The 57671-nt window shown below is 50.7% G+C and carries 49 protein-coding genes and 1 tRNA gene (1 of these 50 cut by a window edge); 24 read left to right on the top strand and 26 right to left on the bottom strand.

The annotated features are described in order from the left end of the window. The 3 genes from dnaN to Q320_RS0117655 form a co-directional block, all read left to right on the top strand. On the top strand, positions 1–20 hold the final stretch of the coding sequence (dnaN, locus tag Q320_RS0117670) for a DNA polymerase III subunit beta (protein WP_027470105.1). The gene continues 1087 nt to the left of window position 1, outside the view; the window shows 20 of its 1107 coding nt (coding positions 1088–1107); its start codon lies beyond the left edge, outside the window; its stop codon occupies positions 18–20. Positions 21–114: 94 nt separating this feature from the next. Next, positions 115–2544, top strand: coding sequence for a DNA topoisomerase (ATP-hydrolyzing) subunit B (gyrB, locus tag Q320_RS0117665; RefSeq protein WP_035854221.1), 2430 nt, complete (start codon positions 115–117; stop codon positions 2542–2544). 503 nt (positions 2545–3047) lie between these two features. Then, a complete protein-coding gene (locus Q320_RS0117655) occupies positions 3048–4652 on the top strand; it encodes a hypothetical protein (protein ID WP_156939107.1) in 1605 nt (534 codons plus the stop codon). Positions 4653–4996: 344 nt separating this feature from the next. On the opposite strand, the gene Q320_RS0117650 is transcribed toward Q320_RS0117655, so the two are convergent. From Q320_RS0117650 to Q320_RS0117640, 3 genes are all read right to left on the bottom strand, one after another. Beyond that, on the bottom strand, positions 4997–5338 hold the full coding sequence (locus tag Q320_RS0117650; protein ID WP_027470102.1) for a YciI family protein: 342 nt from the start codon (positions 5336–5338) through the stop codon (positions 4997–4999). Positions 5339–5448: 110 nt separating this feature from the next. After that, positions 5449–6060 (bottom strand): nitroreductase family protein, encoded by a 612-nt coding sequence (locus Q320_RS0117645; protein WP_027470101.1) that lies wholly within the window; start codon positions 6058–6060, stop codon positions 5449–5451. Positions 6061–6075: 15 nt separating this feature from the next. Further along, entirely contained in the window at positions 6076–6912 is an 837-nt protein-coding gene (locus Q320_RS0117640) for a sugar phosphate isomerase/epimerase family protein (RefSeq protein WP_027470100.1), read from the bottom strand. A 96-nt stretch (positions 6913–7008) separates the two neighbouring features. Here Q320_RS0117640 and Q320_RS0117635 point away from each other — a divergent pair, with 96 nt between their 5' ends. The 6 genes from Q320_RS0117635 to Q320_RS0117610 all read left to right on the top strand — a co-directional run bounded on the left by Q320_RS0117635 (position 7009) and on the right by Q320_RS0117610 (position 18143). Next, complete coding sequence (locus Q320_RS0117635) at positions 7009–7911, top strand: LysR family transcriptional regulator (protein WP_245591042.1); 903 nt, start codon at positions 7009–7011, stop codon at positions 7909–7911. Positions 7912–8240: 329 nt separating this feature from the next. Next, complete coding sequence (locus Q320_RS0117630) at positions 8241–9356, top strand: S-(hydroxymethyl)glutathione dehydrogenase/class III alcohol dehydrogenase (protein WP_027470098.1); 1116 nt, start codon at positions 8241–8243, stop codon at positions 9354–9356. 15 nt (positions 9357–9371) lie between these two features. After that, positions 9372–10214, top strand: coding sequence for an S-formylglutathione hydrolase (gene fghA, locus Q320_RS0117625; protein ID WP_027470097.1), 843 nt, complete (start codon positions 9372–9374; stop codon positions 10212–10214). A 377-nt stretch (positions 10215–10591) separates the two neighbouring features. Continuing rightward, on the top strand, positions 10592–11101 hold the full coding sequence (locus tag Q320_RS0117620) for a glycine cleavage system transcriptional repressor (RefSeq protein ID WP_027470096.1): 510 nt from the start codon (positions 10592–10594) through the stop codon (positions 11099–11101). 272 nt (positions 11102–11373) lie between these two features. Next, complete coding sequence (locus tag Q320_RS0117615; RefSeq protein ID WP_027470095.1) at positions 11374–17043, top strand: alpha-2-macroglobulin family protein; 5670 nt, start codon at positions 11374–11376, stop codon at positions 17041–17043. Between the two features lie 86 nt (positions 17044–17129). Continuing rightward, positions 17130–18143, top strand: a complete 1014-nt coding sequence (locus Q320_RS0117610) for a hypothetical protein (RefSeq protein WP_156939106.1) — start codon at positions 17130–17132, stop codon at positions 18141–18143. A gap of 98 nt (positions 18144–18241) precedes the next feature. On the opposite strand, the gene Q320_RS0117605 is transcribed toward Q320_RS0117610, so the two are convergent. The 8 genes from Q320_RS0117605 to ald form a co-directional block, all read right to left on the bottom strand. Then, positions 18242–19039 (bottom strand): helix-turn-helix transcriptional regulator, encoded by a 798-nt coding sequence (locus tag Q320_RS0117605; RefSeq protein ID WP_027470093.1) that lies wholly within the window; start codon positions 19037–19039, stop codon positions 18242–18244. A gap of 484 nt (positions 19040–19523) precedes the next feature. Then, on the bottom strand, positions 19524–20099 hold the full coding sequence (locus Q320_RS0117600) for a YbhB/YbcL family Raf kinase inhibitor-like protein (protein WP_027470092.1): 576 nt from the start codon (positions 20097–20099) through the stop codon (positions 19524–19526). A 275-nt stretch (positions 20100–20374) separates the two neighbouring features. Then, entirely contained in the window at positions 20375–21439 is a 1065-nt protein-coding gene (locus Q320_RS0117595; RefSeq protein WP_027470091.1) for a type II asparaginase, read from the bottom strand. A 579-nt stretch (positions 21440–22018) separates the two neighbouring features. After that, positions 22019–23299, bottom strand: a complete 1281-nt coding sequence (locus Q320_RS0117590; protein ID WP_027470090.1) for an NAD(P)/FAD-dependent oxidoreductase — start codon at positions 23297–23299, stop codon at positions 22019–22021. A gap of 65 nt (positions 23300–23364) precedes the next feature. Beyond that, positions 23365–23799 (bottom strand): L,D-transpeptidase Cds6 family protein, encoded by a 435-nt coding sequence (locus Q320_RS0117585; RefSeq protein WP_027470089.1) that lies wholly within the window; start codon positions 23797–23799, stop codon positions 23365–23367. A gap of 82 nt (positions 23800–23881) precedes the next feature. Next, entirely contained in the window at positions 23882–25210 is a 1329-nt protein-coding gene (locus Q320_RS0117575) for a glutamine synthetase family protein (RefSeq protein ID WP_027470088.1), read from the bottom strand. 192 nt (positions 25211–25402) lie between these two features. Beyond that, positions 25403–26143, bottom strand: coding sequence for a gamma-glutamyl-gamma-aminobutyrate hydrolase family protein (locus Q320_RS0117570; RefSeq protein ID WP_035854218.1), 741 nt, complete (start codon positions 26141–26143; stop codon positions 25403–25405). Between the two features lie 120 nt (positions 26144–26263). Beyond that, positions 26264–27379 carry an alanine dehydrogenase gene (gene ald, locus Q320_RS0117565; protein ID WP_027470086.1) on the bottom strand — a complete coding sequence of 372 codons (1116 nt, stop codon included), beginning with the start codon at positions 27377–27379 and terminating at the stop codon, positions 26264–26266. 419 nt (positions 27380–27798) lie between these two features. Here ald and Q320_RS0117560 point away from each other — a divergent pair, with 419 nt between their 5' ends. Beyond that, on the top strand, positions 27799–29304 hold the full coding sequence (locus tag Q320_RS0117560) for an aldehyde dehydrogenase (protein ID WP_051534872.1): 1506 nt from the start codon (positions 27799–27801) through the stop codon (positions 29302–29304). Between the two features lie 121 nt (positions 29305–29425). Here the strand turns inward: Q320_RS0117560 and Q320_RS0117555 are convergent, their stop codons facing one another. The 3 genes from Q320_RS0117555 to Q320_RS0117545 are packed head-to-tail and all read right to left on the bottom strand — an operon-like array spanning position 29426 to position 32132. Continuing rightward, a complete protein-coding gene (locus Q320_RS0117555) occupies positions 29426–30340 on the bottom strand; it encodes a carbohydrate ABC transporter permease (RefSeq protein WP_051534871.1) in 915 nt (304 codons plus the stop codon). Then, the gene (locus tag Q320_RS0117550; protein ID WP_027470083.1) at positions 30334–31221 is read right to left on the bottom strand and encodes a carbohydrate ABC transporter permease; all 888 of its coding nucleotides are present in this window, start codon (positions 31219–31221) and stop codon (positions 30334–30336) included. Before Q320_RS0117550 ends, Q320_RS0117555 begins: the two co-directional genes overlap by 7 nt. Before the next feature lie 56 nt (positions 31222–31277). Continuing rightward, positions 31278–32132, bottom strand: a complete 855-nt coding sequence (locus tag Q320_RS0117545; protein ID WP_027470082.1) for a polysaccharide deacetylase family protein — start codon at positions 32130–32132, stop codon at positions 31278–31280. Between the two features lie 300 nt (positions 32133–32432). Between Q320_RS0117545 and pbpC the strand changes: the two genes are divergently transcribed. Beyond that, positions 32433–34466 (top strand): penicillin-binding protein 1C, encoded by a 2034-nt coding sequence (gene pbpC / locus Q320_RS0117540; RefSeq protein WP_245591041.1) that lies wholly within the window; start codon positions 32433–32435, stop codon positions 34464–34466. A gap of 154 nt (positions 34467–34620) precedes the next feature. Here the strand turns inward: pbpC and Q320_RS0117535 are convergent, their stop codons facing one another. Next, positions 34621–35262 carry a PEP-CTERM sorting domain-containing protein gene (locus tag Q320_RS0117535; protein WP_027470080.1) on the bottom strand — a complete coding sequence of 214 codons (642 nt, stop codon included), beginning with the start codon at positions 35260–35262 and terminating at the stop codon, positions 34621–34623. 428 nt (positions 35263–35690) lie between these two features. Between Q320_RS0117535 and Q320_RS0117530 the strand changes: the two genes are divergently transcribed. Next, positions 35691–36278 carry a PEP-CTERM sorting domain-containing protein gene (locus tag Q320_RS0117530; RefSeq protein WP_169734473.1) on the top strand — a complete coding sequence of 196 codons (588 nt, stop codon included), beginning with the start codon at positions 35691–35693 and terminating at the stop codon, positions 36276–36278. Positions 36279–36492: 214 nt separating this feature from the next. On the opposite strand, the gene Q320_RS0117520 is transcribed toward Q320_RS0117530, so the two are convergent. Together Q320_RS0117520 and Q320_RS0117515 are read right to left on the bottom strand one after the other, a co-directional pair. Then, on the bottom strand, positions 36493–36753 hold the full coding sequence (locus Q320_RS0117520; protein WP_027470078.1) for a SemiSWEET transporter: 261 nt from the start codon (positions 36751–36753) through the stop codon (positions 36493–36495). A gap of 5 nt (positions 36754–36758) precedes the next feature. Next, positions 36759–37403, bottom strand: a complete 645-nt coding sequence (locus tag Q320_RS0117515) for an HAD-IA family hydrolase (protein WP_027470077.1) — start codon at positions 37401–37403, stop codon at positions 36759–36761. A gap of 116 nt (positions 37404–37519) precedes the next feature. Between Q320_RS0117515 and Q320_RS20470 the strand changes: the two genes are divergently transcribed. From Q320_RS20470 to cysN, 11 genes are all read left to right on the top strand, one after another. Beyond that, on the top strand, positions 37520–38380 hold the full coding sequence (locus tag Q320_RS20470) for a helix-turn-helix domain-containing protein (protein ID WP_051534870.1): 861 nt from the start codon (positions 37520–37522) through the stop codon (positions 38378–38380). A gap of 191 nt (positions 38381–38571) precedes the next feature. Beyond that, positions 38572–39291, top strand: a complete 720-nt coding sequence (gene rstA, locus Q320_RS0117505) for a two-component system response regulator RstA (RefSeq protein ID WP_027470076.1) — start codon at positions 38572–38574, stop codon at positions 39289–39291. A 327-nt stretch (positions 39292–39618) separates the two neighbouring features. Beyond that, positions 39619–40914: an ATP-binding protein gene (locus tag Q320_RS0117500; RefSeq protein WP_027470075.1), complete on the top strand. Its 1296-nt coding sequence runs from the start codon at positions 39619–39621 to the stop codon at positions 40912–40914. Positions 40915–41204: 290 nt separating this feature from the next. Then, entirely contained in the window at positions 41205–41759 is a 555-nt protein-coding gene (locus Q320_RS20465; protein WP_051534869.1) for a hypothetical protein, read from the top strand. Positions 41760–41831: 72 nt separating this feature from the next. Continuing rightward, a complete protein-coding gene (locus Q320_RS0117485; RefSeq protein ID WP_027470073.1) occupies positions 41832–42731 on the top strand; it encodes a trypsin-like serine peptidase in 900 nt (299 codons plus the stop codon). A gap of 138 nt (positions 42732–42869) precedes the next feature. Beyond that, entirely contained in the window at positions 42870–44126 is a 1257-nt protein-coding gene (locus tag Q320_RS0117480; RefSeq protein WP_027470072.1) for a glutamate-5-semialdehyde dehydrogenase, read from the top strand. 3 nt (positions 44127–44129) lie between these two features. Next, on the top strand, positions 44130–44405 hold the full coding sequence (locus tag Q320_RS0117475; protein WP_027470071.1) for a chorismate mutase: 276 nt from the start codon (positions 44130–44132) through the stop codon (positions 44403–44405). A gap of 13 nt (positions 44406–44418) precedes the next feature. Then, positions 44419–45057 (top strand): nicotinate-nucleotide adenylyltransferase, encoded by a 639-nt coding sequence (gene nadD, locus Q320_RS0117470; RefSeq protein WP_035854217.1) that lies wholly within the window; start codon positions 44419–44421, stop codon positions 45055–45057. A gap of 10 nt (positions 45058–45067) precedes the next feature. Then, positions 45068–45439: a ribosome silencing factor gene (rsfS, locus tag Q320_RS0117465; RefSeq protein WP_027470069.1), complete on the top strand. Its 372-nt coding sequence runs from the start codon at positions 45068–45070 to the stop codon at positions 45437–45439. Between the two features lie 176 nt (positions 45440–45615). Then, positions 45616–46542: a sulfate adenylyltransferase subunit CysD gene (gene cysD, locus Q320_RS0117460; protein WP_027470068.1), complete on the top strand. Its 927-nt coding sequence runs from the start codon at positions 45616–45618 to the stop codon at positions 46540–46542. 91 nt (positions 46543–46633) lie between these two features. Then, positions 46634–48067, top strand: coding sequence for a sulfate adenylyltransferase subunit CysN (cysN, locus tag Q320_RS0117455; RefSeq protein ID WP_027470067.1), 1434 nt, complete (start codon positions 46634–46636; stop codon positions 48065–48067). A gap of 101 nt (positions 48068–48168) precedes the next feature. On the opposite strand, the gene Q320_RS20460 is transcribed toward cysN, so the two are convergent. From Q320_RS20460 to Q320_RS0117405, 9 genes are all read right to left on the bottom strand, one after another. Next, positions 48169–48879 (bottom strand): hypothetical protein, encoded by a 711-nt coding sequence (locus tag Q320_RS20460; RefSeq protein WP_051534868.1) that lies wholly within the window; start codon positions 48877–48879, stop codon positions 48169–48171. 120 nt (positions 48880–48999) lie between these two features. After that, a complete protein-coding gene (locus Q320_RS0117445) occupies positions 49000–49338 on the bottom strand; it encodes an FKBP-type peptidyl-prolyl cis-trans isomerase (RefSeq protein WP_027470066.1) in 339 nt (112 codons plus the stop codon). Positions 49339–49627: 289 nt separating this feature from the next. Beyond that, complete coding sequence (locus tag Q320_RS0117435) at positions 49628–50242, bottom strand: LysE family translocator (protein ID WP_027470064.1); 615 nt, start codon at positions 50240–50242, stop codon at positions 49628–49630. 487 nt (positions 50243–50729) lie between these two features. Continuing rightward, the gene (locus Q320_RS21110) at positions 50730–51938 is read right to left on the bottom strand and encodes a hypothetical protein (protein ID WP_051534867.1); all 1209 of its coding nucleotides are present in this window, start codon (positions 51936–51938) and stop codon (positions 50730–50732) included. A gap of 1 nt (position 51939) precedes the next feature. Continuing rightward, on the bottom strand, positions 51940–52719 hold the full coding sequence (locus tag Q320_RS21105; RefSeq protein WP_051534866.1) for a hypothetical protein: 780 nt from the start codon (positions 52717–52719) through the stop codon (positions 51940–51942). Positions 52720–53003: 284 nt separating this feature from the next. Continuing rightward, complete coding sequence (locus tag Q320_RS0117420; protein ID WP_027470063.1) at positions 53004–53564, bottom strand: hypothetical protein; 561 nt, start codon at positions 53562–53564, stop codon at positions 53004–53006. Continuing rightward, entirely contained in the window at positions 53561–53845 is a 285-nt protein-coding gene (locus Q320_RS0117415) for a DnaJ domain-containing protein (protein ID WP_035854209.1), read from the bottom strand. The genes Q320_RS0117420 and Q320_RS0117415 overlap by 4 nt, the downstream gene beginning before the upstream one ends. Positions 53846–53925: 80 nt before the next feature. Continuing rightward, a tRNA-Met gene (locus tag Q320_RS0117410) sits at positions 53926–54002 on the bottom strand. Positions 54003–54355: 353 nt separating this feature from the next. Beyond that, positions 54356–55669 carry a Na+/H+ antiporter family protein gene (locus Q320_RS0117405; RefSeq protein ID WP_027470061.1) on the bottom strand — a complete coding sequence of 438 codons (1314 nt, stop codon included), beginning with the start codon at positions 55667–55669 and terminating at the stop codon, positions 54356–54358. A gap of 207 nt (positions 55670–55876) precedes the next feature. On the opposite strand from Q320_RS0117405, the gene Q320_RS0117400 reads away from it, so the two are divergent. Continuing rightward, entirely contained in the window at positions 55877–57340 is a 1464-nt protein-coding gene (locus tag Q320_RS0117400; protein ID WP_027470060.1) for an amino acid permease, read from the top strand. The last annotated feature ends 331 nt before the right edge of the window (positions 57341–57671 follow it).

Here is a 57671-nt window from a genome sequence, read left to right as displayed (position 1 = left end):
TGATGCCAATGCGTATCTAGGCTGCGGTGAGTAGGGAGTAGGGACGGGGCGATCAGCCCCACCTGCGCCTCACTCCCTAATCCCCACTTCCTAATCCCCATACTCAAAAAAGCCATGACCGAAGAAAAAAACCTCCCGCAAGCCCCAGAAAGTGCCCAATCTGCTGATTACGGCGCTGATAGTATTCGTATCTTGAAAGGTCTCGAAGCCGTTCGTAAACGCCCAGGTATGTATATCGGCGATACGCAAGATGGCTCTGGCCTGCATCATATGGTGTTCGAGGTACTGGATAACGCGATTGATGAAGCGTTGGCAGGGCATTGCGACACGATCCGCGTGATTATTCATGCCGATAGTTCGGTGAGTATTGAAGACAACGGTCGCGGTATTCCAACGCAAATCAAAGAAGACGACGAGTTCAAACGCTCGGCGGCTGAAATCGTGATGACCGAATTGCACGCCGGCGGTAAGTTCGACCAGAACAGTTACAAAGTGTCTGGTGGTTTGCATGGGGTGGGGGTATCAGTTGTTAATGCGCTATCAGACTGGCTTCGCCTAACGATACGTCGTGATGGCAAAAAACACACGATGGAATTTCGCCTCGGTGAAGCGGTTGCGCCACTCAAAGTAGTGGGTGACACCGAGCGCCGTGGTACTGAAGTGCATTTTATGGCTTCACTTGAAACCTTTGGTTTGATCGAGTTTCACTTTGAAATTCTCGCCAAACGGATTCGCGAACTCTCCTTCCTGAATAATGGCGTGAATATTCAGTTGATCGACCGCCGCACGGGTAAAGAAGAAACTTTCAATTACACCGGTGGCGTGAGTGGTTTTGTTGAATATGTGAACCGTACCAAATCCGTGCTGCATCCAAAGATTTTTTACTCATTGGGTGAAAAAGATGGCATGAGCGTTGAAGTCGCGATGCAATGGAATGATTCTTACCAAGAATCAGTGCAATGCTTTACCAATAATATCCCGCAACGCGACGGCGGTAGCCACATGACGGCGCTGCGCCAAGTGATGACGCGCACCTTAAATCAATACATCGACAGTCACGACTTTGCGAAAAAAGCCAAAGTAGAAACCAGCGGCGATGATATGCGCGAAGGCTTGACCTGCGTGCTGTCAGTCAAAATGCCCGACCCGAAATTCTCTAGCCAAACCAAAGATAAACTCGTTTCGAGCGAAATTGGCCCTGTGGTGAGTGAAGTGGTAAGCAGCGCTTTGGCCGATTTCCTGATGGAAAATCCGCTCGACGCCAAAATCATTTGCGGCAAGATTGTGGATGCTGCGCGGGCGCGTGAAGCAGCGCGTAAAGCGCGTGAAATCACCCGTCGTAAAGGCGTGCTCGATGGCTTAGGTTTGCCAGGTAAATTGGCCGATTGCCAAGAAAAAGATCCTGCGATGTCGGAAATTTACCTCGTCGAGGGAGATTCCGCGGGTGGCTCAGCCAAGCAAGGCCGTGATCGTAAATTCCAAGCGATTTTGCCGCTCAAAGGTAAAATCCTGAACGTTGAACGCGCGCGTTTTGATCGTATGCTCGCCAGTCAAGAAATCGGCACGCTGATTATGGCGCTCGGTTGCGGTATCGGTAAAGACGATTTCAATATCGAAAAACTGCGCTATCACCGCATTATTATCATGACCGATGCGGACGTGGATGGTTCACACATCCGTACGCTGCTGTTGACGTTCTTCTACCGCCAGTTGCCAGAATTGGTTGAGCGCGGCTACATCTATATCGCGCAACCGCCGCTATTTAAAGTCAAACAAGGTAAAAACGAAACTTACCTCAAAGACGAGCAAGAGCTGAAACAGCATTTATTGCGCGCCGCGATCAATGGCGCAGAACTACTGCCAAGTGCGGATGCACCTAGCATTAGCGGCGAAGCGCTGGAAACTTTGGCGCGCCAATACTTCATCACCGAAGCCGTCATCGAGCGCGAAAGCCGTTTCCTCGATCCTATGATTTTGAATGCGATGCTCATCATCACACCGCTGGTGCTCGACGATGAAGCCACCACCTTGGACAGCATTGCCCGCCTGCAAGCGGCAGTGAAACATCCGGCGTTCACGTTTAGTGCTGATTTGGTCGATGCTGTATGGCAAATCCGCATCGAGCGCCGCCTGCATGGCGTGGTGACGATGCAATACATCGACGCTGATTTCATCTTGTCGGGCGACTACGCGCAAATCGCGCGCATGGCAGAATCCTTGATGGGCTTGGTGCAGCCCGACGCCATCATCCGCCGTGGCAGCGCCGAGCAGCCGATTCGCAGCTTCAAAGAAGCCCTCGATTGGCTACTGGCCGAAGTGCGCCGCAATATGAGCATTCAGCGCTATAAAGGTCTGGGTGAAATGAATCCAGAACAGCTCTGGGAAACCACGATGGACGTCACCGTTCGCCGCCTGTTGAAAGTGACGATTGGCGACGCGATCACCGCCGACGAAGTCTTCACTACGCTAATGGGCGACCAAGTCGAACCCCGCCGCCAATTTATTGAACAAAATGCGCTGGTAGCGCGGAATTTGGATGTTTAACAATGTAGGTTTTCATAAGAACTGAGATATTCTCATTTTGTGAAATTTAGGAAGGAGCTTTTGGGCTCCTTTTTTTATATGGAATACGGTTAATTTGCCGGTATTTTTAGGTTAGGAGTGAAGAAGGTCGATATCGAATTTTTTTCATTAATGAAATTAATCCGATTGATTCGCCACTTATGTATGTGAATCAGCATGGCGTCGATTATCTTGCTTTTGCGTCAGTTTCATGGCAGGGTGATAATGAATAATCAATATGTGGTCATCAGCACAGTAGTTGGTCTCTACTTGTTTATCGGTATAGCCATTATTGGTTATCGCTTCATCTCTTGAGAGTCTTGAAAAATGGATGCGCATTAGCTAACTCGTCATCTTTTGTTAGTTAGTAGGTGCGCAAAATGCGCGGAAAGCATTGTAGATCCTTTGGGTTTTATGGTTTCTCTGCCTCCGCTTTAATATGCATTGGCTGGCCGGTTAGCCACCTATTATCTGTTAGGTATCTTGTGTCCGAAACAATCTCCTCTGGCAAAGAGTCAACTTCAAGTGCTAAACCAGCAATCTCCTCCCAACCTGAGTCAGATACGCCTCTACCTCTGCGTAGAACCATTGATCGCGCTTTTCAGCATGCTTGGCGCCGCCTTCATGTCCGCTTCCCTCAATTAGTTCCCACCCCTAATCGCGGTGATCGCGAGTTCCTTCGCCGCCGTGACGTAGAAAGCAACCTAGCGACGCGAGTTCCCGAAGGAGAGCGGCTTCAACAAATCGCCATGTGGGGGATTGAGATCTTTGGGCCAGCCGAGGCCGATTCCCTTAACGCAGCCATTAAGCATTTGGGGTGGCATAAAGATCAACCTTTTGGCCTCAATACTAACCCCGCTTCTTGGATTAACGAGCAACGTACATATGGTACCGAGGGCAACCTAAACCTCGGTCACATTGAGCGCCCAGGAGAGAGTCGCTTTCTCCTTAAAGGCCGGACGGCCCCACTTCCTGAAATGGTGGATTACGCCCATGGCTATATATATCAACTATCTCCCTCCGTTACTGCCGTCATCATTTGCTTTGTGTTGACGGAATCTGCGGGTCACGCGTATCACGAAGAACTTAACATTGATCGAAAGACGGGATATGGGACGCTCAAGGATGGTTATCGTTACTTCGACGTTGAGCACGTCAAGCGTCACGCCGTTGGCTTGGCTCGCACCAAATCAAGAACGCAAATTGTAAAATGGTTCTCAGTACACCTTCCTGGATTTTTCTCCCGCGCCCCTGATTGCAATCGTTTGCCCACAGCCGAACTCATTTCGACCATTTGCGAGCCTCTGCTTGTCGGAGTCAGGGCACAAACGCGCCCAGAAGCAGATTGGACCCGTCTTCTCTCTCAGCCCGGTCACAAAGAGATCTGGACACTCGAGGATTGTGCTGGACTCGCTCTGTGTTGGCCTGAATCAGACGGAGATCTTCGCTATCACGCCATAGCTAACCTTCAGACGAGTCTTCTCACCGCAGATCAACTGAAGTATCGAGGTGGCGACAGTGATGCAGTACATGCGTCAATCGTCAGTGACCACATCGAAGGCATCATGGTTAATTTCGCTGCAATCGCTGCACTACGAGAGATCATCCGGCTTCTTCGCCTTACACCAAGTTCAATCTCAGCCGACACGACCTCCCGAAAAGGTACCACAACGTGCATAGAGCAGATACGACTGTACTTCGATAGATCCATTGGCATCCCCGCGCTAACCTCAGAGCTTGCCAGTAGATCCGAAAAAGTTCATTCATATAAGTGGACCTGTTCCACATTTCAAACTCAACCTTGGCCTAGGGAAGAGAAGCCGATTGAAATCTTCGAAGCTCTTCGCTCTCGAACCCACTTTCTTGCTTCGCAGGCACAAAGCCTCGAGGGGGAGACTCGTGAGCACCTTGAGCAGTTGTCCGGAATCTTGAGCACGAGAGAGAATATTCGGACTCAGGCGCGTATGGAACTGGTGGCGGTTTTTGCCGTTATTCTCTCTGTTGTATCCCTCGCTGTGGCTGTTATGTCTGTAGACAAGTTCTCAGACTACATCAATCAGTATGTTGAGAGTCTCTCTAAGACAAAGTAGCTGCAGAGCCATGTAGTCCTGCTTAGTTTTATCAACCCGCGCTGATCGCAATTTTCGAGATCAGATTCAAATTGGCGGGTTACGCCTAAAGGCTAACCCGCCCTGCAGTATTGATGTATTTGATTGCAGCCCTTAATTATCAACACCTAGCTGGCAATACATCGACTAAATTGTAAATTTCGTTGAGCTGCGCGAGAGCGCTTGTATCAAGTCGAACGAGGTGATGCTAACGCTGAGCTGGGATATTGGCCGCTATTTTTCAGTTTTCCCCGCTTCGTTTTAGGCTTTGCAGTAATGGTAGCCAATCGGCCTTACGCTCACTCTGACAGCCATCCATTTATTCGTTAATGAAACGGCCGCACTTCGACGGATGCGCGGCAGGCGATGGCGGCTTTTTTTCCCCAGATTAGCGCCTCCTCTAAGCTGGCGACTTCGAGCACCCAAAACCCACCAATATGTTCGGCGGTGTTCAAGTAGAGGCCATCGCTGATGCTGACTTCACCATCGTCTTGCAGCCGCAATGATTTAGCCTCGCTGATCGGCTGCAGGCCGCCGACGAAAACTCGGATGCCCGCAGCGACCATTTCATCGTTGAGTACATCAATATCGCGAGACATCGCTGCGTCTTCTGCGCTCAATGGATCGTAATCGTTGGGGCGATGAATCGCGACTAAATATTGCGTCATGGCATTGCCTTGGACGGATTGGAGTTAGAAATAGCTTAGCGCAAATTGGTAATTTGGGCAGGCATCCGCTGGATGCCTTATCGCCTTGCATTTATAAACAGCTTATATTTTTAAGCAAAATCGAGCACTTCGTTCAGCGTTTTTCTCGGTTTCTGCGGCCAATTATTGGCGGCGGATTTGCCGACGGTAATCAGCATCACCGGAATCTCCTCGGCCGAGAGTTCAAATTCTTCGGCAACGCCTGTTGCGTCAAAACCCGTCATTGGGCAGCTGGCTAGCCCCATGCCTTGTGCGGCCAGCATTAGCGTCATGGCGGCCAGTGAGGCCGAGCGTATGGCTTCGTCGCGTTGCCGCTGTGGCTGATTGTGATAAGCCTCATTGGCGTAATGCAGCATGTTTTCGGCTAACTCGGGCTTTAAAATTCCCGCCGACACGCTAGGTGCTAAGGCTTGCGCCAATCCGGTATGCAAATCAAGGCGACCACAAACAATAAAGCTCACGGCGGCATCGGCGACTTTGCCTTGGCCATACGCATGCTTGAGTAGATTTTGCTTTGCGCTGGCTGATTGCACGGCAATAAAGCGCCAGTTTTGGCCGTTATATGCGCTGGGGGCCAGCGTGGCTAAACGGACGAGTTCCTTGATGTCTGCGTCGCCCAGTGTGTGCTCGGGATCAAAATAATTGCAGGAAATGCGCTGTTCGATCAGGGTTTTGATGGACATGGTGAAGTGGCCTTTTCAATTGCAGTAAAGTGAGGTGAATTCGGTTTTGCTGGCTTTGTGCCAAGATGTCATTCGCTGCTGGCTGCGCCTGACATTGCGGTCAATCTCGGGCAGCGCTGCGCCAGCGACCAGCTCCAGATACAGCGGGCCATTGAATTGATGCGTATGTAGGCTGCGAATCAGCGAGAGAAAATCAACCTCGCCTTCGCCAGGCGTGACGGCAACAGAAGGGCCGCTTGGCGTGAGCTGGTAATCTTTGATGATGAAATTGGCGCAGTAGGGTGCGAGCGCATCGATATAGTCTTCCGGCTGGATTTGCCCTGCGCTGTAATACAGTAAATTGCCCGGATCAAAACTCAGCATAAATACATCTGATGTGAGTATTTGCTTCAAGGCTATTAGGTGTAATGGCTGCGTTGATATACCACCATGTGGCTTGATACAAATGGTGATGTTCGCGGCGCGAGCGACAGGCTCAATCGCTTGCATCAGCGCAATATAATCGGGCAATAAATCCGCATGTTCACAGCCAAAATCCAGCAGCATGCTGGCACCCAATTGCTGGGTGTTTTCAATCAGGCGGCGGTAGCGATCCAGTGCAGCAGCTTGACCGCCTGCGACTTGCCATTCACCCGCCAGTAGCAGCGAGGGCAATAGCCCTGCGGCGTCGCAAGCCTGCCGTGCGGCGGCGATTTGCGGTGCCGTGCTGTCTGCTGTTACTGCAATCGCTGCGCCGTCTTGAGTTTGGTTATAAAACAGCGCGACTTCAGTAAACCCCGCCGCAGCAATGTGTTCGCAAGCGTGCGGCAATGTGAGCGCTTGATAAGGACGAGTGGCGCAGCCAAGTCGCATCGTGTTCTCCTGATTGATGAATGCACCGATTGTTATGCAAATCGAATGCGCAATAAATATCGCTATAATTAGTTAATTCAAAACCATGGGTTAGTAATGATGGACAAATTGCGCAGCATGGCGGTGTTTGTTAGCGTGGTGGAGTGCGGTAGTTTTAGTGCGGCTGCTAATGAGCTGATGATCTCGGCGGTGATGGTGGGCAAACATATTGCGCAGCTTGAGTCCATGCTGGGAACGCGCTTGCTCGAGCGCACGACGCGCAAGCAAAGCCTGACGAGTGCGGGAGCCGGTTATTTTGATAATTGCAAAAAAGTGCTGGAACAAGTGCGCTGGGCGGAAAGCTCGGTGGAAAGCCTGCAAACCCAGCCGCAGGGCTTGTTGCGCGTTAGTGCGCCGATTAACTTGGGCGCAAGCGTCATTTCGCCGCTGGTCGCGGGTTATTTAGCGCAATATCCGCAGGTGAAATTGGAATTGATTCTAAGCAATAGTCGCATTGATTTGATTGAAGACGGCTTTGACTTGGCGATTCGCACGGGTGACTTGGGCGATAGTGATTTGGTGGCGCGCGCTTTGCCAAATTATCAATTACGGCTTTGCGCATCACCCGCGTATTTGCAGCAGTACGGTATTCCGCAGCATCCCAGCGAATTACAGCAGCACTATTGCGTAACGCATTTGGTCTGGGGGCATCGCAATGAGTGGCCGGGCTTGCGCTTGCGTGATCAACAGGTGTGGCCGTGTAAAAGCCGTTTTGCATGCAATGACAGCCGAGCGTTGCGACAAGCTGCGCTGAACGGCGCGGGGATTATTTTTCAACCCGAAGTGTTACTGGCCGAAGACATTGCCGCAGGCCGCTTGATTCCAATTTTGGCCGACTTCTTACCCAAAGCCACGCCAGTGAATTTGGTCTACCTCGCCGACGCACGGCCGCGGCCTAAGCTCAGCAGTTTGATTGATTATTTACTGGCGGAATATCCCGCTGCAGCTAGGGTTTGTTGACGTTTGGTTTGCGAGCTGCGTTTGTGCGGATTTTGGCCTGAGGCAAGGCACGAAGCGCGTTACTTAGTCATTCTAAGTGAGCGCTTTGTAACGCAGCATCAGGCCAAAAGCCGCAAAACCCGAAGGGCTGGGCGTTTTTCGCGGCAACTCCGCGTTGTAACTCGCTCGAATAGCCTGCTATGCGTCGCTCATTACGCCTTGATTTGCCGCGAAACCCGCTCCAGCGCAATCGTAAATCAAACATCAACAGACCCTACTGGGCGCTCTGCTAGGGCAGAGGCATTCAGCTATACTGAGCGCCACTGTTACCCCTATCAAAGAGAATCGCTATGACCATCAAATCGCGTGCTGCCGTTGCCTTTGCTGCTAATCAACCTTTGCAAATTGTTGAAGTCGATGTAGAGCCGCCCAAAGCGGGCGAGGTTTTAGTGCGGATTGTGGCTTCGGGCGTTTGCCATACCGATGCGTATACGCTGTCTGGCGAAGATTCTGAAGGCGTTTTTCCGTGCATTCTCGGCCATGAAGGTGGCGGGATTGTCGAAGCGGTGGGTGAGGGCGTTACATCACTCGCGGTAGGCGATCATGTGATTCCGCTGTATACCGCCGAATGCCGTGAGTGCAAATTCTGCAAATCAGGCAAAACCAATCTATGCCAAGCGGTGCGCGCCACGCAGGGCAAGGGCGTGATGCCCGATGGTACGACGCGTTTTTCTTATCAAGGCCAGCCGATTTATCACTATATGGGCTGCTCGACGTTTTCTGAATACACCGTTTTACCTGAGATTTCGCTGGCCAAAATCCCTAAAGATGCTCCGCTGGAAAAAGTCTGTCTGCTCGGTTGCGGCGTGACGACTGGGATTGGCGCGGTACTGAATACGGCGAAAGTTGAAGAGGGCAGCACCGTGGCGATTTTCGGCATGGGCGGCATTGGTTTGGCGGCGATTATTGGCGCTACGATGGCTAAAGCGGCGCGGATTATTGCGATTGATATTAACCCGGCCAAATTTGAAATCGCCAAGCAGCTGGGTGCGACCGATTTTGTGAATCCCAAAGATCACAGCAAGCCGATTCAAGAAGTGATCGTCGAAATGACCGATGGCGGCGTGGATTATTCTTTCGAGTGCGTTGGCAATGTGCAATTGATGCGCGCCGCGCTGGAGTCTTGCCATAAAGGTTGGGGCGAATCGGTGATTATCGGTGTGGCGGGTGCGGGGCAAGAAATTAGCACGCGCCCGTTCCAACTGGTGACAGGCCGCGTGTGGCGCGGTTCGGCATTTGGCGGCGTACGCGGTCGTACCGAATTGCCAAGTTACGTGCAAAAAGCGCAAACAGGCGAAATTCCGCTCGATTCGTTTATTACGCATACGATGCCGCTGGAAGAGATCAATACCGCGTTTGATTTGATGCACGAAGGCAAAAGCATCCGCACTGTGATTCATTTTTAAGTGATGGGTGGCGCGATGAATGTAGAACAAATCAGTAGTCAAAAATGCTTTGGCGGCCAGCAACAGCGCTTTAAACATCAATCGCAAGTGCTGCATTGCGAGATGAATTTTTCGGTGTATTTGCCGCCACAGGCGGAGCACAACAAGTCGCTACCTGTTGTGTATTGGTTATCGGGTTTAACGTGCACCGATGAAAATTTCGTGCAAAAAGCCGGTGCGCAACGCATCGCCGCCGAGCTTGGGCTTATTTTGGTTGCGCCTGACACCAGCCCACGCGGCGCAAATGTGCCGGGCGATCCTGATGGCGCTTGGGATTTTGGTGTGGGCGCGGGCTTTTATCTGAACGCCACGCAAGCACCGTGGAATCAGCATTATCAAATGCATGATTATGTGGTGCATGAGCTGCCAGCCTTGATAGAAGCCCATTTCACGGACTCGGCGCAACGCGGAATTTTTGGGCATTCAATGGGCGGGCATGGCGCGCTGGTGTGTGCTTTACGCAATCCGGGTCGCTATCAATCGGTGTCGGCTTTCGCGCCGATTTGCAATCCGGTCGCCGTGCCTTGGGGAGAAAAAGCCTTTTCGCGGTATTTGGGCGAAGATCGCAGTACATGGCCAGAGTGGGACGCATCGCTATTGATCGCCAAAGCGAGCGAGCGATTGCCGATGTTGATCGATCAAGGCGATCAGGATAGCTTCTTGCTCAATCAATTGCGCCCAGATGCGTTGCAAGCGGCGGCCAGTGCAGCACATTATCCGCTGGTGCTGAATCTGCAATCAGGCTACGACCATAGCTATTATTTCATCGCTAGTTTTATCGAAAACCATTTGCGCCATCATGCTGGGGCCTTGGTCTGATTTAAACGAATGATGAATTAAAAAAACTAGCTTGTTAGCAAGTTGGTTTTTTTTCGCCTAGGCGTATCGGTATCTACATGAATCAAAAAGCGGCAAAAAATCATCAATTCGTCATTCCGGCGAAGGCCGGAATCCAGCTGCAATGCTGATTTTACCTTCTCTCGTAGATACTGGCTTGCGCTGATATGACGATCTAGCCGAGTGCATTTAAGCTTGTGTAGATGATATTTATGCCTAGGCATGTGGATTATTCGTCGCTGACTTTCGATTAGATTAAAGGCTGGGCGCTGAAATCGGCTAAGCTCAAAGTCGTGAATTTGATCGCCAAGCACTCAGATAAAAGTTGGCTTAATTACTTAATCGCAAGGGGAATAATAATGAAAAATATTTTGGTTGTTTCGGTGATTGGTCAGGATAAACCGGGCTTGGTGGAGCAATTGGCGGCGGTGATTGCACAGCAACAGGGTAATTGGTTGGAGTCGTCCTTTTCGCGTTTGGCCGGGCAATTTGCGGGGATTGTGAAAGTCGCGGTGAATGGTGATGGCGCAGCGCTTCTGGCCGCGTTGCAAGGCTTGCCGGGTTTGGATGTGCGCGGTGTATTGGATGCTGAGCAGGCCGATGCATCAGATATTTCGTCGCAAAGCGTGGCCTTGAGCTTGGTCGGGCACGATCGAATCGGCATTGTCAAAGACGTGTCGACGATTTTGGCGCGCTTTGGCGTGAACGTCGAAAAGCTAGAAACATGGCTAGATAGCGCACCGATGTCGGGCGAAACGATGTTTCATGCGCAAGCGCTGCTTTCTGCGCCTGTGAGCGTCGATTTAGGCCATGTGCGCCGCGATCTGGAAGCGCTGGCCGATGATTTGATCGTGGAATGGACGGATTAATTGGAAAACACAGGTGTTGGGCTGCGCTTAAAGTTCGCAGCCCGCGCTGCTCGCGGTTCAGATTAGGTTTTGATGCCGTGCCGCACGGCATGAGCGCGACCATGGTGAGAAGAACTGCTGCCAAGGTCGACTACGCCAACTCTAAGACTGCATATTTTCGGTTTTTGAAAGAAAGACAATAATCAGGAAATAACAATTCACCAAGCTTAATTTGGGCTTTCGCAGCGCTTGGAGTAAATTAGCGCCATTGCGCCCATTCTAGGTTTTACGTCATGTCGCTCCAGTCTCTTTTCACGGCGATTGTGCTTGCTAGCTCAATCCCGGCCAGCTTTGCCACCACCGTCAGTCAATTCTCCCCGCAAAATGAAGTCGTCAAAGTGCAGCAAGTGCGCGCGACGTTTTCTAGCCCGATGATTAAATTCGGCGATTTATCAGCGGCTGCACCGTTTGATATTGCGTGTCCGGTGAAAGGCAATCCGCATTGGATCGATGACAAAACTTGGGTAATGGATTTCTCTGGTGATTTTCCAGCCGCGACGACGTGTACGTTTAGCGTGAAGGCGAGCCTTAAAGCGCAAAATGGCGAGGCGATTAGCGGCAAAACGAAATTTAGTTTTAATACCGGCGCGCCGGTCATTACGCAATCCTGGCCGTCGAATAACTCTCAAATTACCGAAGACCAATTTTTCGTCTTGCAATACAACGGTAATCCGCCAGCCAGCAGCCAATTATTCTGCCAAGTCGCGGGTCAAGCCGAGCGTTTACCGGTGAAGCGCGTCAGCAATGATGATAAAGCCACCTTGCTCAAGCATCTGTCCCTGCAAAAAATCGCCGCGCAAGTGGATGTGGTGCAATGCGCGCAGCGTTTGCCCGCGAGCAGTCAAGTGATGTTGATTAACTCCCGCTCTGCTAGCCGAGATCCACAAACGATCAATTTCACTGTAGAGCCTGAATTTACGGCGAATTTCTCGTGCGAACGCCAAAATACCAAATCAGGATGTATCCCTTTTCAGCCCTTTAGGCTTAATTTCTCTAGAGCAATACCCCGTAGTACGGCGGAAAAAATTCGTTTGAAAACGCCAGATGGCGAAGCCAAGCCGTTTTTCTCGGCGGATGACGGGGATGGCTCGGCTGAGGTTGAAAGCGTGCGCTTTAAAGGCCCATTCACCGCCGAAGCGGAGTTTGAAATCAAGCTACCGAGCGCGCTGAGTGATGAACTCAAAAACGGCAATGCGTTCCCACTTAAATTCAAAACTGCCGACTATCCGCCCTTAGCTAAATTCGCCGCTGCTCCATTTGGGATTTTGGAGCTGAATGCCGATCCGGCCCTGCCCGTGACTTTGCGCCATATCGAAGCCGATGTGCCGCTGAAAGCCGCCAAAATTGGCGGTAGCGCAATGGTGCTGAAAGATGATCAAGCGATGATGGCGTGGTTGGCCAAAATTGAGGATTACCACGAAAGTACGATTAATGTGAAAGGCCAAGACGTACAAACCCGCCGCCTTAGCTTATTAAAAAATGAAAAATCAGCAGTCAATCTAACACTGCCCGGCGCGCCAGATGCGAAAGGAAAATGGCCGTTTGAAGTGGTGGGTATTCCACTCAAAACACCCGGCCTGCACATTATCGAGCTGGAATCCAAAGTGCTCGGCAAGGCGCTGCTCGACAGCAATAAACCAATGTATGTGCGTACAGCCGCGCTGGTGACTAATTTGGCGGTGCATTTTAAGCACAGTAAAGAAAACGCAGCCGTATGGGTGACGACGTTGGATAAGGGCAAACCCGTTGCGGACGCCAAAATTGCCGTTTACAACTGTGCCGCTGAAATGCTGTGGCAGGGTAAAACGGGCAGCAATGGCGCGGCGCTAATTCCACAAGTGCTGACAGAAAAATCATGCTCGGGTCGCCGCTTGAGCGGTTTCTTTGTGACCGCTCGCAAGGTCGACGCCAAAGGCCTTGAAGACGTGTCGTTTGTGCGTTCGACGTGGAATCAGGGCATAGAAAGCTGGCGTTTCCCAGTGCAAACGATTTACAGCGATCAGCCTGCGCTGCGTGCGCATACAGTGTTCGACCGGACTTTATTCCGCGCTGGCGAAACCGTATCGATGAAGCATGTGATTCGCGTCGAAAATTCCAAAGGCTTTGCGCTGCCTAAGGCTGGCCAGCTACCTGTCGAGCTGACGATTACGCACGATGGCAGCGGTCAAGAATTCAAATTCCCGCTGACGTGGCGCAATGGGCGCTATGCCGAATCGACGTTTGCGATTCCGGCCAATGCCAAGCTCGGCGCGTATTCATTGAAACTCAGCAAGAAAGGCATTCGCAATACCTCTGGGGAGGATGAGGACGCAGGCTATGATCAGGATGGCGTAACGCTGTATACCGGCACATTCCGTGTAGAAGAATTCCGCCTGCCTGTGATGCGCGGGCAAATTAGTATGAATGACAAAATGGCGGTTGCTCCCAAGGATTTGGCTTTGTCGATTGCGATGTCTTACGGCAATGGCGGCGCTGCTAAAGCTTTGCCCGTCAGCGTCAGCGCGATGTTGCGCGAACGGTATGGTCGCCCAGACGGTTTTGATGGCTTTAGTTTTTCTGCGCCTGAAACCTCGAACGATGTCAAAACACCGTCGCTCGATGGCAAAGTGGTGCTGAATAAATCCACCACCGTCTTGGATGCCAATGGCGCAGCCAAGATCAATATTCCGAATTTACCGCAGCTAGCTAAGCCGACCGATTTGGTCGCTGAGGCCACGTATACCGATCCAAATGGTGAAGTACAAACGATTTCGCGCACGCTGACTTTGTGGCCAGCGGCGGTGCAAATTGGCTTGCAAGTAGAGGATTGGGCTTCCGTTGGTAAATCGGTGGCGATGAAAGCGGTGGTGGTCGATACCAAGGGCAAGCCCGTTGCTGGCCGTGAAGTGAGCGTGCGCGCGGTGCGCCACACTTATTTATCCAGTCGCAAGCGCTTGGTCGGCGGATTTTATGCCTATGAAAGCGAAGAAAAAACTGATGATTTGGGCGAGGTGTGTAGCGGTAAAAGCGATGCACGCGGTTTGGTCTTTTGCGATGTGGAACTCAAAGAAGAAGGCCGCATTGAGCTGATTGCGCAAACGAGTGATGCCGACAAACGCAAAGTGAGCGCTGCGCAATCGGTGTGGGTGAGCCGCCAAAATGAAATGTGGTTTGATGGCGAAAACCATGATCGTATCGATGTAGTACCAGAAAAACCGACGTATCAACCCGGCGAAACCGCGGTATTCCAAGTGCGGATGCCGTTCCGTAAAGCAACCGCATGGGTAGCGATTGAGCGCGAAGGCGTGATTGAAACCAAAGTCATTGAATTGTCGGGCAAAAATCCGACGTTTGAATTGCCGATTGCATCGAGCTGGGCACCGAATGTGTATGTGTCGGTGTTGGCCGTGCGTGGCCGCGTGCTGGATGTGCCGTGGTATTCCTTTTTTACCTGGGGCTGGAAAGCGCCAAGCGCATGGTGGGATGCGTATTGGAATGAAGGCGGCGATTTCCAAGCGCCAACCGCGATGGTCGATTTATCCAAACCGGCGTTTAAATACGGCTTAGCGCAAATCAAAGTCGGCGAAGCCGCGCATAAATTGCAAGTGAGCGTTACTGCCGACAAGGCGGTGTACGGTATTCGCAAAACTGCGCAAGTCAAAGTGCAAGTGAAACTGCCCGATGGCAAACCTGCGCCAGCAGGTACTGAGGTGATGTTTGCCGCTGTAGACGAGTCTCTACTTGAGCTACAGCCCAATACCTCATGGAATCTGTTGGATGCCATGTTGCAGCAACGCGCTTACGGCGTTGAAACGGCGACGGCGCAGCAGGAAGTCATCGGTAAGCGCCATTTTGGCCGCAAAGCCTTGCCGCCGGGCGGTGGCGGTGGCGTTGCGCCAACGCGTGAATTGCTCGATACGCTCTTGGTTTGGCAACCGAAGTTGATTCTCGATGCCAACGGCAGCGCAACCATCGCCGTGCCGCTCAATGATGCGTTGACCAAATTTAAACTCGTCGCCGTCGCCGAAGTGGGCGCGGGGCAATTTGGTACTGGCAGTACATCGATTGCGGTGACGCAAGATTTGCAAATCAGCGCGGGTTTGCCGCCGTTGGTACGCGAGGGCGATCAGTTTGCGGCGATGGCAACGCTGCGTAATGGCAGTAGCCGTGCGATGAAAGTGATTGCCAGCGCACAAGCGACGGGTTTGGATTTGCCACCACAAACGGTCGACATCGGCGCAGGTGAAGCACGTGAGATCGCTTGGTCGGTTAATGTGCCGATGGGTATTAGCAAACTCGATTGGGTCCTTTCCGCAGCTGAGCAGGGCGGTGAAAAAGCCGTTGATAAATTGGCGAATAGCCAGCAAGTCGAGTCTGCGATCCCGGTCACAGTGCAGCAAGCATCGCTGCGTCGCCTTGATGCGCCAGTGACGATGCCAGTCGCTCTGCCGCCAAATGCGCAAGCGGGGCGCGGCGGCGTGAATCTGCAATTTCAAGCCAAATTGACGCGCGATATGCCTGCGGTGCGCGAGTGGTTTTTGAAATATCCCTATGTGTGTTTAGAGCAAAAGACCTCGGTTGCGATGGGTCTGCAAGACAAAACCCGTTGGGACAAAATCATGCAGGAATTGCCGCTGTATTTGGATTCCGATGGTTTGGCGATGTATTACCCGCCACGCGAAGGTAGCGGCGCTAAGGGCTACGATAGCCTCACGGCGTATATCCTGAGCGCAGCGCATGAAGCGGGCTACGCAATCCCCGATGCATCGCGTGATGCGATGCTCAAAGGCCTGACGCTCTTTGTTGAGGGCCGGATTAAACGCGATTTCTGGTCGCCGCGCCCCGATTTGGATGCGCGTTATTTGGCTGCATTTGATGCAATGGCACGCTATGGCCGTCTTGCGCCGCGCCAGTTGGCAGTACTGAATATCCAGCCACAAACGTGGACGACGGCGATGCTGGTCGATTGGTTGTCGCTATTGCAACGTGTACCAACACTGCCAGATCGCGCCACCCGTTTGGCCGAAGCCGAGCAAATCCTGCGTGGCCGCCTCACTTACCAAGGCACGCGCATGGTGTTTTCGACTGAAAAAGACGATTACTGGTGGTGGCTGATGAATAACGGCGACGTGAATGCGGCTCGCCTGATTTTGGCGGTACGTGATTTGCCCAACTGGCGCGACGACGTGCCGAAAATGTTGACTGGATTATTAGGCCGTCAACAGCGCGGCGTCTGGTGGACGACCAATGCCAATGTATGGGGTACGCTCGCCGTAGCCTCATTTAGCAAGACTTTCGAGGCAATACCTGCGACTGGGCAAGCAAAAGCTGTGCTGGGCGACGTCAGCAAATCGGCAACGTGGGGAACAGCTGATCCTGCGCCCGTCATGCTGCCGTGGCCTGCGAAGACCAGCAACCTGAGCATCACACAACAAGGCACAGGCGCGCCGTGGGTAACAGTGCAAGCGCTCGCCGCTGTAGCGCTCAAAGCGCCGCAAGTGGCGGGTTACAGCATCAAAAAAACGCTGACGCCGCTTGAGCCAAAAGTATCCGGCCAATACAGCCGAGGCGACGTGGTGCGCGTAACCTTGGAAATCGACGCGCAAGCGGATATGACGCAAGTGGTCGTTGACGACCCAATCCCCGCAGGCGCGACGATTTTAGGCAACGGCCTAGGGCGTGATTCGGCAATGGCAACGCAAGGCGAAAAACGTGAAGGCTGGGCATGGCCAGACTTTGAAGAACGCCGCTTCGCCGGCTACCGCGCCTATTACAGCCACGTGCCACGCGGCAAGTTTTCGGTCGAATACACGGTGCGCCTCAACAACGCCGGCACTTTCCAACTACCGCCAAGCCGAGTCGAAGCGATGTACGCGCCCGATGTATTCGGCGCCAGCCCGAATGCGGCGATGGTGGTGAAGTGATTTAACTCAATGATCAGCGGGCAATGTTTAGTAGCGTATTGCCCGCTGGCATGCTTTCCGAATAACGATTAAAGATGGATTTACTGATGAGTCAGACGTTTTGCCTAACGCTAACGGGGAATTTTTTACCTGGTATTGCACCTGAAATCGCCACTCAGTCGCTGGCTCAATTATTGAAGCTTGATTATCAAAAGGCCGCTTATTTGATTGCGAAAGCGCCAACGGTGTTAAAAAAAGAGCTTCCTCAGGCACAGCTTGACCAATATTTAGGGCTATTAAATAAGGCCGGCGTTGAAGTACGTGCTGAGATTAATTCGCCGAGTATTACAGCTCAAGCGATCCAACAATCGATCATAAATCCTGATTCGCTTAATCAGGCGCTTGAGATTGAATCGATGGCTTGCCCTAACTGCGCCAAGCAGCAGGCCAAGCGAACTTTGTGTGTTGCGTGCGGTTGCGATATGCCGCGCCGCTTGGCAGCACAGAAACAAGAAGTGCTCGAGAAAAATACGGCAGTGATTGATGCTAGGCGCGAGCCAAAACATCAATTGGTATCGACTGCGGATGCTGATTCACTATGGAGTCGCATTGGTTCAGCTAAATTGGGGCTGCTCGCCGTGCTGTGTATTGCTGGTGCTTGGTGGTTTTTTGTGGGGGGAAGGCAAATTAATGAGCAGCAAGTCAATGCGTTTTACACAAGCTATCAGGCGGCCTCTTTAAGTAGAAATCCTGAATTGTTATGTACCTTTATGGCTGATGATTTTCAAAGTAGTGCGACTGTCGATCTGGCAGGGAGTGCCACTGAGGGCGGAGCCAACAAAGCGGATACCTGCGATGGTCTGAAAGATCTGTACGTCAGTTTTGATACTTTAGGTGAAAAAATGGGCGGCATGTTACAGCTCGATTCTGATTATGAAATTCACAGTATCAAAATCGCACCTGACCAAAAAAGTGCAGAGGTTGAAATCAGTACAAACTTGGATGTGGGCGGTTCGATTATGAATATCAAATCTAAAACGACCGATACCTTGATTCGACGTAATGGCAAAGTATTGATGCTGCGTAGTGAAGGTCAGGCAAGTATCGGCGCAGGTGGTTAATCGCTTGCTGAAGTGCTTAGGTATTTGGCTCTGAGCCTTTAAAATTAATGCACTTAACCAGATACCCAGATAAATATTCTGGAAGTCATTCTATAATTTTAGATTGTCGCCCGCAGTTGCAGCGGTTTAATGCCAAATTGCTGCGTAAATCTCGCGCTAAAACGTGATGCAGAGGCGTAGCCGCAGTGTTGGGCGATGCTGCCAATTGGCATCTTGGTGGTTTGTATCATGCTCAGCGCGGTGTTCAGCCGCACTTCATCGAGCAATTGGCGAAACGAGCTGCCCTGATTGGCCAATTGCCGACGCAATGTCGATGCGCCCATTTGTAGCTGCTGCGCCACTTGATCGACTGTCCATTCCTTGCTGGTTTGCAATAAGAGTAATTGCTGAACTCGGCGGATCAGCGAATCGGCACGGTCGATGAACAGCGCCGCGCCGTGTCCAGCCATTGCCAACGCGAGCAAAAGCCCTTCGGCGCGATGATGGAGCAAGGCGGTCGGCTCATTGCGATTCATCGCGCTAAAAACCTCATCCCATTGCTGAGCAATCATTGGGCTGTGCTTGATGCACAGTTGCGGCTCGGCGTGGATCACGGCTTGCGTGATCTCGGGATAGGTGGCGCGAAAATGTTGCAGTAGCTGCGGCTCTAAAATCAACACTTCACAGGTGTAGCCATGCGCATTGGGCTGGTTAGTTAGCGTCATCGTCAAACCCGCAGGCGCGAGAATCAAATCGCTGCTGCGCGCAATCTGCATTTTTTCATCCAGCCAAATGTGCTTTTCACCCTGCCGAACGCGCATCAAACAGGCTTGCAAGCACGTCACTTGGCGTAGTTTTTGCGCCGTTTTGGCAAGGATGATGCTGTGCTGGATATGGCGGGTTGGGCTTTGATTCATTTATGGCTCGAAATAAATGCCGCAATAAAATACGTGTTTTTCATCGGGAGTATCCCAAGAGCACTTGCTTCGCAGTGCTTAGAGTCTCTACCAAGCCGCGACTGAACAAATCGACATGCGAGCTTAGTAAGCGAGGTATTCATATTTTAAGGGTATTTCCATATAGAGATTGATTTTAAATGCCTACAAGAATATACCTGTGGTTTTGTAGGGTGGCTTAGGCCGTTCTCGGATCGTGTGTTAGCAATATGACATCACGGCCGTAACCCACCATTGCGCTGTGAATAAGGGCAGCCATTAAATAGATGCGCTCATTTTGGCATTGTCATGCAGGCTTACGTCCGATCAGCATTGTTTAGGCGCAAGACTGCATTTCTCAAATGCGACTGATTCTCCGCGTTGGATGAGTTTCGCAATATTCAACAACTGCGTTGAATATGCTCGGCGATGGTTTTGCACGAATCACGATTAATTGCATCTGCGATCAATGAATGGCCGCAGCTTTTTCTGTGTTTTTCCGTTGATACGTCGTGGTCAACGTCGCCTTGCCCAGTTTGTGTTGATTGAGCATATAGCCTAGCAGCGCGCCGCTGCTATTGGCATCGACGGGCAAAGTTGCCACATCGAGCGCCCAAACGGTGTGGATATAGCGATGTGCTTTATCGCCCGCCGGTGGGCAAGAGCCGCCATAGCCGGGCGCGCCGTAGTCGGTTCGCGTTTCCACTGCACCCGCTGGCACGCTGCCCGCAGCGATGGATTGCACATCGGCGGGGATATTAGCTACGCCCCAATGCCACCAGCCGCTACCCGTTGGTGCATCCGGATCATATACGGTGATCGCAAAGCTTTTCGTGCCAGCTGGCGCATTTTCCCATTGCAATTGCGGCGACAGGTTGTCGCCTGTGCAACCAAAGCCGCTAAATTCATGTTGCTTAGACATTGCTGCATTGGCTTTCAGATCGGTGCTGCTCAATTGAAAATCGGCAGAACTGCTTGAACTGGCTGCATGGGCGGTGGCCGATAGGATGAGGGCGCTGAGGATAACAGATGCAAGTTTCATGATGAGCTCCTTGGGAAGAGCCGCCATCATACGAAATTGCAGTGAAAATGATTGTGCAGCAACGCTCTAGTTTTAGCCTGAAACGCTCCACCCATCCTACGAGCTTGTATTTACTCTGGACATTACAGCGGGATTCCGGCTTTCGCCGGAATCCCGCTGATTAGCTTGGTGCTACGTTGTCTTGGCCAATGGAAATCAGCAAGAACCTTGTTCGTGTTTTTTCGTGCCTTTCGTGGACTCCGGTTTTGACCTTTGCGTGAGCCGCGTAACATCCGTTAGTAGGTATAAAACATCCGTTGAATTTCTTTGCTGTCTTTGGTTTTAGTCAGCGCCAGCATCAGCAGAATTCGGGCTTTTTGTGGTGATAGCGTATCGGATACAGTGAAATCGGTTTTGTCGTCATTATTTTCCCCATTGCGTATCGTTGGGCCGTTGCTAATGCGCGATGAACGGGTGATTTGTATTCCTTGCTGGCGCAATTCAGTCAAACGCGCACGAACTGGTGTCGACAAGCTGCCATTGCCTGTTCCTGCATACACAATCCCGACATCGCCAGCGGCGGCAAAGGCGTCAATCGCGAGTGTGTTGGCGTTGGCTGCGCCAAAGGCGATATTGACAGCGGGCAGGCTATCGAGCTTGCTGACGTCAAATTCGGTTTCGCTGGTGTGTTTGCGCGTGCTGGCACGGTAAAACTGCGCCTGCCCCGAAACGATATAACCCAAGCTACCTAATTCAGGCGAGCGGAAGGTATTGGTGGTCATCGTATTGGTTTTGGTGACGTCGCGCGCGCCTTGGATTTCATCGTTTAGCGCCACCAAAACACCCTGACCGATGGCGGCTTTACTGCCCGCGATGGCCACGGCGTTATACAGATTAATCGGGCCATCGGCGCTAATCGCGGTGGCGGGGCGCATTGCACCGACAATCACGACGGGCTTTTTACTTTTCACGACCAAATTCAGAAAGTAGGCGGTTTCTTCGATGGTGTCGGTGCCGTGGGTGATGACAATGCCATCGACATCGGGCTGTTTCAGTACTTCATTGACGCGCTTGGCGAGTTTTAGCCAGTAATCGTTGTTCATATTTTCACTGGCAATTTGAAACACCTGCTCGCCAGAAACATTGGCGACTTTCTTTAATTCGGGTACAGCTTCAATCAATCTCTCGACGCCAATTTTTGCTGCGGTATAGCCAACGGTCGTCGTGCTCGTCGCTCCCGCGCCAGCAATCGTGCCGCCAGTGGCCATGATGACCACATTGGGCAAACGATCCGCCGCGTGTACAGTAAATGTGCCGCATAGAAGGGTGAGGGCAAGGCCGGTTTTCAATCGCTGTGACATCGTGTTTCTCCACTGGTTATGGAACTGCGGGGCTGATACGCATCAAGTTCGCCGTAAGAATCATTAAAGCGTAGAGTCCATCATCGGCCTGATGAATGCGGCTTGGTATTGTGAGAATTACCGATAGGGATAGGGTGTATGGGGGGATTTAGTGCTTGAAATGATGGCTGTTGTAGTGCTCTTTTTTTTGATAAAAAAATGGCACTGTTTGATTTGAAGTATCAACTTTCTACTCACCATGGTCGCGCTCATGCCGCGCGGCACTGACTTTTCTTGAACGGCCAAGAAAAGTAAGCAAAAGAAGGCCGCCCTAGTATCTGCGTCCGACTTCGTCGGATTCCCTCGCTGCGGACAATCGAGTCGGTTGCGCTCAAAACTCGGTCAGCCTCAAATACAAAAGCATCGGCCGCCCTCAAACATTGATCGCAAAAACCCCGACCCGCTTGTTCCTCGCTCGGCTTGATACAAGGGACTTTAAGCCCCAGATCAACCATTGTGGTACAGCATCAACAGTAAGTTTGAAGGTCACCTACATCTTATGGGTATGTAGTTGAAAGCATTTATTATCAAAGAATAGAGTCATATACCCATCTTATCTCGTAGAGAGTAATACCAAGCGCCTAAGGCTGTGAGTGGCACTCGAAAATGCCGTCCGCCGGGGAAGGGCAGGTGTGGTAGTTGGGCGAAGGCGTCGAAACGTTGGCTTTGGCCACGGATTGCTTCAGCCAAGAGTCGCCCAGCAAGATGCGTGTACGTTACGCCGTGGCCGCTGCAACCTTGTGAGTAATAGATGTTGTCGCCGAGTCGCCCCATTTGCGGTAGGCGCGACAGCGTCAGTGAAAAATTTCCGGTCCACGCGTAATCAATTTTTACATTGGCTAGCTGCGGGAACGTTTGCAGCAAATTCGGCACGATAACGGCCTCGATATGCGCCAAATCGCGCGCGCCGTAAGTGACGCCGCCGCCGTAGAGTAGGCGTTGATCGGCGCTGATGCGGTAATAATCGAGCAGAAAATTGCAGTCTTCGACGCAAAATCCAGAGGGAATTAAAGTGCTGGCTAATGCGCCCAATGGCTCGGTGGCGACGATTTGGCTGCCGCAAGGCATGGTTTTAGCGGCGAGTTCGGGCACTAAATCGCCGATATAGGCGTTGCAGGCGACGATGACAAAATCGCAGCGCACCGAACCCGTGGCGGTTTTAACTTGTGGAGTTTTTCCACGCACGATCTGCGTCACTGGCGATTGCTCGTAAATTTTGCCGCCGAGCGATTCAAACGCCGCCGCTTCGCCGAGCGCCAGATTGAGAGGATGAATATGTCCGCCGCTGTGATCGAGCAGGCCACCGACATAGCGATCAGAGGCAACGGCTAGTCTTGTCGCGGTTTGATCAAGTAATTCTAGCTGGGTATGTCCGTAGCGCTCCCAGAGTTGCTTTTGTGCAGCCAGATGCCCCATTTGTTTTGGATTGAGTGCGGCAAACAGACCGCCATTTTTCAGATCGCATGCAATCTGATACTTCGCAATACGTTCGCGAATAATCCGATTGCCTTCAAACGCCATATCGCCCAGCGCTTGCGCGGTGTCTGCGCCGTATTGCCGCTCGATTACATCCAAATCGCGGGAATAGGAATTTACAATTTGCCCGCCATTACGCCCCGACGCACCCCAGCCGACTTGCGCTGCTTCCAAAATCGCCACAGTGAATCCAGCTTCGACCAAATGCAATCCCGCCGAAAGCCCGGTATAGCCCGCGCCGATAATGCAGACATCGACTTGGATATCGGCAGTGAGTGGCGGGCGAGCGGGCTGCGAATGCGCGCTCGCGGCGTAATACGATGGGGCATGGGCAAGCTTGGGCATCTGAACTCCAAACTGAGGTATTTCATTGTAGCTATTGCCACGTATAGCTTAGCGGGCAATACACCTTATTTACTCGGGCTACTACTTTCTTTCACGATTAACCACAGCCCGCGCTGGCGTTCGAGTTGTAGGGTTTTGGTGACGGTATCGTGATATTGCGCTGCGGTGTATTTTTGTTGAAATTGCACTTGGGCAAAGTCGCCGTGTAAATCGCTCACTTGGATTGCACTGGTTTCGGTTTTGATAAATAGTGGCTCGGTAATCCGCGCCGTTCTTTGCTGTTGCCATTGCGCCAGACTCAAGCCATTTGCAGGTGCAAATTCGGGTGAGTAAAAATTCAAATATGCGGCAATGTTTTGATTCTGCCAAGCCTGTGCCCAGTCTTTCACCATCGCATGAATGGCTTGTTCGTTTTTTGAGCGCGGCGGGGCTGTGTCTAGCGCCCAAATTGGGTTTGCGATGACGAGTATTAAAAGCGAAAGCAGGAATCGCCGCAGCATGGTCTTGGCCAAATTCAAAAAAGGAGCGACTTTGCCAGATTTTGCGGGTGCTGCTTGTCACCGTATGTACTTAATTTCCTGATTAAACATGTAATAACAAGTGCTTTCGCTCCCACGGGCTAATCACTTTGGCGTACTCCACGTATTCTGATTGCTTCACAGCGCAATAGGCTTGGATAAATTTTTCTCCCAGTACGTCGCCAATCGGTTTGCAGTCGGCTAATGCAGTTATTGCGCCTTCGAGACCACGTTCGAACGCAAAGGGCAGGCTGTAGGCGTCGCCAGTGAGTGGCTCTGAAGGACTCAAGTTTTCAACAATGCCTAAATAGCCGCAGGCGAGCGTGGCGGCCAGCGCCAGATAGGGATTGCAATCGACGCCGGGAACGCGGTTTTCGATGCGGCGCGCGGCAGGCGTGGAATACGGAATGCGGATGCCGCAAGTGCGATTATCAAAGCCCCATTGCACATTGATCGGCGCGGCGTAATAGCGAGTTAGGCGGCGGTAGCTATTCACGAACGGCGCAAACAGCGAAATCACCGCCGGGAAGTATTTTTGCATGCCAGCGATGGATTGATAAAACTCGACGCTCGGGCTGCCATCGTCATTGGAAAATACGTTTTTGCCGCTGATTTTATCGACCACGCTCATATGAATATGCATCGCGGAGCCTGGCTCGTTTTCCATCGGCTTGGCCATAAAAGTGGCGTACATTTGATGGCGGATCGCTGCTTCGCGCACGGTGCGCTTAAATAAGAAAATCTGATCGGCCAGTTCCAGCGCATTGCCATGCAGGAAATTAATCTCCATTTGGCAAGCGCCGACTTCGTGAATCAGCGTATCAATTTGCAAACCTTGCGCGTCGCAATAGTCGTAAACGTCTTCAAACAGGTCGTCATATTCGTTCACTGCGTCGATTGAATACGCTTTGCGCCCCGTTTCGGGACGACCCGTTCTGCCTAGCGGTGGTTGCAGTGGTAAATCAGGATCGCGGTTAATATCCACCAGATAAAACTCCATTTCTGGCGCGACGACTGGCTCCCAGCCGCGATCTTCGTAGAGCTTGAGTACGCGGCGCAGCACATAGCGTGGTGATAGCTCAACTGGCGTGCCGTCAAAATGAAAGCAATCGTGGATTACTTGCGCAACCGGATCTTTCGCCCACGGAACTAGGCGTATCGTATTCGGGTCGGGGATCAGTACCATATCGGGATCGGTGGCGGGCGTGATGTTTTCGGCGTATTCGCCCGTCACGGTTTGCACCAGCACCACTTGCGGCAAGCGCATGCCGTCGTCTTCATTGAATTTTTCACGCGGCACAATTTTGCCGCGCGCGATGCCAGTGAAATCAGGCGTCACGCATTCGACTTCGGTAATTCTGCGCTCGCGCAGCCATTCGCTAATAAGGCTCATATTTGCTCCTGTCTTACAGACTTAATTCCTAGTCCACGAAAAACACGAAAAGCACGAACGAAAGATTGAAGTTTTTGTCGTGGATGGTATTTCAATTGAGTTGTTTTTTTTAGTTTCGTGGGCGTGCTCGCGAGTGCTAATTTGTTATTTGTGAGTACTTAACTGGTGTGTTTTTTTCGTGTCTTTCGTGGACTAGCGGTTTTTCTCGTAATGCGCCAAACACGCTGCGCCAAAGGCGTTAAAAATCGCCAGCGACAGCGGGTTGTCTTGATATTGCCATTCAGGATGCCATTGCACGGCGAGGTTAAAGGTGGGCGCATCGGCCACGCGGAACGCTTCGATCAAGCCATCGGGCGCGGTGGCCTCAGAGATTAATCCCTTACCGAGCTGCTTTACGCCTTGCTGGTGCAATGAATTCACCATTGCATGATCTTGGCCGTAGAGTTGGCGCAGTAGTCCATTAGATTGCAAGGTGATTTCATGTGCTAACCCATACATGGTCGGCAAATCGCCTTCTGGCTCGCGGTGATCGAGCATATTATTTTGAATTTGAATTTGTTGATGCAGCGTGCCGCCAAAGGCGACATTCATTTCTTGCGCACCACGACAAATGCCTAGCACTGGAATACCTGCAGCAATGGCTTGGTAGATGAGGGGGAGCGTTGTTGCATCGCGTGCAGGGTCGTTAAAATCATTGTCTAAGGTGCTGGCACCGTAATGGTGTGGCTCAATATTACTCATACTGCCGGTAAAAAGTAGGCCGTTTACGCGGCTTAAAATTTGTGCATGATGCGTAGCGCCGAGCGCTGGAATCAATAAGGGAAAGCCGCCAGCCGCTTGGATTGCGGCGATGTATTTCTCACCAACCCAATGATGAAAATGCCCGCTTTCTAAACTACGGCAACATACAATTCCAATGAGGGGTAAAGCCATAGCAATCCTTCGTGTGCGCTGCTGATGAATCATTAGAAATGACAAATCATAAAAAGGCTTTATTCTGGGGCTGAGGGTATAAAAATGCCATTCGAACTCTTTTATAAGAATGGCAATTTTTTAATTTAATACCTCAAGCGCAGTGAAATAATCCAGCTCTAAATCTTTAGCGACGGCAGCGTGGGTGACTTTTCCTTGGCAGACATTCAGGCCATTGCGTAAATGAACATCGTCATGCAAAGCTTGTTGCCAACCTTTATTGGCCAAAGCCAGCACAAAAGGCAAGGTCGCGTTGGTGAGCGCCAAGGTTGCGGTGCGAGCAACGCCGCCGGGCATATTGGCGACGCAATAATGAATCACGTTTTCGACGACATAGGTGGGTGCTTCGTGTGTAGTGGCGTGCGAAGTTTCAAAGCAGCCGCCTTGATCGATGGCGACATCCACCAAGACTGAGCCGGGTTTCATTAATTTGAGCATCTGCCGTGAAACTAGCTTAGGCGCAGCGGCACCCGGAATTAGTACCGCGCCAATAATGAGATCTGCGCTAGCGAGCGCGACTTCAATCGCATCGGTGGTGGAATACAGCGTGGTCAGTTGCGGGCCAAATTGCGCGTCGATTTCTTTCAGGCGATTGAGCGATACATCAAAAATCGATACATTCGCACCCAAGCCCATCGCCATTCTTGCGGCATTCACACCAACAACGCCGCCACCCAGTACGACCACATTTGCAGGCGCTACGCCTGGCACACCACTGAGCAAAATTCCCGAGCCGCCTTGGGTTTTTTCCAAACAATGCGCGCCAGCTTGGATCGACATTCGACCTGCGACTTCAGACATCGGTGCCAACAGTGGCAAGCCACCGCGCACATCGGTGACGGTTTCATACGCAATTGCGATGCAGTCTGAGGCGATCAGGCCTTGCGCTTGGGCAGGATCGGGCGCGAGATGCAGATAGGTAAACAGAATTTGCCCTGAGCGCAGTAGCGCAATTTCACTGGCTTGCGGCTCTTTGACTTTGACGATCATGTCGGCGCGAGCAAAGATTTCCTCTGCAGTTTCAACAATCTGCGCGCCTGCCGCGATGTAATGATGGGCGCTAAAGCCGATCTCATCGCCCGCGTATTTTTGGATCAGTACGCTGTGGCCGTGTTTGACCAGCTCTTTGACGCAGCTTGGCGTGAGGCCTACGCGGTACTCATGATTTTTGATTTCTTTAGGAACGCCGATCAACATGGTGATTCACCTTTGTGGGGTTTTTTACAGCTGATTTTGAGGGGTGTTCTTGGAGTGTAGATAGGCAAGAGGGCTTTTCCAAGGTGGGTTTGCCCTGATGCATTCGCGATCTATGCTGAGATTGAGCTGTGTGATTGATCTGCCGGGTGTAAAAATTCTGCAGTAATTTGCGCGCTGAAAGACGCAGCGAATCAGCTGCGATGTTGATCAAAGAGCATCCGTGTGCGCAAATCGTGATTTGTACACGCTACAGCTAAAATCGAAAACAAACCCATTTGTCCACGAAATAACACGAAAAAGAGCGCTAAAGTCACTGCTGTGTTGCCTCTGTTTGTGCTTTTCGTGTCTTTCGTGGACTCAGTTTTTGACCTCGATTCACAAATGCTTTCAATCCTTTAACTCATCAGCGAGCTTGTACAATGTCAGAACTAATCGCAAAAAAAACCGCAGAAGCAATCAACTGGCACGCCCGCGCGCTAGCGCTGTCTGTTGAAGGGCGCGCGTTTATTGGTGGCGAGTATTGCAGTTCGGCCAGCGGGCAGACGTTTGCAACAATTAATCCTGCCACGCGGCAAGCCTTGGCTGAGGTTGCCGATTGTGGCGAGCTGGATGTGAATCGGGCAGTGATGGCGGCGCGCGCAGCGTTTGACGATGGGCGTTGGGCGGATTTAGCCCCCGTGGTACGAAAAACCATCATGTTGCGCTTTGCTGCATTGATTCGTGAGCACAGCGAAGAGCTGGCCTTGCTAGAAACACTGGATACCGGCAAGCCGATTTCTGATTCTTTGGCGGTAGACATTGCAGGCAGCGCATATTGCATTCAGTGGTACGCCGAGGTGATTGATAAAGTTGGCGGTGAAGTTGCGCCGCTGGCTAGCAATCTAGTGGGTATGGTCACGCGAGAACCGCTGGGTGTGGTTGCTGCGGTAGTACCCTGGAATTTCCCACTTTTGATGGCCAGCTGGAAAATCGCGCCCGCTTTGGCGGCAGGCAATTCAGTGATTTTGAAACCATCCGAAAAATCGCCACTCACGGCGATACGCATTGCAGCTTTAGCCCAAGCGGCTGGCTTACCTGATGGTGTATTGCAAGTACTGCCCGGCGCTGGCGCGACCGGGCGAATGCTGGCTGAGCATCCAGATGTCGATTGCATCGCTTTTACTGGTTCAACGGCGGTGGGCAAGTGCATCATGCAAGCGGCAGCGCAATCGAATTTAAAACGCGTTTGGCTGGAGTTAGGCGGAAAATCGCCGAATATCATCCTTGCCGATTGTCCCGATATTGCTGGGGCGGCGAGCGCTGCGGCGGGCGGGGTTTTTTATAATCAAGGCGAAATGTGCTCGGCGGGTTCGCGCGTGTTGGTGCAACGTGAAATCTATCCGCAGTTTATTGCGGCACTGCAAGCCGCCGCTATGGCTTACACGCCGGGTGATCCGCTTGATCCGGCCACGCGAATGGGCGCGATCGTCGATCAAATCCAGTACGACAAAGTGCTGGCCTATATCGCGGCGGGCAAGGTCGAGGCAGAGCATCTGGGTGGTGGTGATGTGGTGATGGGCGAAACGGGCTTATTTATCACGCCAGCGATTTTTAACACAGCAGCCAATACGACGATTGCCCGCGAAGAAATTTTTGGCCCCGTGTGCAGTGTGATTGTGTTCGATACGTTTGATGAAGCGATCCAAATTGCTAACAACAGCGAATACGGTTTGGCCGCCGCAGTTTGGACTTCAAATCTAACAACGGCGCATACGATGGCAAAGAAACTGCGTGCCGGAACGGTCTGGATTAATTGTTATGACGAAGGCGGCGATATGAATTTGCCGTTTGGCGGCTACAAGCAATCGGGCAATGGCCGCGATAAATCGCTGCACGCGCTGGAAAAATACACCGAGTTGAAATCGACGTTGATTAAGCTTTCGTAGGGTGGGCTTTAGCCCACCGTTGCGCGAGTAGGGTACGCCAGTCGGCGTTGCGAATGATCGAAATGGCGCGTTGCTGGTGGGCTAAAGCCCACCCTACCGCATAGTGAAAATTTATGAAATTCTAAGACGGATCCGTCTGCATGCCACCCAAAAAGAAACGCTGCCCCAGCGATAGGCAGAGCAAGACTGGCACAATCGCCAGCACGGTTGTCGCCAAGACTAGATTGCTGATGCTCGATAGTGGGCCGGTCAGCATATTAAATACGCTGACGGTGACGGGCTGTTTGGCCGCTTCTTTGAGCACCAGCGCTGGCCACAGATAATCATTCCACGCCAGTACCATCGTCATAATCGCCAATGCCGTAATCGCTGGATACGATTGTGGAATCGCGATGTGCCAGAGCAATTGCCATTCTTTTGCGCCATCAACTCGCGCTGCGTCAAAAATTTCTTTGGGTAATTGTTCAAAATATTGCTTCAGTAAAAATACACCCAGCGCGCTGGCGATATTGGGTAGCACCGCTGCGGCATAGGTATTGAGCAGTTTCATGCCGCCTAAAGTTAAATAATTGGGCACGATGCTGACTTCACTGGGAATCATGATTGTCGCGAGCAAAATAATAAACATCACGTTGCGACCATAAAATTCCATTTGCGCGAAAGCAAACGCAGCTGGAATACTCAAAGCCAGCGTCAACGTCACGGTGACGCTACTTAAAATCGCGGAATTGTTCAGATAGTTCAGCAGCGGAAAATCATTAAAGGCGCGTTCAAACCAAGATGTGGTGAATTCTTGCGGCCACAGCGCCGACCAGAGCGGACTTAAATCGCCATCGGCCACATTAAACGCCGCATCGGCTAGGTGAACCACGGCACTGGGATCTTTCGATACACCCACTGACAGTGCCCATAAAAACGGCAACATCATTACCAATACGCCCAGCGTGAGTAGCGTGTAGCGCAGCATGAGCGTGATTAAGCTCAGCAGTGTGATTGAATACGGGCGGTGTGCGCGTGTTGTCGATTGAATTAGCATCCTTTACCCCAAGCGCCGTCTTCGCCCAAAAATTTAAATAAAATGGCAGCAATCATTAAGCACAGCGCTAAGATGATGCTGCTCGCCGCTGCGGCGAGGCCAAAATCGCTGAAAGTAAACGCCACCGCATAGACAAATAACAGCATTGTTACCGTGTCATGAGCGCCACCAGTGAGCACCATCACCTCAACCAGCACTTTGAGCGCACCGATCGTCGATAGCAGCGTGCACAATAAAATCACGGAGCGCAGTGCAGGCAAGGTGACGTGCCAGAATGCTTGCCACGGATTAGTACCATCGAGTTTGGCGGCATCCAATAAATCTTGCGGCACACGCTGCAAGCCAATTAAATACAGCACCATGTAATAGCCGACGTTTTTCCAGATAAAAAAAAGCATGACTGAATACAAAGCAATATGATCATCAGTGACCCAAGCGATATTTTGCCCGTCAGGTAGTAAATCGGCGGCGCTTAATAAACCATTTAAAATGCCTTGAGAAGCAAAAAAATAATCCCAAGCAATTCCCGCAATCGGAATCGCAATAATCACGGGGTAATAGAATCCCGCGCGAAAAAAAGTAATTCCTGGCAGGCGGCGAAACAATAGCATCGCCATGCCGAGCGCGCCAATTTGTAGAATTGGCACGGTAATTAAGAATAACAGTGAGTTTTTGAAGCCGAGCGCGAAATACGGGTTTTGAGTGAGCTCAACATAATTGGCAAAACTATTCCACGCCGTCACGCCGCTAACAATAAAATAATCCATAAACGACAGATAGAGATTGTAGAGTAAGGGCCACAAGCCAAAGAGCAGAAACGGCAAAGCAAAAGGTAGGATAAATAAATAGGCGGTATAAGATTTAACACCGGGTTTTGCCATGACGACCTCTAAGTTTTGTCGCCTTTTATTAAAAGCGGCGACAATATCATTCACAATTATTTTTGCAGCGGGCTCGGCGTGGGCTGCGCAGGCAATCCCAGCATCTGGCTCACGGTGACGAATTCATAGCCACCGGCTTTAAGCCAAGGAATCAACTGTTCGACCGCCGCTAAGGTGTTTTCTCGGCGGCCTCCCGCATCATGCATGAGTACAATGGCTTCCTCATGGATAGCATCTTGGATTGATCTCTCAATTTTATGCGCACCAAATAACATGCGATTTTTATTCCAATCTTGTGTATCAATTGACCATAAAACCACTTTAATGCCGCGCTTGGCTAAATCTTCAATTTGCGCATCAGTGATTTCACCGTAGGGTGGCCGCATCGTGTTGGGCGCAAAGCCGACAATACTGCGAAATTTCTCCTGCGTCGGGCCGATTTCTTCATCCCAATAGCGTTCGGCTAATTCGGATAAATGCGGATGGTTTACTGAATGATTGCCCAATTCATGGCCTGCCTGCCAAACTTCTTTGACCAGATCTTCGCGGCCTTCCATTGATTTGGCGGTCATATAAAACGTCGCCGGCACTTGTTGTTGTTTTAAAATCGCCAGCAAACGGCGCGTGTAGTTACTTGGCCCATCATCAAAAGTGAGTGCAATCCAGCGCCTATGGCTTGCACCTTCTAATACCACTTGCTTTGGATATTTATTCGCTTGCCGTTCCATTTCTTCTAATGGCACTTGATCCCAATTGGGTAAGAAAGCCGTGCGTATTTTTTGTTCGGTTTTAGCTTGATTGGCTGCAATCGTGCTTGCCGCAGGCGGACTCATTGGCCGCCATTCCCACGCGTTCCACGCCAAAAAAAGCAATAGTAGTGCCGTAGCAATATAAATTAATCGTTTTTTCATTTAATAAGGATCATCCGAGTAAAATCGATTTCAAGGCATCCGGAACAAAAATATAATGGCTCATCCTTAAATTGCTGATGTCATCCCTAATTTTTCATAAAAGCGGGATTGGTGGTTTTTTAGCAAAGCCCCGAGTTGATTCTATGACTTTATTCATATTGAATACTTTGCATTTCTTGCTATTTTCGATGTGATTACGGTGTTACTGAGCTTATTCCATTGAGATTAATTCTGGTATTACTTTCGCTGATCTGTTCAGCGCCCGCTTTCGCGCTGCCCACATTCAAAGAAGTGAAAGCTGTGTGGCGCTCATCCGATGTGCTGCTGCTCGATCGGCACGGCGCGCCGCTGCAACGGATACGCGTGGATAAAACGGTAAGAAAACTCGATTGGGTTGCTCTCAATCAAGTGTCGCCAGCATTTCGGCAAGCTTTAGTGATCTCAGAAGATAAGCGCTTTTACCAGCATAGTGGCGTTGATTGGGCGGCGGTGGCGGCGGCGGGTTGGGGCAATGCGGTCAACAGCAAAACGCGCGGCGCGTCGACATTGACGATGCAATTGGTCGGTCTGCTCGATGAAGACCTGCGGCGTGGCGGGGGAGGACGTAGTGTGTGGCAAAAAGCGGGGCAAACCGTCTCAGCCACGTGGTTGGAGCGCAGCTGGACTAAGCCCGAAATTTTAGAAAGCTATCTGAATTTAGTTAGTTTTCGGGGTGAATTGGTTGGTATTTCTGCGCTGTCTGCCACTTTATTTGGTAAAGCGGCGAGCGGTTTGGATGCGCGCGAAGCGGCGATTGCGGTGGCTTTGCTGCGTGCACCGAATGCGCCAGTCGCCAAAGTCGCGGAGCGCGCTTGCGGGATTGTGACGGCGATGAAGGCCGGCGATTGCCGAGGGTTGGCGGGTGAAACCGCCGTCGCGCTGGCGCAAACTTCGCCGCGTTTCTCAAGCAACGAGCAGCTTGCACCGCATTTTGCGCGCTATGTGCTCGCCGCGCAGCCGCAAGCGGCGGGCACGCAAATTAAAACCACGATCGATGCTGATATTCAGCGCTTTGCCACGCAAGTTTTACGCCGCACCGTGGGCGAATTGAGCAATCGAAATGTCGAAGATGGCGCGGTGCTGGTGCTGGATAATGCGAGCGGCGACGTGCTGGCGTGGGTGGGGTCGAGCGGAGATTGGTCACGCGCGACGGATGTAGATTTTGTGTTGGCCGAGCGGCAAGCTGGCTCGACGTTGAAACCATTTTTGTATCAGCAAGCGATTGCCGGGCGTTGGCTCACCGCCGCATCTTTGCTCGACGATAGCCCGCTCAATCTCAATACGGCGACTGGGCTCTACAATCCGCAAAATTACGATAAAAGCTATAAAGGCCCCGTGTCGGTGCGCACCGCTTTGGCTTCGTCGCTGAATATTCCAGCGGTGCGAACGATACAAATGGTGACGCCGCGCGCGTTTCGCGATCAATTGTTTGCACTGGGGCTGAGCACCTTAAAGCAAGACGGCGATTTTTATGGCTTTAGTTTGGCGCTCGGCGGTGCTGATGTGCGCTTGCTGGATTTAAGCAATGCTTACCGTGCTTTGGCGAATACTGGGGTGTATAGCCTACCACGTATGATTAGTAATAGTTCAGCGGTCAATACCCAAAGGGTACTGGATAAGGCGAGTAGCTTTATCGTTGGCGATATTTTGTCCGACCGAAATGCGCGCGCAACAACGTTTGGGCTAGAGAATGTATTGGCAACGCGCTTTTGGACTGCGGTGAAAACGGGTACTAGTAAAGACATGCGCGATAACTGGAGCATCGGTTTTAGCCGTAAATACACCGTCGGCGTCTGGGTGGGCAATGCCAGCGGCGCGCCGATGTGGGATGTGTCCGGCATGCACGGCGCAGCGCCAGTGTGGCAGGCGGTAATGAATCGCCTGCATGAACGGATTCCATCCAAAGCGCCGCCGCTGATGGCGGGCGTTGAAGCGCTCAGTATTCAATATGAAAATCGCATCGAAGCGCCACGCCGCGAATTGTTTTTAGCGGGAACAGGTCGTGAAATGATTTACGCGGCGAATACCGCACAGCAGCCCATCGGCATTACCGCGCCTATCGACGGCGCAATTTATGCGCTCGATCCTGACATTCCGCCGAATAATCAGCGCATCGTGTTCCACGCCGCAGGTACCAAGCAAGCGATCTGGTGGCTGAACAAAAAACGCATCGGCCAAGGGGAAAAAATTTCTTGGTTCCCGTGGCCGGGACGTTACCGACTAGAAATGCGCGATGCGGCAGGGAAGGTGTTGGCTGGCGTGAAGTTTGAAGTGCGTGGGGCGGGTTTGAAATAGTGTCTGGATATTGGCTTGGATGCTTTATAAATAAATTTTTACAGCGATATACCTAATCTCAAGGTTTTTCTGAGTTGTGTAGGATCAAGACTGGCCGTTGAACAAGAAAAAAGACCGCGATTGCGGTCTTTTGAATTTTTACGGCAAGAGTTGATTATTTTGTTTTGCGGCGACGAGCAGCAAGCAAACCCATCAAGCCCATTCCCATCAAAGCATAAGTCTCTGGTTCTGGCACAGGTGCCGTTACCAATTGAACTTCACTGAATGAAGAATAAGTCGTGTAACTAGCATCGCTCGCAAAATTACTCAGTGTGATTTGATTTGTTGCGACATTTGCAAACAAGCTGCCAATGAAGCTGATTTTTTCATTCGTTTTGGTGCCGTAACTATTCGTGAAATCACCCCATGCAGTGCTGTTAAAGCGTTGGGTTGTACCGTTAATAGTCACATCCAAAGCGGATAGATTACCTGGAATACCATTCCCTGAAGATTGGCCACCGAAGATGTTTAACTCAGTCAATTTATAAAATTGATCAAGGTGCAAGGTAATTGTGCTGTTATCTGAATTGCTAATGAGATGAGAGGCATTATTGTTGCTACCAATTAAGCCGTCATTCAATGTGCCGCTACCGCCAGAATAATTGAATAAACCGTTATTTTGCGCAGTAATCAAGCCGTTGTAGGTGTGATTCCAACCGCCATAACCACTGGTATGCACATTGCTCATGTCATAGCTAGAAATGCTTGCTTGGGCAAAGCTTGCAACGGTGAGTAAACTTAAAGCTAATAGTTTCATGGTTTCGTCCTTGTCTTTAAAAATATTGCTGTTATTTGAGGCTTTATTTTAATGGCATATTTAAAATCCCCACTCTTTGGTGAAGGCTTGTTGTAAGAATGAAACGTGATTTTTTTGAGATTTCATAAGGTTTGTGATGCACTTCACTCTTGTTGCTGTTTATTTAAAGCGTTTCGTTCTTGCAAAGAAGATTGTCAGTGTTGTTCTTGCTGATTAGTGATGCTTTCTGAATTTGAAGTCGGTTACATAGGGCGGCATTAATTTATTAAGGCTTATCGATTTTAATCAGGACGTTTACGGTGTTTTTCTTGTTGTGAAAATCTACGCTTGTGAGCGAGGTAATTGCTTCAAAAGCTGAACGATAGTAAAAGAATCGTGCAATTAAATTGCGATAAAAATAACTTAACAGACAGAGAACAGAGATGAAAATGAATGCACTGAGAGTGGCGAGTTTGGCGGCGTTGTTGCTAGCATCAAGTTATAGCAATGCAGCAATTAGCTCACAATGGGCCAATGGCGTGACTGATTTTAGTAGTCAATGGAGCACAGGTAGCTGGAGCGCGCAGCAAGTGCTTGGTGCTCCTGATACGTTTAGCTATGGCGATATTGGCTCTGCTTGGGCTCCAGCGCCAATGAATGGCAGCCAAGAGTTTATCTCTTTGAGCTTTGCCGAAGCAGTTTATTCTGTTGGCGCTTTGATTCGCGAAACCTATGGCAATGGCTTTGTGACTCGCATCGATGCCATCGATAGCAATAATCAGGCTTTTGCCGTTTGGAGCGGTACGGACACCAGCCAAGCTGGCGCGCCAGTCGATTTCATGCCGACGTGGTCACAAACCTCATTTTTGACTAAAGGCCTGAAAATTTATGTGAATACCAATCACAACTTAGGTGCTTGGGAAGAAATCGATGCGGTGGCCTTGCAAGGCGTTGCGCCAGTGCCTGAGCCAGAAACTTATGCCTTGATGGGCATGGGTTTGCTCGGCTTACTCGCAGCACGTCGTAAAAAACGCTAAGCATTGAAGTGCTGATCAGTTGCGCTTGATGCGCCGCTGAAAATCGCAGCGCGCATTGCGCTTGGTGAAGAATGAATAAGCGCCATTGATAGCCAATGGCGCTTATTTTTTAGCTACTACAGAATGACTGTTTGGGCTGCTGTAGTGGAACTACGTAACAAAAGTGCCACGCTATTTATGCACCAGCACCCGCCAACTCGCTGAAGCCCACACTCTATTTTCGTTCAAACCACAGCTTCATTCCTAATACCGCTCCCGCTAAAATCAAGGTGACTGCATTGGCTGCGATAAGGGGTATATCGCCGAGCATGATTCCATACAAAAGCCACAGCAATACACCCAGTATAAAGATCAAGTACATGCCTAAGGAAATATCCTTGGCCGAGCGGCTAGACCAAACTTGCCAAACTTGTGGAATGAAGGCCGCAGTCGTACACGCTGCGGCAATTAAGCCAATCGTATTGATTAAACTCATCGCCGTTACTCCCGTATTTCAAGCACTAAACCTTCCGCGTTAGATTGCACATCAACAGACTGAAAATCCGCCAGCACGCACAGCACATCTGGATGCAATTTGTGCTCGCCGCCAATTTGAATCACGCGGCAGCCGGCGGCCAAGGCGCTGGCAATACCGGCGGGCGCATCTTCAAATGCCAAGCAGTCGGCCGGATTTTGGCCGAGGCGCTGTGCGGCAAGGCGATAAATTTGTGGATCGGGCTTACCTGCGCTGACTTGTTCGGCGCACACCATCGTGTCGGGTACGGGGATTTGGCAGTGTTGCAAGCGAGCTAATGCAGGAGCAAGGCAGGCCGATGTGGCAATCGTCCAGAGTACCTGCGGGATTTTTGCCAGCAAAGTACGTGCACCAGCGACTTCGATAATGCCTTCGCAATCGGTGACTTCCATATCATCAATCCACGCGCATTCGGCGGGGATATCCAGATGCGGTGCGATTTTGCGAATGGTATCTTCCGAGCGTACGCCTTGCTGAATCGCCATCACGCTCGCTAAATCAACGCCGTGGCGTTCGCACCAAATGCCCCAGATGTCTTCAACTTTGACACTGGAATCGACCAGCGTGCCGTCCATATCAAATAAAAAAGCGCTGCAGCTAAAGCGTGGCATGAATGAGTTCCTTGATGAATGATGCATTCATTTTGCATGGCATCAATCTGCTTATGTTCCTGTTTTGGATGTATTTCTTCTACAATTAGCTCATTAACTTGTGAGGACTTGCGCTTATGCTGGTCAAAGAATGGATTGCCCCTACGCCGGGGCAAAGCTGGCAGTATTTCTATTCCGCCGATCATTTATGTCCGTTTCAATGGCATTACCATCCCGAATTCGAGCTGACATTCACGCAAAACGCCCGCGGCATGCGCTATGTTGGCGGCGATGCGGCGGAATTTGGCGCGCTGGATTTGGTCTTGGTCGCGCCCAATCAGCCGCATACGTGGCAAGCGGCGACGAATATCGATGGCAGTTTGCAAACGGTGCAAGTGGCTTTTTTTACTTTGGAGTGGCTGCAAACACTGGCGGCGCAAGGCGCGCCCGAATTACTGCCACTGAGCCGTTGGCTGGCGCAAATTCGCCAAGGCGTCGTGTTTGGTGCGGCCATGGCACAAACGCTACAGCCGAAATTTACTGAGTTACACCATGCGCGGGGTTTGGCGCGGCTGATGTGTTTGCTGGATATTTTGTGCCAACTGCAACACGATCCCGATTTGCGCCTGTTGCAAGGCCAAGCGGTAGCGCAAATTCAAGACACGCGCTTGGCCTCGGCCTTGCATTACCTGCAACAGCATTACACCGAAGCGATCACGCTGGATGATTTGGCGCGCGTTGCCAAAGCCAGCAGTGCGACGGTGAAACGCCTGCTCGCGGTGCAAATGCAAACCAACTTTAGCGCGCTGTTGGCACAATTGCGCATTGGTCACGCCTGCAATTTATTGCATGCGACGACGTTGCCGATTCCGGCGTTGGCGCAAGCGAGTGGTTTTCCGAGCTTGAGCCAGTTTTATCGAAAATTTACTGAGCTAAAAAATACCTCGCCAGCCAGTTATCGTAAAAATCTAAGCAATCAAACGCTACTGCCGCAATAAGTTGAAAACCGCGCTGTTCTGCCATTGAATTGGCTTGTGACAGCATAAATCAGGGCAATTTATCGCAGATGCCTGATGAAGTCTTGCTTTTGCCGTCTTGGAAGCTGCAAAATCGGCGAGAACGATTCATTTCGCAAATTCTGTAGTCTGGCGCTGCCCGCCGTCTAAACCCTAATAAGAAGGATTACGCCATGAGCACCCGTGTTTTATTTGTTGAAGATGACGCCGAATTGGCCGAGCTGATTGGCGGCTTTTTGCGCTCGTTTGAGTTTACGGTGGAAGTGATGGGTGATGGTTTGGGTGTGAATGACAGCGTCAAAGCCAATCCGCCTGAGCTGGTGCTGCTGGATATTATGTTGCCGGGTAAAGACGGCCTAACGATTTGCCGCGAGCTGCGCGAGTTTTATACCGGGCCGATTATTCTGTTGACCTCGCTCAATAGCGATATGAATCAGATTTTGGGTTTTGAAATCGGTGCAACGGATTACGTGGTGAAAACCACGCCGCCATCGGTGCTGTTGGCGCGGATACGCTCACATTTGCGCCACGCGGGTAGCGGTAGCTTGCTCGCCGCCGTACCCGTACAAGATCAATCGCGGCTCAATTTTGGCAAGTTGCAAATTGACGCCAGAAACCGCAGTGCTGTGTATCGCGGTGAGCAAATGGGTTTGTCGAGTAGCGACTTTGATTTGCTGTGGGAATTGGCCAGCCACGCCGGTGAAATCCTCAGCCGCGATCACTTGCTGAAAAAACTGCGCGGCATCGAATACGATGGCCTTGATCGTAGTATGGATGTGGCGATTTCCCGCCTACGTAAAAAACTCGACGACGATCCGATTGATCCCCGCAAAATCAAAACCATCCGTAATAAGGGGTATTTGTTTGCGAGCGATATCTGGCAAGACGAGTAGCCATATACCCATTGGATCACGAAATGCACGAACGAACAGCAAAAAACACGAAAGTAAACCAAACATCAACAGACCCTAAGGGGACGGCTCGAAATAACTTCCAGAAACATCGCTCTCAATAAAGTCGTCATCCCCGAGCGCTCTTATCGGGGATCCAGCTGCGCAGCTGGATTCCCGCCACAGACACGCGGGAATGACGATACTTTGTAGCACGAAGTTAATCTGATCCACATACCTTTAGTTGGTTTGTCATTTCGTGTCTTTTGCTTCGTGCTTTTCGTGATCCTCTGCTTTTCTTGGCCGTAGGCCATTTGTTACGGATTCTCCATGCGCCAAGTCTTTCTGCGATTTTATTTAACGGTAGTGGTGTGTTTTTTGGCGACGTCCTTGCTGATCGGCGGGATTTATAAACAGCTGATCGAGCGCACCAACCAGCGTTATCTCACCGATATTTTTAAATCCACCGTCTCGATTATCGAGGAAGAGCTTGGCGATTTGCCGCCGTCTTTATGGCATGACGAAGCCTCGCGTTTGCGCGGCAAGCTGCCGGTGCCGGTGCAAATTGAAACGCTCGGTGAATATTCCTTAACGCCTGAGAATCAAAAGTCGCTTGAAAAAGGCGACATTATTCTATTGCTGGATAAAGGCTTATATATTCACCGGATCCATAAAACCGATCAAATCGTTGTGCTTGGGCCAATTCCGTTTCTGACTGATTTAGATAATATTTCTTGGCTGGATTTCTTGGCGCTGTTTTTGATGGGCGCTGCGCTGGGTTTGCCAACGTGGTTGTGGCTGCGGCCTTTTTGGCGAGATTTGCTGCAAATCATTCAGCAAAGCCGCCGCGTAGGGCAGGGCGATTTTGCAGCGCGCGTGGCACTCGACGAAAGCTCGGCGCTTGCTTCTTTGGGCGTCACGTTTAATGGTATGGCGCACGATGTGGAAGAACTCACTGCATCGCGCCGCGCGATGATCGATGCGGTATCGCATGATTTACGCACGCCGTTGGCGCGGATGCGTTATCGCTTAGAAGCGATTAAATCTGGCGCGGATGCTGGCGCGCAAGTCGCGGCGATTGAGCGCGATTTGGGACAGATTGACGAGCTGATCGAAGAATGGCTGACGATGTCTAGCCTCGATAGCCCGCAAATGCAGATGAATATTCAGCCGCAAGCAATGATTCCATGGCTGAATAAAATCGCGGTCGAATTTAGTTTGGATGGCAAAGCGCCGGAGTTGATCTGCCAAATCGAAGCAAACGATCCGTATATGGATATAGATAGCTATTACTTAGGTCGGGCGGTCAGTAATGTGCTGAGCAATGCGCGGCGTTATGGTGGCGATCATATTGTGATGACCTTGAGCTGGAGTGATGGTCAGGCCAGCTTGATGATTGATGATAATGGCGAGGGGATTCCGCAAGAGCAGCGTAGCCGCTTGCTGCAACCGTTTACGCGCATCGAAGGTAGCCGTAATAAAGCCACCGGTGGTTTTGGTTTGGGCTTGGCGATTGTGGCGATGATTGCGCGTGGCCATGGTGGCAGTGTGAGTATTGATACCGCGCCACAAGGTGGTGCACGGATTATTCTGCTTTGGCCTACGCCATTGCGTAGTTTGAGCTAGTTGGAGCATCCCCGCTTTTTAGCGAGCTGATTCGCAGAATGGATCGGCAAAATGAGGCTAGGGTCTGCGATAGTGATCTAGAGCCTAAGCCTCCCTTTAAGTGCCAAGTTATTACAGATGCAAAATCATTTTCATTGGCAGTTAAAAAATGTTGTTTGCGTAATTTAACTACGTACTTTCAGTTACAAGACGCAACCAAGGACTTCTCGTTTCTTACTGATGGCGGTCGCATAATCCACTCCGTTAAAGCCGAAAATTAATCGGCTCACCTAATTTAAGAGATGAAAACCATGAACAAGATCCTCGCACTCGTTGCTGCTGCTGTATTGGCTTCTACTGTTGCTGTTGCGGCAACTGCACCAGCATCAACTGCTTCTGCAGTGACGCCAGTTAAAGTTGAAAAACACGCGAAGAAAGCTTCTGCTGCTTCTAAAGCATCTGCTGCTCAAAAAGCTCAAGCTAAAAAAGCTTCTGGCGCTTCAGTAGCATCTGCTGCTCAAAAAGCTCAAGCTAAAAAAGCTTCTGGTGCTTCAGTAGCTTCTGCTGCACAAAAAGCACAATCTAAAAAAGCATCTGCTGTAGCTTCTAAAGCTTCTGCTGCACAAAAAGCACAATCTAAAAAAGCATCTGCTGTAGCTTCTAAAGCTTCTGCTGCACAAAAAGCACAATCTAAAAAAGCATCTGCTGTAGCTTCTAAAGCTTCTGCTGCGCAAAAAGCACAATCTAAAAAAGCATCTGCCGTAGCTTCTAAAGCTTCTGCTACTGCTCAAAAAGCTCAAGCTAAAAAAGCATCTGCTGCTTCTGCTGTAGCTGCTTCTAAAGCATCTGCTGCTGCCGCTAAGTAATTCTTAGCTGTTGAGTAGTACCGAAAAGGGGCGCTTCGGCGTCCTTTTTTGCATTCTGTCGCGAGAATCTAAATGACGTTTGAAGAAAAACTGGGTATTTCGCTGGGCTTGGGGATTAGCGCCTTGGTGTTGTTCGGCGCAATTGCGTTGGCATTCAAGCACGCACCGCCACATTCCGTAGCGAAATCTAGCCCCAAACCCTTGCCAGTCATGATCAGTGCCGCGAGTATTGCCGCGCCGGACAATGCTGAAATCGCCGCGCAGCATCGTGAACTGTTTTTTGGTACGGATGATAGAGTTGTGATTTCTGCGCCTTATCCCGCGCCCTTTGCCGCGATTGGCCAGTTGCTCACCAAAAATAATTACACCTGCACTGCGACCTTGGTCGCGCCGGATTTAGCGGTGACGGCAGCGCATTGTTTTATGATGGAAGCCAAAAAAGCCGATACCGGCTTATGGTTTAAAGCTGGCTTTCATCAGGGCGAATATCAGGCCAAATATCAGGTGTTAACACAAGTGTTTCACCCTGCCTTTAAGCGTGGTTTGAAATACAAAGGCGATGATGTGTATATCTTGCCGCAAGCCGCCGAGCACGATATTGCATGGTTGAAGCTGCGGTTGGTCGAAGGCATTGCGCCGCAACCGATGCCGCTATTTCAAGGTACGCGTACCGAACTGGATGTTGAGTTTAAATCGGCCAAGATGCTGCTCAATCAAGGCGGTTTTGCTGAAGATCACGATGCCATTTTGACTGCGCATTTGGGCTGTCAGCTGAGCGAATTCCGTGAAAACAATACGCTCTATCACCGATGCGATACGCTATCGGGCGATTCGGGTTCCCCGATTTGGCTCACCACAGCCAAAGGCCCGCTACTCATCGGCGTACAAAGTTCAGCGCCCGATTGGTTTAACCGTAAACAAGCCGATAATGTGGGCGTTACGGTGCTCCAGTTACCGATGCTGAAAAAATAATTATGCTTGGTATTTGCTTGTAGCCATTATCTGTAAATGGCTACGTTAATATACCTATTGGTGTTTTGTTTTTTGACCGTGCCGCTTCCTGCCGCTGGCGGCTTTCCGTTACAATAAAGCGACACAGAGGGGATCATCATGGATATCAAACAATATATGCAAGACGTCGGTCGCGCGGCGCGTGCGGCGAGCCGACTGATGGCCAAAGCCAATACCGGCGCGAAAAACGCAGCACTGAATGCCATCGCCGATGCAATCGAGCGCGACGCCGCGCTCTTGCTCGCCGCCAACCAACAAGATATGGATCAAGCCCGCGCCGATGGTCTGGAGCCTGCATTGCTCGACCGCTTGCAATTGACTGATAAAACCATCGCGACGATGGCGCAAGGCCTGCGTGAAATGGTCGCCTTGCCAGATCCGGTCGGCGAAATGGGTGATTTCAAATATCGCCCAAGTGGCATTCAAGTCGGCAAAATGCGCGTTCCGTTAGGTGTGATCGGCATTATTTACGAAGCCCGCCCGAACGTAACGGCGGACGCGGCTGGTCTCTGTATTAAATCGGGCAATGCAACAATTCTGCGCGGTGGTCGTGAAGCATTTCATTGCAATCAAGCGATTGCCTTGTGTGTCAAAGAAGGTTTGGCAACTGCGGGTTTGCCAGCCAGCGCAGTGCAAATTATTGAAACTGCGGATCGCGCTGCGGTCGGCGAATTGATTACGATGTCCGAATTTGTCGACGTGATTATTCCACGTGGCGGCAAAGGCTTGATTGAACGTATTTCTCGCGATGCCCGTGTGCCAGTGATTAAGCATCTGGACGGTATTTGCCATGTGTATATCGACAATGAAGCCGATCCAGTCAAAGCCGTTCGCATTGCGGATAACGCCAAAACGCATAGATACGCACCGTGCAATACGATGGAAACGCTGTTGGTGAATAAACAAATCGCTGCGACGATCTTGCCACAAATCGCCGCGATCTACCGCGAAAAAGGCGTAGAAATGCGCGGCTGTGCGGCAACGCAAGCGATTTTGCCAGATGCAATTGCGGCGACGGAAGAAGATTGGCGCACAGAATACCTCGCACCAATTATCGCGATTCGTGTCGTGAGCGATTTGGATCAAGCAATGGATCACATCAATACCTATGGCAGTCACCATACTGATGCGATTGTCACTGAAAACTACACCAAATCACGTCAATTTCTGCGTGAAGTCGATTCCGCTTCAGTAATGATTAACGCGTCAACGCGCTTTGCTGACGGTTTTGAATACGGTTTGGGCGCTGAAATCGGCATTTCAACCGACAAAATCCACGCGCGTGGTCCAGTCGGTTTGGAAGGGCTGACCAGCGAAAAATGGATCGTGTTTGGTGATGGCGAGATTCGGGCGTAAGCGATGACTGTTCCTACTGAATTACTCGCGCTGCGCGAGCAAATCGATGCGCTCGACCAACAGCTATTTAGCGTATTGGCCGAGCGCTTCAAAGTGACCGCGCAAGTGGGAGAGTTGAAAAAGAAGTTTCAACTCCCCGCGCAAGACGTGGCTCGCGAAGCGCAGCAGCTTGAAAAAACGGCAAAATTAATTGCCGATGCGGGCCTGAATGCCGAATTTGCATTGCGAGTGCAGCGCTTGATTTTGGATGAAGTCGTCGCGCAGCATAAGCAATGCTGATCACATCCTAACTATGCAAAAAATCGGCATTTTCGGTGGCACGTTTGATCCGATTCACTACGGGCATTTGGCTTTGGCGCGTTGTATGCGCGACAGTTTGGCGCTGGATGAAGTTCGGCTGATTCCGACCGGTTTACCGCCACATCGCGCCGTGTCGGCAGTTTCCCCCGCGCAGCGTTTGGCGTGGGTGAGGGCGGCGATTGTGGGTGAAGCAGGTTTGCTCGCCGATGATCGAGAAGTTCGCCGCAATGGTTACTGCTACACCTTTGATACTTTAAGCGAAATTCAGGCCGAAAATCCGCAAGCCTTGTTGGTTTGGCTGATAGGTGCTGATTCTTGGGGCAATTTGCCCACTTGGCATCGTTGGCGTGAATTATTGGATTTGGGGCATTTGCTGATTGCGGCGCGGCCGAATTTTGAGATCGATGCCGAAAATTCGCGCTTAAGCCCTGATTTAGCAGAAGAATTTGCTAATCGGCACGTAATAGCCAACACCGACACACTGTCTCAGGGTAAAATCAGCTTATTATCCAGCCCACTGCTGCCTGTATCGTCGACACAAGTGCGTGATCTATTGTCACGTGGGGAAGATGTTTCAGCGCTCACCCCCGTGTCCGGTCTTCTTGGCCAGAGTGGGTTTTACCGTTTTTGAAGGAAATACAATGACAGAATACGTCGACGCAATGCGTGACATCGCCATTTTGGCGCTTGAAGATATTAAAGGTAAAGAAATCCAAGTTTTGGATACCACGACTTTAACTGATTTATTTGATTGCATGATCGTCGCCACCGGTGAATCGAATCGTCAAGTTCGCGCTTTGGCCAATAATGTTGCCGTTGAACTCAAAGCCAAAGGCTACGAGATTCTGAGTACCGAAGGCGAAGAGACTGGCGATTGGGTGTTGGTTGATGCCGGTAGTTTGATTGTTCACGTGATGTTGCCAGCAGTTCGCGATTATTACGATCTAGAGCAATTGTGGGGCGGCCAAAAACCAACCTTCAGCCCTTTAGGCAAGGCTTGGTCAGCAGTGTAATTTATTAGGGTATTGTGCTCTAGGCATTGAAAGCAAATGTTTAGCAGGCAATACCCTTTTTATTGCTTGAGGTTTTTAACTCGCAATAATTTAGCAATATCCATATAAGCAAATAGACTTTTTCATTTGCTTATTATTCCGTAAAGTCCACCCATCCAGATCACATCGTAGACGCTATGAATACCTTGTCCGAAGCACGGCTCACGCACTTAAAGCAGCTCGAAGCCGAATCCATCCACATCATTCGTGAAGTGGCTGCCGAATTTGAAAATCCAGTTATGTTGTATTCGATTGGTAAAGACTCCGCCGTGATGCTGCATTTGGCCAAAAAAGCCTTTGCGCCGGGCAAGCCACCGTTTCCGCTGATGCATGTGGATACGACGTGGAAATTCCAAGAAATGTACAAGCTGCGCGATAAACAAATCGCTGACGGTTGGAATTTGATTACGCATGTGAATCAAGATGGCGTTGACGCGGGCATCAATCCGTTTACCGCGGGTTCAGCTAAGCATACCGACGTGATGAAAACCGAAGGTTTGAAGCAAGCGCTGAACAAACACGGTTTTGACGCCGCTTTCGGTGGCGCACGCCGCGACGAAGAAAAATCCCGCGCCAAAGAGCGCGTGTATTCTTTCCGCGATAAAAACCATCGTTGGGATCCAAAAAATCAACGCCCAGAGCTGTGGAATATCTACAACTCGAAAGTCGACAAAGGCGAATCGATTCGCGTGTTCCCGATTTCGAACTGGACTGAGCTGGATATTTGGCAATACATCTACATGGAAAACATCGAGATTGTGCCGCTGTATTTGTCGGAAGAGCGCGAAGTCGTTGAATACAACGGCTCTTTGGTGATGGTCGACGACGACCGCATTTTGCAATATTTGACGCCAGAGCAAAAAGCGACGATCAGCAAAAAATGGGTTCGTTTCCGTACGCTGGGCTGTTATCCATTGACCGGTGCCGTGGAATCGAAAGCCGCAACGCTGCCTGAAGTGATTCAAGAAATGCTGTTGGCGACCACCTCCGAGCGCCAAGGCCGCGCCATCGACCATGATTCAAGCGGTTCGATGGAAAAGAAAAAAATGGAAGGCTATTTCTAATTCAGTTAGTCGGGAGTAGAGAGTGGGGAGTGGGGCGTCGCCCGAAGCCTTTCCACTCCCAACTCCCCATTCCCCACTCCCGGAATTTAAAATGTCAAATCAATCAGAACTGATCGCCAGCGATATCTTGGCGTATTTGAAGCAACACGAAAACAAAGACATGCTGCGCTTTATTACTTGCGGCAATGTGGATGATGGTAAATCGACTTTGATCGGTCGTTTGCTGCACGACTCAAAACTGATTTTTGAAGATCACCTCGCGGCGATTCAAAAAGACAGTCAAAAATTTAACACCACCGACCAAGAAATCGACTTGGCGCTGCTGGTCGATGGCTTGCAAGCCGAGCGCGAGCAGGGCATTACGATTGACGTGGCCTACCGTTATTTTTCAACTGAAAAACGCAAGTTCATCATCGCCGATTGCCCAGGCCACGAGCAATACACGCGCAATATGGCGACCGGCGCTTCGACGTCTGATCTGGCGATTATCTTGATCGACGCGCGTTACGGCGTGCAAACGCAAACGCGCCGCCACAGTTTTATTGTGTCGCTACTCGGTATCAAGCAAGTCATCGTTGCCGTCAACAAGATGGATTTGGTTGATTTCTCGGAAGCGCGTTACAACGAAATCCGTACGCAATATTTAGATTTCGCGAAAGACTTGGCGATTGAAGACATCGAATTCGTACCGCTTTCAGCGCTGCGCGGCGATAACGTCGTTAACGAATCCGATAAAACACCGTGGTACGAAGGCCAAACTTTGATGGGCTTGCTCGAATCCGTGCAAATCAATAAAAGCGGTAAGCTCGATGCTTTCCGTTTGCCAGTGCAATACGTGAATCGCCCGAACCTCGATTTCCGTGGCTTCTGCGGCACGATTGCAGCAGGGCATGTGTTGCCAGGCGATGAAATCATCGCGCTGCCATCAGGCAAAAAATCGACCGTGAAAGCGATTGTGGCGTATGAGGGCGAGCAGGCTGCAGCGTATTCAGGTCAAGCGATCACATTGACCCTGACCGATGAAATCGATATTTCTCGCGGCGATATGATCGTTCGCGCGCAAGACGCTCAGCCGCATGTTGGCAGTGCATTTGACGCGCATTTGGTATGGATGAACGAAGCGCCCTTGGTCGTTGGCAAGGAGTATATGGTCAAGCTCGGCGGTAAACAATGCTTTGGGCGTATTACCTCTATCCAGTATCGTATCGACGTGAACAGCCTTGATCATCTGAATGTGCAAGAACTCAAGCTCAATGAGATTGGCTTAGTGCGTATCGATTTGACCGCGCCGATTGCGTTTGACACCTACCGAGAATGCCGTGGTACAGGCAATTTGATCATCATCGATCGTTTGACCAATGCTACCTCAGCCGCGGGCATGATTCACGCGCCAGCTGCTGCCGTAGCTGCAAGTGAAGTTGATGAATTGACGCGCTTGCGCGCATTCGAAGCCGATTTGAACGCTTTGGTGCGTAAACACTTCCCACATTGGGGCGCAAAAGACGTATTGGATTTGCTGAAGTAATTCAGAATGATCCAAAAGAAAAACCCGCTGTTGAGGCGGGTTTTTTTATTGCTTCATTATTCGCAATAGATTCTTGTTTCCTATTTATAGGGATTTCAAGCTCATCGACTTTTAGGTTTTTTGTCTGATGATGTCGGAAATTGCGCCTCTTTTGGTGTTCCGATACCGATACACCCATTTTCGAAATTAAGCGTCTTAATGGCTGAGCAGCGGTCAGCATTAGCCCTAAATAGGTGAAACAGCTGTTCTACATCCAATGAAATTGCCTGTATTGCAAATCGCCCGTCAGATTGAAGCACTTGAAAACGAATTTCCGTACGTGGCGCAGGTTTATTTGTTGTCGCGAAGGTTAGCATTTGCAGAGAACTGCTATATGAGTCATTTTCGTCCAACAGAGGCACAATATCAAATGTGAGTAATTTACTTCCAGGTGGAATGATGGCATCCGAATCATTCTGAAGTTTAATCTTTGTAGATCCAGCTAAAAGCTCACCGTCAACCCATACCCTGCCAAGAGAAGCAGGTGCATCGCCGCGATTTATTGCTACAACCCTGAGCGTTGTTCCATCTACGGACGGCATGGAAATCGATGCCTCAGAACGAGGTGTGTGGACGACTTTGTAAAGTGCGGGACCAGCGATTCCTACTACAGAGACGAGTGCAGTAATTAGCGCAAGAGCAGTATTGGAAAATGGAATAAAACTGCGCCAATTTTGATATGAATTACACTTGGTACAAATTTTTGCTTCAATTGGAATTTCATTTTTACACTGTTTGCATAACGTAATCTGTGTTTCAACGTCATCAGCCATAAAGTTGCCCAGTGGTGAAATAATATATCTTTAAGGGAAAAATAAAATTAGTTCTCGATCATATTCACTTGGCCGACTCCAGCCTGCCACGTAGTCTACTTAACTATTTAGTGTAAAGCATTAATCCCGCGTCAAAACTTCCAGCAATTCAATTTCAAAATATAGGTCAGAATTCGGTGCAATGTGCTCGCTAATTTGGCGCTCGCCGTAGGCCAGATGCGCGGGAACGGATAGCCTGCGCTTGCCGCCAACGCGCATGCCCATGATGCCGATGTCCCAACCTTTAATCACACGGCCAGTACCGATCACGCATTGGAAGGGTTTGCCTTTGCGGTGCGACGAATCAAATACCGTGCCATCAGCCAAGGTACCGGTGTAATGCGTCGTGATTAGCGCGCCTTTCACGGCGGCTTTGCCTTCGCCAATGACGAGGTCTTCGATAATCAGTTCATTGCTCATGATTTTTCCAGTTAGGGTGTATTGCTTGCCAAGCTTTTTTGAGTAAAGGCTAGCGAGCAATACCTGATTAAATTAATGTTTTTTTGTGGGGGAGAGCATGCCCGCTCCCATGACATAAGTATCTATACAAATCAAAAAATCGAAAAAATCCATCCATTCGTCATTCCGGCGAAGGCCGGAATCCAGCAGCAATGTTTTTTTACCGTAGCTCTGGATACCGGCCTACGCCGGTATGACGAACTAAATGAATGGCTTTGAACTTGTGTAGATACCGATGCTTCCACCGGGCTTAGATTTTAGCGAGCGCTAGCGCTGCGCCGACGGCGAAAAAGGCTAGCGCGCAGCAGCGATTAAAAATTTGAATTCGTCGTCCGCTTTCCAGCCAGCGCGCCAGCGACGTGCCGCCCCACGCGTAAACTAGTTGCCAGCTAATTTCGATCAGAAAAAAGCTACTCAATAAAATCAGCCATTGTGGGGCTTGAGGCGCATTGGGCGTTAGAAATTGCGGCAAAAAAGCTGCGGCAAACAAAATCGCTTTTGGATTAGAGAGTGCAACGGCTAAGCCAGTTTTAAATCGTGAACTGGGGGTATTTGCATTGGCGCTAGGTAGTGAAAGCGCGCTACCTGCATACCAGCATTGATAACCCAAATAAATCAGATACAGTGCGCCAGCGATTTTGAGCGCCATAAAGAGCATCGGCGAGGCGGCCAACACACTGCTGACGCCCAGTGCCGATAAACCCAGTAGCAGCGCAAGGCCAAGCATCGCGCCGCTCATCGTCGCCGTCGTCGCGCGCCAGCCATAACGCGCGCCGTGGCTGAGCATCAGCAGCATATTCGGCCCTGGTGTCGCAGAGATAAAACAAGTTGCCGTAATGAAGGCTAGCCAGATTTGGAGTGACATCGTTGTCTCTGGGTATTGCTCTGTAGCTTTTTATTGATAAAGGCTACATGGCAATACATCTATTTTTGAGTGCGTGGTTTTTCGAAGGTAAAAAACATATTAACTTGAAAGCCGCCAATTTCTACTCACCATGGTCGCGCTAATGCCGCGCGGCACTGACTTTTCTTGAACGGCCAAGAAAAGTAAGCAAAAGAAGGCCGCCCTGCATCTGCGTCCGACTTCGTCGGATTCCCTCGCTGCGGACAATCGGGTCGGTTGCGCTCAAAACTCGTTCGGCCTCAAAGACAAAAACGTCGGCCTCGCTCAAACATTGATCGCAAAAACCCCGCCCCGCTTGTTCCTCGCTCGGCTTGACACAAGGGACTTTAAGCCCCAGCCCAACCATCGCGGCTCAGCATCAAGACTAAATCTGAAAACAGACTTCCTATGGGTATTGCCATGTAGCCCATTTTAAATAAGGGCTTCGTGGTAATACTAGTTAATTGTTTTAACTCCGTCCCTTCCACGTCGTATTGCACGTCTTGAGCAGATATTTAAACGCGCGTTCCATGTATTCATCGGGGAATTCCGGATCTTTATTCGCTAGCGCGGTTTCGGCTTCTTCTTTTAGATCGTGTTCCCAAAAATCGGCCAATTCTTCGCGTAATTCGACCGGAACATGATTTTCGATAAATTCAGTCACCAAGGCCGAGTTAAAGCCGTGATCGCGTACCGCTTGCACCATCGCGGTGGCTTCGCGTTTGAGCATGGCCGATTTTACGGGTTGCGCGGTGGCGACTAATAAAAACAGCGTTGCAATAACGGCGTTGTCGTCATTTTGGCTTAGGCGTTGCCAGTTTTTGGCAATTGCGGCGTCGTAATCGCTGATTTCATTGATGCCGCCGTCGATAAAATAAGTTTCCAGATTGAAACTATTCTCACGAATTTTCGGCAGTTCTTGCGTCAAAAATGCGTCCATTTCGGCATCGGCAGTGCGCGCAATGGCGGGCGGTGCATCGCTAAAAAACAGCTCAAATCGCGCAGGGTTGTAGCTGATTTTTTTTGGTTTAACCGCTTTAATTAGCGCATTAAATTCTTTGCGATTGGGGAGTTTGACTTTGCCATCGGGCGCGAGGATGAGCAGCATGACGCTGGCAATCAATTGCTCGGCATCGCAAATTTCTTCATTGCCGAGACGCAGTTTTTTCGCCAGCCAAAAGCCTAAATCAATCTTATTTTGCAGCGCTTGGCCGCGCGCTAGATCGGCTTGGTATTGCGGCCATGAGATTTGAGTGTCGCCGCTCATTTCATTTAAAAACGATTGTTGCTCTTCGCTTGAGGCCGCGCTTTGCTTGAGCAGCAGCGTATCGCGTGGCATCGCGTGCAGGCGGCGCAGCATATCGGCACCTTGCTTTGAATGCGACAGTAGGGTGTTTTTTTGTAGCGATTGCGCGGCCGTTTGCAAATCGCCTTGTGCGTGATCTTCGAGATACAAGCTAATCAGATTAGTCATCCGAATCACCGCCAGCTCCAGATCGGGGCGCAAATAGGCGGTGCCAAAATAATTGGCGATTTGTACCATGCCTTTGGCGAGATCGGTCTCGATGCTCTTGAGTTTTTCGGCGCTAATAATGCTTTGTGCGACGCCGAAAGTCAGCGCTTTATCAAAAAAGCGCCGCTGATCGAAGGCGGCAAGGTTCGTGTTGCTTGTATTCATCTTAAATCGCCGATTCTTCAACGTCGTCAGTTTTGCTGCTACCGCTGGTGAGCGCCTGCAATAAGCTTTCAATCGCGCTGTCGCTAATTGGTTTGCTGCGCTGCTCGCTACGCACCGCATGCGCTAACACGCGGCCTTGTAGTTCGCCAATAATGTGCTCGAAAAAGTCGGTTTGCTCGTGGAATAAAATCCAGATGGTTTCTTTCCAGTCGTTGTCAGCGACTTCGGAGCGCGTATAGCTCCAATTGGTTTTGTCTTGGATGTGTTCTAGCGAGTGAAATACGGCGAAAAATTCACGGATTTCGCTGCTGGTGCTACTGCCATCGTCGGATAAAAACGGCAGCGGGTCGGTGGTATTGCTAGCGTGCATGACAAAATTAAATACTTCTTCGAGGCGACCATAAAAATAGTCGGCCATCGTTTCCGTGCCACCGCTTTGCGTAAACATCGCTTCGAGGTATTCGCCGGTCATGTCGGGATCTTTGTAGATCACCGCATTAATCATGCCGCGCATTTTGTCTTTATTGCGTTCACCGTATTGCTTATCGAGCACCACGGCGCGGGCAAATTGCTCTGGCGTCACCATCATGCTGAGCAAAGATTCTTTGGACGAGTCGTATTCGCGCATGATCGCCAGCAAGTCTTTCGGCGCTACATCATCCAAAATTTGCATCAGTGCCGTATCGCCATGCTGATCGGCAATGTCGGACAGCACTTTTTCGGCGCCCATAATATCGCCGACCATAATCAGTTGTGAGGCATTGATAATTGCTGGATGCATGATCGTCCTTGGTTTGTGGTGGCGCGTTGCTGCGTGATAGTGATTTTTAAGTGCCTGCGGCACGGTGTTTTACAGTCGCAATCCGCGACGAGGACTCACTTTCTTGAACGGCCAAGAAAGTAAGCAAAGAAGCCGCCCCGGGCGCACCCCGCTCCGCGGTTCCCTCGCGTGGCGAAAGCCAAACGATAAGGCTGTTTGTCTTTCTTCGTGCTCGGTGTGCTTGGACGGGGGGGTTTAAGCCCCAGCTCAACGAGCGCGGCACAGCATTATTCTGATCTATGTGTTTAAGACTTTTCAGGATCGAGTGACTCAAAACCTTGCTCAGAAAGCCACGATGAGCCAGAAGATTCCAAGTCGCTCATGTCGCCGCCATCGTCGTCGGAATCATAAACATCACGGTCGTCGTCTTCTGTCTCGTCGGTTTCAACAGCAGAATGCGCCGAATGATGGCCGCCTTTAATGCGCAAATATTCCAGTGCGGCGGTGATCACTAAAAATACATCGCCGCCATCGGCGTTCGTCGCAGCATCGACAAATTCTTGTGCCCAATCGGCAATACTGAGGTTTTCTTGCAACTGATCCCAAGGGATAAAATCATCGCCATCAGGCTCGCTCGCCACAATCGCTTTCATCATCGCTGGCGACGTGAAGCTAAACGCATTGTAGAAAACCACTGCGACCATTTCCGGACTGTATTCAATCATCGGCAAAAGGTGTGCAAATTGTTGGCGTTTTTCGTTTAAACGTTTTTTCAGCGCCGGGCGGCCTTCAGAATCGCTCATCAGGTCTTCGAGTTCGGCGTCGTAAACCGGCATTAGCTCGGCAAAAAAGGGAGAGATATTCACGAAAATAAACCTTGTAGATATTTGGCTGCGATTTCTTGGGCGACTTCAAGCGGATTATCAATCAAGCTGCGCTGGCGATAATCATCATAAGCTTTGCGGCGCTCGGTATCTGAGAGCACTTCGTAGGCGACTTGGATTTCACGAAAGCGAGCTGCGGCGTCGGGCGCGGGATTGCGGTCGGGATGATATTTGGTCGCATTTCTGCGGTAGGCCGCTTTAATGGCGTCGATGCTGGCATTGGGCTGCACACCCAATTTGGCATAGTGATCGTGTAAAGACATGCTTATCCCCAATGTTGAAGAGCTTGCTTTGCAGCAAACAAAAAGCCCACATCTTACGATGCGGGCTTTTTGTTTTGTCTTGGTGGCTATGGCGGGACTCGAACCTGCGACCCCAGCATTATGAGTGCTGTGCTCTAACCAACTGAGCTACATAGCCAAGAGAGGCATGATTATCACCGAACACTTTGAACTTGGCAAGCGCTTTTTGCAAAAATTACCGATATATTGCATTTTAATTAGGCGATGTTCAGATTTGCTGTTGATGCGATGGCGGAGCTGCGCGAAATCCCTTGTGTCGCGCCGAGCGAGGAACAAGCGGCAAGGGGGTTTCGGCGGGTTCTGTTTTGTTAAAACCCGCCGCCTTGCCGATTGTCCGCAGCGAGGGCATCCGACGAAGTCGGACGCAGATACAGGGCGGCTTTCTTTTGCTTACTTTTCTTGGCCGTTCAAGAAAAGTAAGTCCCCGTCGCGGATTGCGACTGTAAAATACCGTGCCGTAGGCACTTAAAATTATAAAACCATCACCGCAACCCAGCCAAACGCCATCAGCGGTAAGTTGTAATGCAGGAAAGTCGGCACGACGGTGTCCCACATATGATTGTGCTGGCCATCAATATTCAAACCGGCGGTTGGCCCGAGGGTTGAGTCCGAAGCAGGCGAGCCTGCATCGCCCAATGCGCCAGCAGTGCCGACGAGGCAAACGATGGCTTCCGGGCTAAATCCCAGCTTCATCGCCAGCGGTACATAAATCGTCGCCAAAATCGGCACGGTAGAGAACGATGAACCTATGCCCAGCGTCACAATCAAGCCGACTAGCAGCATCAAAAATGCCGCGAGTGCTTTGCTGTCGCCTATCCAGCCTGCCGACTGTTCGACCAAGCTTTTTACGTCACCCGTCGCTTTGAGCACTTCGGCAAAGCCCGATGCGGCGATCATAATCAGGCCGATGCCGGCCATCATTTTCATCCCTTCGCTAAACACGCTATCGGCATCGCGCCAAGGCACTGCGCCGCCCAGCACGCAAATTGCAAAGCCCGCCAATGCGCCCAGCAACATCGAATCGGCATACAGTTGCACGATAAAAGTCATCACCATCGCGCCAATCGCCACCCAGATGGAGCGCTGCGTGTAGTGACTATCTTCGCGCTCGACCGCTTTCAGCACATCGATATTGTATTGGCGCGGTTTGCGGTAAGTTACAAACACCGCCATCAGCAGGCCAAACAGCATCCCCAAAGCAGGCAACGCCATTGCGTGCATGACATTTACGTGGCTGGCATCCAAGCCCGATTTGGCAATGCTGCCGAGTAGGATTTGCTTGAGGAAAATCTCGCCAAAACCGACCGGAAACAGCATATACGGCGTGATCAGGCCAAACGTCATCACACAGGCCAAGAGGCGGCGATCGAGCTTAAATTGCGCCAAGGTATACAGCAGCGGCGGAATCACCAGCGGAATAAACGCAATATGAATCGGTAATAAGTTTTGCGACGCAATCGATAGCGCCAGCACCGCCAAAATAATCCCCCATTTGACGCGCTGATTCTCGCTGCTTTTTTGACTGAGTTTTGCCAGTCCATCGGCCATTGCATGCGGCAAGCCGGATGCCGCCAACGCCAATGCAAATGCGCCGAGCAGTGCATACGACAGTGCAATCCCCGCGCCGCCACCCAAGCCGCCATTAAATGCCGCGATGGTTTTGGCCAAGGTCAAACCACCACACAGGCCGCCAACGACGGCGCTAACTAAAATACTGATGACCACATGGATGCGGCTGAGCGACAGCGCCAGCATCAAGGTAACGGCAATGAGAACGGCATTCATGGCGATATTCTGGCAAGGTAAAACAGCTACTTTACGCGCAGATTGCCTCTGGCGTTGAGAGATAAATCATCAATTGTTGCAGCAGGCGAAATCTGTATATGGGATTTTCTGGGTGTTGGTGATGCTGTGAAGCTGGTAGGATTTTGTCCCCTTGGGCGAATGGAAGCTGTTTTCTCGCCCCATGAAGTGTTTTGCCAAAGGATTTTCATGTTTTCCCAAGACGCCGCAGCGGCTCCGCATCTAAAGCGCACTTTGCGCGCTCGCCATCTATCGATGATTGCGATTGGTGGTTCGATTGGTACTGGTTTATTTGTCGCCTCGGGCGCAACGGTGGCGCAAGCAGGGCCGGGCGGTGCTTTGCTTGCCTATGCGGTGATCGGTTTGATGGTTTATTTTTTGATGACCAGTTTGGCTGAAATGGCCGCGTATATGCCCGTTTCCGGCTCGTTTTCGACTTACGGTGCTAAATTTGTCGAGCCTGGTTTTGGCTTCGCACTGGGTTGGAATTATTGGTACAACTGGGCGGTAACAATTGCCGTTGAGCTGGCTGCCGCCAGTATGGTGATGAAATTTTGGTTTCCCGATAGCTCGGGTATGTTGTGGAGCGCGCTGTTTTTGGCGCTGATGTTTTCGCTCAATTACATTTCGGTCAAAGGTTTTGGCGAAGCCGAATATTGGTTTTCGCTGATTAAAGTGATTACGGTGATTGTGTTCATCATTACGGGCGTGCTGATGATTTTTGGCATTTTAAGCGGCACGCACAGCGTGGGTTTTGCCAATTTCACTGCGGGTGACGCGCCGTTTGTCGGAGGATTCCCGGCCATGCTCGGTGTGGCGATGATTGCCGGATTTTCATTTCAAGGCACTGAGCTGATCGGGATTGCGGCTGGCGAATCGGAAAATCCACAAAAAAATATCCCCAAAGCCATCAAGCAAGTGTTTTGGCGCATTTTGCTGTTTTATGTGTTCGCGATTTTTATTATCGGTATGTTGATTCCGTACACCGATCCGAATTTGCTGAAAGGCGATCTTTCCGACATTGGCGTTAGCCCGTTTACCTTGGTGTTTAAAAATGCCGGTATCGCCTTTGCCGCCAGCTTGATGAATGCGGTGATTTTGACGGCTATTTTATCGGCGGGTAATTCCGGCATGTATGCATCGAGCCGGATGCTGTATTCCTTGGCAACCGAGGGCAAAGCGCCAAAAATGTTCGCCAAATTGTCGAGCAACGGCGTGCCGCGCAATGCTTTATATGCGACCACCGTAGTCGGGATGTTGTGCTTTTTGGCGTCAATTTTCGGCGAAAAAACCGTGTATTTATGGCTGCTCAGCACATCGGGCATGACCGGATTTATCGCATGGCTGGGGATTGCCGTGTGCCATTATCGTTTCCGCAAAGGCTATATCGCGCAAGGCCGTGATCTGAACGATTTACCATATCGCTCGAAGTTTTACCCTTTTGGCCCACTGTTTGCGTTCGCACTGTGCATGGTGATTATGCTCGGGCAAAACTACCAAGCCTTTATGGCGGGAACCATTGATTGGGCCAGCGTCGCCGCGACGTATATCGGGATTCCGCTGTTTTTTGTGATTTGGCTGAGTTATCGCTATCGCAATAAAACCCGCTTTATTGCCTACGACAAGATGGATTTGGATAGTCAGCGGGATTGATGTGGGGTTTGGGTAAGTTTAGGATTGTCTGATGTATTGGTTGCTAGGCTTTGTAGTAAAAGGGCTGTAATCAAATACATCAATAGGTAGGGTGTCAATGAGCGAAGCGAATTGCACCGTTTCGCAAGTCGATCAAGTTGATCTAATGCACTGAAAGCGTTTTTCTATTTGGTTGTATTTGAATTTGATGCTGAAAGTCGATTCCTACGCGGGATCGGCGCTAATGCCGCGCGGCACTGACTTTTCTTGAACGGCCAAGAAAAGTAAGCAAAAGAAGGCCGCCCTAGTATCTGCGTCCGACTTCGTCGGATTCCCTCGCTGCGGACAATCG

The organism is Deefgea rivuli DSM 18356 (assembly GCF_000620145.1).
Lineage (GTDB): Bacteria > Pseudomonadota > Gammaproteobacteria > Burkholderiales > Chitinibacteraceae > Deefgea > Deefgea rivuli.
The sequence above is the reverse complement of the archived record's forward strand: the minus strand, read 5'-3'. Positions and strand labels throughout refer to the sequence as shown.

Excerpts from the sequence above, each read along its gene's own strand:
- gyrB (WP_035854221.1), top strand. The coding sequence starts at position 115 with ATGACCGAAGAAAAAAACCTCCCGCAAGCCCCAGAAAGTGCCCAATCT.
- Q320_RS0117650 (WP_027470102.1), bottom strand. The coding sequence starts at position 5,338 with ATGACGCAATATTTAGTCGCGATTCATCGCCCCAACGATTACGATCCA.
- Q320_RS0117645 (WP_027470101.1), bottom strand. The coding sequence starts at position 6,060 with ATGTCCATCAAAACCCTGATCGAACAGCGCATTTCCTGCAATTATTTT.
- Q320_RS0117640 (WP_027470100.1), bottom strand. The coding sequence starts at position 6,912 with ATGCGACTTGGCTGCGCCACTCGTCCTTATCAAGCGCTCACATTGCCG.
- Q320_RS0117635 (WP_245591042.1), top strand. The coding sequence starts at position 7,009 with ATGATGGACAAATTGCGCAGCATGGCGGTGTTTGTTAGCGTGGTGGAG.
- Q320_RS0117630 (WP_027470098.1), top strand. The coding sequence starts at position 8,241 with ATGACCATCAAATCGCGTGCTGCCGTTGCCTTTGCTGCTAATCAACCT.
- fghA (WP_027470097.1), top strand. The coding sequence starts at position 9,372 with ATGAATGTAGAACAAATCAGTAGTCAAAAATGCTTTGGCGGCCAGCAA.
- Q320_RS0117620 (WP_027470096.1), top strand. The coding sequence starts at position 10,592 with ATGAAAAATATTTTGGTTGTTTCGGTGATTGGTCAGGATAAACCGGGC.
- Q320_RS0117615 (WP_027470095.1), top strand. The coding sequence starts at position 11,374 with ATGTCGCTCCAGTCTCTTTTCACGGCGATTGTGCTTGCTAGCTCAATC.
- Q320_RS0117610 (WP_156939106.1), top strand. The coding sequence starts at position 17,130 with ATGAGTCAGACGTTTTGCCTAACGCTAACGGGGAATTTTTTACCTGGT.
- Q320_RS0117605 (WP_027470093.1), bottom strand. The coding sequence starts at position 19,039 with ATGAATCAAAGCCCAACCCGCCATATCCAGCACAGCATCATCCTTGCC.
- Q320_RS0117600 (WP_027470092.1), bottom strand. The coding sequence starts at position 20,099 with ATGAAACTTGCATCTGTTATCCTCAGCGCCCTCATCCTATCGGCCACC.
- Q320_RS0117595 (WP_027470091.1), bottom strand. The coding sequence starts at position 21,439 with ATGTCACAGCGATTGAAAACCGGCCTTGCCCTCACCCTTCTATGCGGC.
- Q320_RS0117590 (WP_027470090.1), bottom strand. The coding sequence starts at position 23,299 with ATGCCCAAGCTTGCCCATGCCCCATCGTATTACGCCGCGAGCGCGCAT.
- Q320_RS0117585 (WP_027470089.1), bottom strand. The coding sequence starts at position 23,799 with ATGCTGCGGCGATTCCTGCTTTCGCTTTTAATACTCGTCATCGCAAAC.
- Q320_RS0117575 (WP_027470088.1), bottom strand. The coding sequence starts at position 25,210 with ATGAGCCTTATTAGCGAATGGCTGCGCGAGCGCAGAATTACCGAAGTC.
- Q320_RS0117570 (WP_035854218.1), bottom strand. The coding sequence starts at position 26,143 with ATGGCTTTACCCCTCATTGGAATTGTATGTTGCCGTAGTTTAGAAAGC.
- ald (WP_027470086.1), bottom strand. The coding sequence starts at position 27,379 with ATGTTGATCGGCGTTCCTAAAGAAATCAAAAATCATGAGTACCGCGTA.
- Q320_RS0117560 (WP_051534872.1), top strand. The coding sequence starts at position 27,799 with ATGTCAGAACTAATCGCAAAAAAAACCGCAGAAGCAATCAACTGGCAC.
- Q320_RS0117555 (WP_051534871.1), bottom strand. The coding sequence starts at position 30,340 with ATGCTAATTCAATCGACAACACGCGCACACCGCCCGTATTCAATCACA.
- Q320_RS0117550 (WP_027470083.1), bottom strand. The coding sequence starts at position 31,221 with ATGGCAAAACCCGGTGTTAAATCTTATACCGCCTATTTATTTATCCTA.
- Q320_RS0117545 (WP_027470082.1), bottom strand. The coding sequence starts at position 32,132 with ATGAAAAAACGATTAATTTATATTGCTACGGCACTACTATTGCTTTTT.
- Q320_RS0117535 (WP_027470080.1), bottom strand. The coding sequence starts at position 35,262 with ATGAAACTATTAGCTTTAAGTTTACTCACCGTTGCAAGCTTTGCCCAA.
- Q320_RS0117530 (WP_169734473.1), top strand. The coding sequence starts at position 35,691 with ATGAATGCACTGAGAGTGGCGAGTTTGGCGGCGTTGTTGCTAGCATCA.
- Q320_RS0117520 (WP_027470078.1), bottom strand. The coding sequence starts at position 36,753 with ATGAGTTTAATCAATACGATTGGCTTAATTGCCGCAGCGTGTACGACT.
- Q320_RS0117515 (WP_027470077.1), bottom strand. The coding sequence starts at position 37,403 with ATGCCACGCTTTAGCTGCAGCGCTTTTTTATTTGATATGGACGGCACG.
- Q320_RS20470 (WP_051534870.1), top strand. The coding sequence starts at position 37,520 with ATGCTGGTCAAAGAATGGATTGCCCCTACGCCGGGGCAAAGCTGGCAG.
- rstA (WP_027470076.1), top strand. The coding sequence starts at position 38,572 with ATGAGCACCCGTGTTTTATTTGTTGAAGATGACGCCGAATTGGCCGAG.
- Q320_RS0117500 (WP_027470075.1), top strand. The coding sequence starts at position 39,619 with ATGCGCCAAGTCTTTCTGCGATTTTATTTAACGGTAGTGGTGTGTTTT.
- Q320_RS20465 (WP_051534869.1), top strand. The coding sequence starts at position 41,205 with ATGAACAAGATCCTCGCACTCGTTGCTGCTGCTGTATTGGCTTCTACT.
- Q320_RS0117485 (WP_027470073.1), top strand. The coding sequence starts at position 41,832 with ATGACGTTTGAAGAAAAACTGGGTATTTCGCTGGGCTTGGGGATTAGC.
- Q320_RS0117480 (WP_027470072.1), top strand. The coding sequence starts at position 42,870 with ATGGATATCAAACAATATATGCAAGACGTCGGTCGCGCGGCGCGTGCG.
- Q320_RS0117475 (WP_027470071.1), top strand. The coding sequence starts at position 44,130 with ATGACTGTTCCTACTGAATTACTCGCGCTGCGCGAGCAAATCGATGCG.
- nadD (WP_035854217.1), top strand. The coding sequence starts at position 44,419 with ATGCAAAAAATCGGCATTTTCGGTGGCACGTTTGATCCGATTCACTAC.
- rsfS (WP_027470069.1), top strand. The coding sequence starts at position 45,068 with ATGACAGAATACGTCGACGCAATGCGTGACATCGCCATTTTGGCGCTT.
- cysD (WP_027470068.1), top strand. The coding sequence starts at position 45,616 with ATGAATACCTTGTCCGAAGCACGGCTCACGCACTTAAAGCAGCTCGAA.
- cysN (WP_027470067.1), top strand. The coding sequence starts at position 46,634 with ATGTCAAATCAATCAGAACTGATCGCCAGCGATATCTTGGCGTATTTG.
- Q320_RS20460 (WP_051534868.1), bottom strand. The coding sequence starts at position 48,879 with ATGGCTGATGACGTTGAAACACAGATTACGTTATGCAAACAGTGTAAA.
- Q320_RS0117445 (WP_027470066.1), bottom strand. The coding sequence starts at position 49,338 with ATGAGCAATGAACTGATTATCGAAGACCTCGTCATTGGCGAAGGCAAA.
- Q320_RS0117435 (WP_027470064.1), bottom strand. The coding sequence starts at position 50,242 with ATGTCACTCCAAATCTGGCTAGCCTTCATTACGGCAACTTGTTTTATC.
- Q320_RS21110 (WP_051534867.1), bottom strand. The coding sequence starts at position 51,938 with ATGAATACAAGCAACACGAACCTTGCCGCCTTCGATCAGCGGCGCTTT.
- Q320_RS21105 (WP_051534866.1), bottom strand. The coding sequence starts at position 52,719 with ATGCATCCAGCAATTATCAATGCCTCACAACTGATTATGGTCGGCGAT.
- Q320_RS0117415 (WP_035854209.1), bottom strand. The coding sequence starts at position 53,845 with ATGTCTTTACACGATCACTATGCCAAATTGGGTGTGCAGCCCAATGCC.
- Q320_RS0117405 (WP_027470061.1), bottom strand. The coding sequence starts at position 55,669 with ATGAATGCCGTTCTCATTGCCGTTACCTTGATGCTGGCGCTGTCGCTC.
- Q320_RS0117400 (WP_027470060.1), top strand. The coding sequence starts at position 55,877 with ATGTTTTCCCAAGACGCCGCAGCGGCTCCGCATCTAAAGCGCACTTTG.